This is a genomic window from Methylobacterium sp. P3_A11 (assembly GCF_056403155.1).
Genome location: NZ_JBFUGA010000021.1, coordinates 1 through 55,531 on the forward strand (window position 1 = coordinate 1; position 55,531 = coordinate 55,531).

At 66.2% G+C, this 55,531-nt stretch carries 58 protein-coding genes (1 of these 58 cut by a window edge); 20 read left to right on the forward strand and 38 right to left on the reverse strand.

Translation table 11 applies throughout. The annotated features are described in order from the left end of the window. A partial coding sequence (locus AC1DXK_RS09290; RefSeq protein ID WP_477297518.1) for an integrase core domain-containing protein occupies positions 1-254 on the forward strand: 254 nt, incomplete at its 5' end. On the opposite strand, the gene AC1DXK_RS09295 is transcribed toward AC1DXK_RS09290, so the two are convergent. The 5 genes from AC1DXK_RS09295 to AC1DXK_RS09315 form a co-directional block, all read right to left on the reverse strand. After that, entirely contained in the window at positions 232-381 is a 150-nt protein-coding gene (locus AC1DXK_RS09295; protein WP_477297520.1) for a hypothetical protein, read from the reverse strand. The two genes, AC1DXK_RS09290 and AC1DXK_RS09295, sit on opposite strands and share 23 nt — an antisense overlap. Next, entirely contained in the window at positions 378-884 is a 507-nt protein-coding gene (locus AC1DXK_RS09300; protein WP_477297522.1) for a YsnF/AvaK domain-containing protein, read from the reverse strand. Before AC1DXK_RS09300 ends, AC1DXK_RS09295 begins: the two co-directional genes overlap by 4 nt. A gap of 639 nt (positions 885-1,523) precedes the next feature. Next, entirely contained in the window at positions 1,524-1,757 is a 234-nt protein-coding gene (locus AC1DXK_RS09305; protein ID WP_477297524.1) for a hypothetical protein, read from the reverse strand. A gap of 415 nt (positions 1,758-2,172) precedes the next feature. Continuing rightward, entirely contained in the window at positions 2,173-3,186 is a 1,014-nt protein-coding gene (locus AC1DXK_RS09310) for a hypothetical protein (RefSeq protein ID WP_477297526.1), read from the reverse strand. Between the two features lie 1,474 nt (positions 3,187-4,660). After that, a complete protein-coding gene (locus AC1DXK_RS09315; RefSeq protein ID WP_477297528.1) occupies positions 4,661-4,834 on the reverse strand; it encodes a CsbD family protein in 174 nt (57 codons plus the stop codon). 137 nt (positions 4,835-4,971) lie between these two features. Here AC1DXK_RS09315 and AC1DXK_RS09320 point away from each other — a divergent pair, with 137 nt between their 5' ends. Together AC1DXK_RS09320 and AC1DXK_RS09325 are read left to right on the forward strand one after the other, a co-directional pair. Continuing rightward, a complete protein-coding gene (locus AC1DXK_RS09320; RefSeq protein ID WP_477297530.1) occupies positions 4,972-5,241 on the forward strand; it encodes a hypothetical protein in 270 nt (89 codons plus the stop codon). 108 nt (positions 5,242-5,349) lie between these two features. Then, the gene (locus AC1DXK_RS09325) at positions 5,350-6,039 is read left to right on the forward strand and encodes a DedA family protein (protein WP_477297532.1); all 690 of its coding nucleotides are present in this window, start codon (positions 5,350-5,352) and stop codon (positions 6,037-6,039) included. Here the strand turns inward: AC1DXK_RS09325 and AC1DXK_RS09330 are convergent. The 6 genes from AC1DXK_RS09330 to AC1DXK_RS09355 form a co-directional block, all read right to left on the reverse strand. Then, the gene (locus tag AC1DXK_RS09330; protein WP_477297534.1) at positions 6,036-6,269 is read right to left on the reverse strand and encodes a hypothetical protein; all 234 of its coding nucleotides are present in this window, start codon (positions 6,267-6,269) and stop codon (positions 6,036-6,038) included. The genes AC1DXK_RS09325 and AC1DXK_RS09330 overlap by 4 nt on opposite strands. 739 nt (positions 6,270-7,008) lie before the next feature. Continuing rightward, positions 7,009-7,197 carry a hypothetical protein gene (locus tag AC1DXK_RS09335; protein ID WP_477297536.1) on the reverse strand — a complete coding sequence of 63 codons (189 nt, stop codon included), beginning with the start codon at positions 7,195-7,197 and terminating at the stop codon, positions 7,009-7,011. A 44-nt stretch (positions 7,198-7,241) separates the two neighbouring features. Then, complete coding sequence (locus AC1DXK_RS09340) at positions 7,242-7,880, reverse strand: hemerythrin domain-containing protein (RefSeq protein ID WP_477297538.1); 639 nt, start codon at positions 7,878-7,880, stop codon at positions 7,242-7,244. A 378-nt stretch (positions 7,881-8,258) separates the two neighbouring features. Beyond that, positions 8,259-8,657 (reverse strand): (R)-mandelonitrile lyase, encoded by a 399-nt coding sequence (locus AC1DXK_RS09345; RefSeq protein WP_457107543.1) that lies wholly within the window; start codon positions 8,655-8,657, stop codon positions 8,259-8,261. Between the two features lie 34 nt (positions 8,658-8,691). Beyond that, positions 8,692-9,438, reverse strand: coding sequence for an SDR family NAD(P)-dependent oxidoreductase (locus AC1DXK_RS09350; RefSeq protein ID WP_457107542.1), 747 nt, complete (start codon positions 9,436-9,438; stop codon positions 8,692-8,694). A gap of 117 nt (positions 9,439-9,555) precedes the next feature. Then, positions 9,556-10,470: a LysR substrate-binding domain-containing protein gene (locus AC1DXK_RS09355; RefSeq protein ID WP_477297541.1), complete on the reverse strand. Its 915-nt coding sequence runs from the start codon at positions 10,468-10,470 to the stop codon at positions 9,556-9,558. Between the two features lie 158 nt (positions 10,471-10,628). On the opposite strand from AC1DXK_RS09355, the gene AC1DXK_RS09360 reads away from it, so the two are divergent. Then, entirely contained in the window at positions 10,629-11,261 is a 633-nt protein-coding gene (locus AC1DXK_RS09360; protein WP_477297543.1) for a tyrosine-type recombinase/integrase, read from the forward strand. 244 nt (positions 11,262-11,505) lie between these two features. Here the strand turns inward: AC1DXK_RS09360 and AC1DXK_RS09365 are convergent, their stop codons facing one another. Continuing rightward, the gene (locus tag AC1DXK_RS09365; RefSeq protein WP_477297544.1) at positions 11,506-11,976 is read right to left on the reverse strand and encodes a response regulator; all 471 of its coding nucleotides are present in this window, start codon (positions 11,974-11,976) and stop codon (positions 11,506-11,508) included. 351 nt (positions 11,977-12,327) lie between these two features. Between AC1DXK_RS09365 and AC1DXK_RS09370 the strand changes: the two genes are divergently transcribed. Continuing rightward, complete coding sequence (locus tag AC1DXK_RS09370; protein ID WP_477297546.1) at positions 12,328-13,314, forward strand: sensor histidine kinase; 987 nt, start codon at positions 12,328-12,330, stop codon at positions 13,312-13,314. 153 nt (positions 13,315-13,467) lie between these two features. On the opposite strand, the gene AC1DXK_RS09375 is transcribed toward AC1DXK_RS09370, so the two are convergent. The 7 genes from AC1DXK_RS09375 to senB form a co-directional block, all read right to left on the reverse strand. After that, positions 13,468-15,165 carry a methyl-accepting chemotaxis protein gene (locus AC1DXK_RS09375; protein WP_477297548.1) on the reverse strand — a complete coding sequence of 566 codons (1,698 nt, stop codon included), beginning with the start codon at positions 15,163-15,165 and terminating at the stop codon, positions 13,468-13,470. A gap of 154 nt (positions 15,166-15,319) precedes the next feature. Further along, positions 15,320-16,045, reverse strand: coding sequence for a GAF domain-containing protein (locus tag AC1DXK_RS09380; RefSeq protein WP_477297550.1), 726 nt, complete (start codon positions 16,043-16,045; stop codon positions 15,320-15,322). 734 nt (positions 16,046-16,779) lie between these two features. Next, on the reverse strand, positions 16,780-17,988 hold the full coding sequence (locus AC1DXK_RS09385) for an AMP-binding enzyme (RefSeq protein ID WP_477297552.1): 1,209 nt from the start codon (positions 17,986-17,988) through the stop codon (positions 16,780-16,782). 17 nt (positions 17,989-18,005) lie between these two features. Beyond that, positions 18,006-19,292 carry a sensor domain-containing diguanylate cyclase gene (locus tag AC1DXK_RS09390; RefSeq protein WP_477297554.1) on the reverse strand — a complete coding sequence of 429 codons (1,287 nt, stop codon included), beginning with the start codon at positions 19,290-19,292 and terminating at the stop codon, positions 18,006-18,008. 11 nt (positions 19,293-19,303) lie between these two features. Further along, positions 19,304-19,660 (reverse strand): hypothetical protein, encoded by a 357-nt coding sequence (locus AC1DXK_RS09395; RefSeq protein WP_477297556.1) that lies wholly within the window; start codon positions 19,658-19,660, stop codon positions 19,304-19,306. 31 nt (positions 19,661-19,691) lie between these two features. Continuing rightward, positions 19,692-20,501 carry an EAL domain-containing protein gene (locus tag AC1DXK_RS09400; protein WP_477297558.1) on the reverse strand — a complete coding sequence of 270 codons (810 nt, stop codon included), beginning with the start codon at positions 20,499-20,501 and terminating at the stop codon, positions 19,692-19,694. A 407-nt stretch (positions 20,502-20,908) separates the two neighbouring features. Continuing rightward, positions 20,909-21,862 carry a selenoneine biosynthesis selenosugar synthase SenB gene (senB, locus tag AC1DXK_RS09405; protein WP_477297559.1) on the reverse strand — a complete coding sequence of 318 codons (954 nt, stop codon included), beginning with the start codon at positions 21,860-21,862 and terminating at the stop codon, positions 20,909-20,911. 27 nt (positions 21,863-21,889) lie between these two features. Between senB and senA the strand changes: the two genes are divergently transcribed. Next, entirely contained in the window at positions 21,890-23,194 is a 1,305-nt protein-coding gene (gene senA / locus AC1DXK_RS09410; protein WP_477297561.1) for a selenoneine synthase SenA, read from the forward strand. On the opposite strand, the gene AC1DXK_RS09415 is transcribed toward senA, so the two are convergent. Genes AC1DXK_RS09415 through AC1DXK_RS09430 form a run of 4 tightly spaced genes read right to left on the reverse strand, consistent with a single transcriptional unit; the run spans position 23,191 to position 26,961 of the window. Beyond that, the gene (locus AC1DXK_RS09415) at positions 23,191-23,991 is read right to left on the reverse strand and encodes a nucleoside phosphorylase (protein WP_477297562.1); all 801 of its coding nucleotides are present in this window, start codon (positions 23,989-23,991) and stop codon (positions 23,191-23,193) included. The two genes, senA and AC1DXK_RS09415, sit on opposite strands and share 4 nt — an antisense overlap. Before the next feature lie 8 nt (positions 23,992-23,999). After that, positions 24,000-25,049, reverse strand: a complete 1,050-nt coding sequence (gene selD / locus AC1DXK_RS09420; RefSeq protein ID WP_477297564.1) for a selenide, water dikinase SelD — start codon at positions 25,047-25,049, stop codon at positions 24,000-24,002. Positions 25,050-25,100: 51 nt separating this feature from the next. Then, on the reverse strand, positions 25,101-25,898 hold the full coding sequence (locus AC1DXK_RS09425) for a TIGR01459 family HAD-type hydrolase (RefSeq protein WP_477297566.1): 798 nt from the start codon (positions 25,896-25,898) through the stop codon (positions 25,101-25,103). Further along, a complete protein-coding gene (locus AC1DXK_RS09430; protein WP_477297568.1) occupies positions 25,891-26,961 on the reverse strand; it encodes a radical SAM protein in 1,071 nt (356 codons plus the stop codon). The genes AC1DXK_RS09425 and AC1DXK_RS09430 overlap by 8 nt, the downstream gene beginning before the upstream one ends. A gap of 381 nt (positions 26,962-27,342) precedes the next feature. Here AC1DXK_RS09430 and AC1DXK_RS09435 point away from each other — a divergent pair, with 381 nt between their 5' ends. From AC1DXK_RS09435 to AC1DXK_RS09450, 4 genes are read left to right on the forward strand one after another with little or no spacing between them, the layout of a single operon-like run. Beyond that, positions 27,343-28,227 carry a putative selenate ABC transporter substrate-binding protein gene (locus tag AC1DXK_RS09435; protein ID WP_477297570.1) on the forward strand — a complete coding sequence of 295 codons (885 nt, stop codon included), beginning with the start codon at positions 27,343-27,345 and terminating at the stop codon, positions 28,225-28,227. A 13-nt stretch (positions 28,228-28,240) separates the two neighbouring features. Further along, positions 28,241-28,921 carry an ATP-binding cassette domain-containing protein gene (locus AC1DXK_RS09440; protein ID WP_477297571.1) on the forward strand — a complete coding sequence of 227 codons (681 nt, stop codon included), beginning with the start codon at positions 28,241-28,243 and terminating at the stop codon, positions 28,919-28,921. After that, on the forward strand, positions 28,918-30,480 hold the full coding sequence (locus tag AC1DXK_RS09445) for a PhnE/PtxC family ABC transporter permease (RefSeq protein ID WP_477297573.1): 1,563 nt from the start codon (positions 28,918-28,920) through the stop codon (positions 30,478-30,480). Before AC1DXK_RS09440 ends, AC1DXK_RS09445 begins: the two co-directional genes overlap by 4 nt. A gap of 27 nt (positions 30,481-30,507) precedes the next feature. Then, positions 30,508-31,170, forward strand: coding sequence for a DoxX family protein (locus AC1DXK_RS09450; RefSeq protein ID WP_477297575.1), 663 nt, complete (start codon positions 30,508-30,510; stop codon positions 31,168-31,170). Positions 31,171-31,181: 11 nt separating this feature from the next. On the opposite strand, the gene AC1DXK_RS09455 is transcribed toward AC1DXK_RS09450, so the two are convergent. The 6 genes from AC1DXK_RS09455 to AC1DXK_RS09480 all read right to left on the reverse strand — a co-directional run bounded on the left by AC1DXK_RS09455 (position 31,182) and on the right by AC1DXK_RS09480 (position 36,534). Continuing rightward, a complete protein-coding gene (locus tag AC1DXK_RS09455) occupies positions 31,182-31,904 on the reverse strand; it encodes a glycosyltransferase family 2 protein (protein ID WP_477297577.1) in 723 nt (240 codons plus the stop codon). Beyond that, entirely contained in the window at positions 31,901-32,974 is a 1,074-nt protein-coding gene (locus tag AC1DXK_RS09460) for a radical SAM protein (RefSeq protein WP_477297579.1), read from the reverse strand. The genes AC1DXK_RS09455 and AC1DXK_RS09460 overlap by 4 nt, the downstream gene beginning before the upstream one ends. Continuing rightward, entirely contained in the window at positions 32,971-34,266 is a 1,296-nt protein-coding gene (locus AC1DXK_RS09465) for an MptA/MptB family glycosyltransferase (protein ID WP_477297581.1), read from the reverse strand. Before AC1DXK_RS09465 ends, AC1DXK_RS09460 begins: the two co-directional genes overlap by 4 nt. Then, complete coding sequence (locus tag AC1DXK_RS09470; RefSeq protein ID WP_477297583.1) at positions 34,263-34,973, reverse strand: TIGR04282 family arsenosugar biosynthesis glycosyltransferase; 711 nt, start codon at positions 34,971-34,973, stop codon at positions 34,263-34,265. Before AC1DXK_RS09470 ends, AC1DXK_RS09465 begins: the two co-directional genes overlap by 4 nt. A 580-nt stretch (positions 34,974-35,553) precedes the next feature. After that, a complete protein-coding gene (locus AC1DXK_RS09475; RefSeq protein ID WP_477297584.1) occupies positions 35,554-35,949 on the reverse strand; it encodes a hypothetical protein in 396 nt (131 codons plus the stop codon). A 384-nt stretch (positions 35,950-36,333) separates the two neighbouring features. Beyond that, positions 36,334-36,534, reverse strand: coding sequence for a hypothetical protein (locus AC1DXK_RS09480; protein WP_477297586.1), 201 nt, complete (start codon positions 36,532-36,534; stop codon positions 36,334-36,336). A gap of 638 nt (positions 36,535-37,172) precedes the next feature. Between AC1DXK_RS09480 and AC1DXK_RS09485 the strand changes: the two genes are divergently transcribed. Beyond that, complete coding sequence (locus AC1DXK_RS09485) at positions 37,173-37,739, forward strand: phosphotransferase (RefSeq protein WP_477297588.1); 567 nt, start codon at positions 37,173-37,175, stop codon at positions 37,737-37,739. Positions 37,740-37,937: 198 nt separating this feature from the next. On the opposite strand, the gene AC1DXK_RS09490 is transcribed toward AC1DXK_RS09485, so the two are convergent. The 8 genes from AC1DXK_RS09490 to AC1DXK_RS09525 all read right to left on the reverse strand — a co-directional run bounded on the left by AC1DXK_RS09490 (position 37,938) and on the right by AC1DXK_RS09525 (position 43,306). Then, the gene (locus AC1DXK_RS09490) at positions 37,938-38,285 is read right to left on the reverse strand and encodes a hypothetical protein (protein ID WP_477297590.1); all 348 of its coding nucleotides are present in this window, start codon (positions 38,283-38,285) and stop codon (positions 37,938-37,940) included. 44 nt (positions 38,286-38,329) lie between these two features. After that, positions 38,330-38,728, reverse strand: a complete 399-nt coding sequence (locus AC1DXK_RS09495; RefSeq protein ID WP_477297591.1) for a hypothetical protein — start codon at positions 38,726-38,728, stop codon at positions 38,330-38,332. A gap of 482 nt (positions 38,729-39,210) precedes the next feature. Next, the gene (locus tag AC1DXK_RS09500; RefSeq protein ID WP_477297593.1) at positions 39,211-39,759 is read right to left on the reverse strand and encodes a hypothetical protein; all 549 of its coding nucleotides are present in this window, start codon (positions 39,757-39,759) and stop codon (positions 39,211-39,213) included. Then, positions 39,752-40,036 carry a DUF6074 family protein gene (locus tag AC1DXK_RS09505; protein ID WP_477297595.1) on the reverse strand — a complete coding sequence of 95 codons (285 nt, stop codon included), beginning with the start codon at positions 40,034-40,036 and terminating at the stop codon, positions 39,752-39,754. Before AC1DXK_RS09505 ends, AC1DXK_RS09500 begins: the two co-directional genes overlap by 8 nt. Beyond that, entirely contained in the window at positions 40,006-40,194 is a 189-nt protein-coding gene (locus tag AC1DXK_RS09510) for a helix-turn-helix transcriptional regulator (RefSeq protein WP_477297597.1), read from the reverse strand. Before AC1DXK_RS09510 ends, AC1DXK_RS09505 begins: the two co-directional genes overlap by 31 nt. Before the next feature lie 89 nt (positions 40,195-40,283). After that, the gene (locus AC1DXK_RS09515) at positions 40,284-40,925 is read right to left on the reverse strand and encodes a hypothetical protein (RefSeq protein WP_477297599.1); all 642 of its coding nucleotides are present in this window, start codon (positions 40,923-40,925) and stop codon (positions 40,284-40,286) included. Beyond that, positions 40,922-42,232, reverse strand: a complete 1,311-nt coding sequence (locus AC1DXK_RS09520) for a tyrosine-type recombinase/integrase (protein ID WP_477297601.1) — start codon at positions 42,230-42,232, stop codon at positions 40,922-40,924. Before AC1DXK_RS09520 ends, AC1DXK_RS09515 begins: the two co-directional genes overlap by 4 nt. A gap of 927 nt (positions 42,233-43,159) precedes the next feature. After that, the gene (locus AC1DXK_RS09525) at positions 43,160-43,306 is read right to left on the reverse strand and encodes a hypothetical protein (RefSeq protein WP_457103934.1); all 147 of its coding nucleotides are present in this window, start codon (positions 43,304-43,306) and stop codon (positions 43,160-43,162) included. Positions 43,307-43,861: 555 nt separating this feature from the next. Between AC1DXK_RS09525 and AC1DXK_RS09530 the strand changes: the two genes are divergently transcribed. From AC1DXK_RS09530 to glmS, 9 genes are all read left to right on the forward strand, one after another. Beyond that, positions 43,862-44,293, forward strand: a complete 432-nt coding sequence (locus AC1DXK_RS09530; RefSeq protein ID WP_477297603.1) for a helix-turn-helix domain-containing protein — start codon at positions 43,862-43,864, stop codon at positions 44,291-44,293. Between the two features lie 202 nt (positions 44,294-44,495). After that, positions 44,496-46,082, forward strand: coding sequence for a putative bifunctional diguanylate cyclase/phosphodiesterase (locus tag AC1DXK_RS09535; RefSeq protein WP_457103936.1), 1,587 nt, complete (start codon positions 44,496-44,498; stop codon positions 46,080-46,082). A gap of 148 nt (positions 46,083-46,230) precedes the next feature. Then, positions 46,231-46,896, forward strand: coding sequence for an SCO family protein (locus tag AC1DXK_RS09540; RefSeq protein ID WP_457103937.1), 666 nt, complete (start codon positions 46,231-46,233; stop codon positions 46,894-46,896). A gap of 90 nt (positions 46,897-46,986) precedes the next feature. Further along, complete coding sequence (locus AC1DXK_RS09545) at positions 46,987-48,576, forward strand: OpgD/OpgG family glucan biosynthesis protein (RefSeq protein ID WP_457103938.1); 1,590 nt, start codon at positions 46,987-46,989, stop codon at positions 48,574-48,576. Between the two features lie 93 nt (positions 48,577-48,669). Then, the gene (locus tag AC1DXK_RS09550) at positions 48,670-48,900 is read left to right on the forward strand and encodes a hypothetical protein (protein ID WP_457103939.1); all 231 of its coding nucleotides are present in this window, start codon (positions 48,670-48,672) and stop codon (positions 48,898-48,900) included. A gap of 4 nt (positions 48,901-48,904) precedes the next feature. Then, the gene (locus tag AC1DXK_RS09555; protein WP_477297607.1) at positions 48,905-49,276 is read left to right on the forward strand and encodes a hypothetical protein; all 372 of its coding nucleotides are present in this window, start codon (positions 48,905-48,907) and stop codon (positions 49,274-49,276) included. A gap of 318 nt (positions 49,277-49,594) precedes the next feature. Continuing rightward, positions 49,595-51,172, forward strand: a complete 1,578-nt coding sequence (gene rpoN, locus AC1DXK_RS09560) for an RNA polymerase factor sigma-54 (protein ID WP_457103941.1) — start codon at positions 49,595-49,597, stop codon at positions 51,170-51,172. 73 nt (positions 51,173-51,245) lie between these two features. Further along, positions 51,246-52,625 carry a bifunctional UDP-N-acetylglucosamine diphosphorylase/glucosamine-1-phosphate N-acetyltransferase GlmU gene (gene glmU, locus AC1DXK_RS09565; RefSeq protein ID WP_477297609.1) on the forward strand — a complete coding sequence of 460 codons (1,380 nt, stop codon included), beginning with the start codon at positions 51,246-51,248 and terminating at the stop codon, positions 52,623-52,625. 155 nt (positions 52,626-52,780) lie between these two features. Continuing rightward, positions 52,781-54,607: a glutamine--fructose-6-phosphate transaminase (isomerizing) gene (gene glmS, locus AC1DXK_RS09570; protein ID WP_457103943.1), complete on the forward strand. Its 1,827-nt coding sequence runs from the start codon at positions 52,781-52,783 to the stop codon at positions 54,605-54,607. A 667-nt stretch (positions 54,608-55,274) separates the two neighbouring features. Here the strand turns inward: glmS and AC1DXK_RS09575 are convergent. Then, positions 55,275-55,531, reverse strand: the 3' portion of a protein-coding gene (locus AC1DXK_RS09575) for a hypothetical protein (RefSeq protein WP_457103944.1). It continues 31 nt past the right edge of the window; 257 of the gene's 288 nt are visible here — the last part of the coding sequence; the start codon falls outside the window, past its right edge; the stop codon is at positions 55,275-55,277.

Below are 55,531 nucleotides of genomic sequence, written 5' to 3' on the forward strand. Positions count from 1 at the left end.
ACCCGTGGACCAATGGCCAGGTCGAGCGCATGAACCGGACCCTCAAGGACGCGACCGTCAAGCGCTACCACTACGACAGCCACGACCAACTGCGGGAACACCTCGCCGCTTTCCTGGATGCCTACAACTTCGCCCGGCGGCTCAAGACCCTACGCGGCCTCACGCCATACGAAGCGACCTGCCGAGCCTGGGCAGACGACCCAGGCCGGTTCAGATACGACCCAACCCATCTCACCTCGGGACTGAACAACTAGTGCGCGCCGTCTGCGCACCTTGCACGAGCTTGATCGCCGATTGCGGGATGCCGGCGGCCACGAGCTTGGCTTGCGCGGCCTGAGCCTCTGCTGGGCGGTCGAACAGCGCGGTGATCGTCTGCGTCATGATGTTGTCTCCTCGGGTCTCGTTTGAGCTGTCGTGTCGGTGGCTTGCCCATCGGCCGACAGGCGGTCGGCCACGGCGCGCTGCTTGCGCAGCGTCACCGGGACCTCGACGTCCTCATCCGCGGAGGTCTGGCGGATGTGCACCTCTTCCTTCAGGACGAGGCGCTTCTCGACGACGAGGATCTCTTCCAGGACCGGGATGATCGTCACCCCATCCTCGACCCGGGCGACCGGCGCAGCCTCACCCTCGACCAGGGTTCGGTTCACCGGCACACGGGTCACCGCGACGCTGTCAGTGCGCAGACTCTCGCGTAGGATCTGATCGTGCGTCACGGTCTCGGTCCTGACCCGAACCCGGCCGGTCTCGACAACCTGCTTCTCGATTCGTGGGGTCTCCTCGACCACCGGGATCGTGCGCGTCTCGCCGGCAGTGAGCTGCGTCGCAGCTTCTCCTTGCCAGTCTGTCAGGCGCTGCTCGCGCGGATCGGGCTCGTTTGTGCTCATGGGAAGTACGCCACCCGCTGCGTCAGAGTGCGATTGGAGTGGTTGCCTGCCTCGCTCCTGATTAATTCGGCCACGCGGCCGAGCACGATCGAGGCGAGTAGCGACATCGAGCGTCTCCGTGAGTTGTGGGGCGAGGAAGACGCCAGGCGTTGTGAGGGGGAGCCTTGCGTGCGGCACTGGTGACGACCCCGCAGCTGCTCTTCGGATAAATTTGAGGCCGGTACCGCAGCGATGTCGACTGCAGATTCCGCCACTAGCCGTGAATCACCATCGGTGAAATCAAACGCCTGCTTGATCAGATCGCGGACATGCTCTGGCGAAAGATCGTTATCAGCACCGATTGTCCCACATCACCGTGTTTGGACACTAGCGCTGATGGGCGAGATGCCCCAGATGAGCCTGCTGCTACTCTATAAAGAACGCGGCCGACACAAAGTTCCGCAGATTAACATTTAGTTACTGTGCAACAATCCGCTTGGCGCGAGGTATTTTGATAGAGCGGAGCGAGGGCTGGTTCAGGCCAACGATGTGGGCAGCTGCCTGCACACCGCCCGTAGTGTCTGAGCCGGGCTGTTGTATGAGGAATCGGCGCAGACAGGGAAATTTGATACCCCAAATCGTCGGCCCACGGTCCTCGATTTACTCAGCCCCAACTGGCGGATCGATGCTCGAGGCGACGGTGAAGCCCTCGCGGTCGAACACATTGTAGAGGACACTTCCGGGGTCGAGTCCAAGCCCCTCTATGTGAGAGACTGCCGCTTCCTTGGCTTCGGCCACTGTATCGAACGGATCGGGCAGCTGGTACATCCTCGCGGCCTGCTCCTCGCCGTCGATCTGTGACTGAGGCCTTGTGATTTCGACCGTGTAGGGCATGACGCGGGCCTGTCTGTGCCTAGTGGAACACGCCGAAAAGCCACAGCAGCAGAATGATCGGCAGCGGGATTCCCAGCAGCCATAGCAATCCACCTCGCAGCATCATCGCCTCCGTTTCCTTACTATTCCGCCCAGGACCGAGCGATTAACCGTGGGAACGCGCGAAGGCGTGAAAGCGATGCGTGGAATCGGCACCAGAGGAGCTGGAAGTGAGCCAACGATAGGGGTGAGCCAGAGTAGCCAACGCTGACGATGCGCCGAATCGAGATGCAGCCCGCTTGACCGACAAGACAACCACTCATCTGGTCCGGTTGAAATTCCGGTCAAGTTTCATGCGCTTAGCCGCTCCCCTGAGGGAAGCGGCCCTGTTGTCTGCTGGCGGGGTCAGAAGAGCCTAGCCGAGCTGCGGTGAGTCCTACTCCGCAAACGCAGCGTTGCGGATACCAGCCCGGCGCTCGAACGTCCCGGTGGTCACCTCCGTTTCCGGACGCAGCACCGCTTCTCGGCTGGTGACCGTGTGCGGGCGAAGGACTGTCCGGTTGCTCACCACCGTCCGCGGCCGGATCACGGCATGGTTCTCCACCACGGTCCGGGGCCGCAGCACGGTCCGGTTCTCGGTGACCGTGCGCGGCTGAAGCACGGTTTCGTTCTCGACGACAGTCCGCGGCCGCATCACCGTACGCGCCTCGGTGATGGTCCGCGGACGGGCGACCTCCTGAGTTTCCGTCACCGTCTCAGGCCGCATCACAGTCTGCATCTCGGTGAAGGTGCGCGGCCGCGCCACGGTCTGGGTCTCCGTGACCGTGCGCGGGCGTTGAACCGTCTGCATCTCCGTCACCGTCCGGGGCCGCATCACCGTCTGGGTCTCGGTGACGGTGCGCGGCTGCGCTACGATCTCGGTCGTCTCCACCTTCTCAGGCCGGAAGGCCACGTACGGCACCATGACCGTGTGCGACCGCGTCACCGGGGCGAGCTCGGTGACCGTGCGGCTGACCGGAACCTGTTCGGGTTGCAACTCCGTCCGCGTCACCGGGACCTGCTCCGGCTGCATGACGGTGCGCGTGACGGGCACCTGCTCGCGCTCGACCACGGTGCGCTGAACCGGCACCTGCGTGGGCCGCATCACGGTGCGGGTGACCGGGACCTGTTCGCGCTCGACGACCGTGCGCTGAACCGGCACCTGCTCCGGCTGCATCACGGTGCGGGCACGCTGGACGGTGACCGGCGTCTGGACCGTGCGCTTCGTCGGCACGGTGACGGGCTGCAACTCGGTCCGGGCGACCGGCACATTGACCTCCTCCGGAACGGTTGCGGCGGTCTGTTCAATCTCGGGGCGCAGAACCGTTCGACGCCGCTCGACAATCCCGCGCCGCATGACCGTGCGCGAGCGCCGAACGGTCTTCCGCTCGATCACGTCATCGTTTCCCACATCGTCTCCGCACGCGAGGTCGCCTTGCAGGGCTGCGAGGCTCCCGTCTGTGGCGCAGCCAAGAGGCGCGGCTCGGGCAGGCGAGGTTGCTGTCGCGAGCGCCGAACCAAGCACAAAGGCAGCAACGGAAGTCAGCAACGCAGATTTGGTCATCCATTTCCTCCAATGTTGCAGCAAGAAGGGCGAGCGGTACGCGCCTCCCAAACGTCACCGAGAAAAAATCGGTTCCAACAGCCAAGGTTTGTTTCAGTTACGCCGCGAGGAGGTCGGCGATGGCCTGAAAATCCACTCGCTGATCGTGCCACCGCGGGGCAATGTTGATGCCTATACGTAGTTAGCCACAAAATCCTGGCGGCTTACGCCACCATGGCCTCCGCGAACGCCTTGTTGTGATCGACTGAAGGCTCGACCAAGTCGGCCGCGGATCGTCTGCCATAGGCAGCCTTCGCCCACAGTTCGGGTAAGAACGGGCCGTTCGCCATCGGATTGGTCGCTCAATTCACTCGAAGAACGCGGCGGCCTCACACGTGCATTCAGCGCGGTAAGCCTACTTAGTTACTGTCCGAAGACCATCGCTGATGGGCAGCACCGCTAATGTTTTCGGTGTCACCACTTATCTGCTTTGCTAACTGGTCGAACTCAGGCGGCAGAGGCTGTTCGACCGTGTCGCTGTAGACCTCGCGCAGCCCCTCACCGAGGCGGGCGCTGAGCAGAGCGGAGTCTAAGCTGCTATCCAAGCCTAATCCGATACTCCAATCGCCGCCCGTCACAACCCGCATACCAGCTTCCTCAAAATAAGGGCCGAAGCGGCCACTCCTTCCGGTGCTGGCTCGCAACAGACCTATACAACTGCCCCAGCAGATCAGCCGTTTCAGCTTGGCGCTAACATAAATTAGATTGCGCATTAGCTGTTTGCGCGCTTGCTGGGGCTACCGTTGGGGCTGGGCCGGGTTCGCTCGATTGGATCACCCCTGCTCGAAGCATCACTGCACTTCCGGAACTGCATGATGCCGATCTGCGTTGCAGGCCCAATCCGAACAGCAAAGGTGATTGGTATGGACGGCAATGGAGGATTGCACATGGGCGGCAGCGGTCCCAGCCTTATCCAGGCAAGCGTCGGGTTCACGTTGTCGTTGGTAACGCTTGTGGGCTGCGTCGTCGGGCTTGGGATGGTCGCGTAACCCGAAGAGGCAGAGAACTATCTGCCGGGCTCATCACAGTCTCAGCGCTCACGAGGCTTTCGTCTGAGCCGACCGTAGGTTTGTTCCATCAACAACGAGCAAACTTGCTAGTCGTCTTCACCGCCTTGAGAGAGGTAAAAAGGTCTTCGGAAGACGCCGCCTAACCAAAGCGGCGGGATGATGGGCAACGGCGTGCCGAACGGCCAGGGAAGCTCACCCTTCCGGATCGCCTCCTCATTCGATTAGATACGGGGTAGCTCGCCAGCCATTTCGGCCGGCGAGCCGAGAAAGAACTATTTGCCCTTCAGGGTATCGTTGATGCCGCCGACCGCGTTCTGGACCTTGCCCTTGACCTGATCCATCACGCCTTCGCTGCGAAGCTTGTCGTCTCCGGTCACCTTGCCGGCCCCTTCCTTGATCTTGCCGCCCATGTTCGTAGCAGAGCCTTCGACACGATCCTTGTCCATGCGTTCCTCCAAATAGATCAGAAAGCCTGATCTTCGCGAGGGAAACAGATATAGATCAAAATCCGTTCCAAACCTTGGCGGGGGAACGGAAGCGACGACGTTATCGTTTCCCAGGCTCTGAACGCCGGAGGTGGATCATGAAACGCATGGCGCTTGTGATCGCGGCAACGACACTCATGGGCTCGGCCGCGCTGGCTGCCGAAGAGGGCGCGGCGGTTGGAGCTGCAACCGGCGCGGCTGTCGGTGGTCCGGTCGGCGCTGCTGTCGGCGCAGGGGTCGGGCATGCGGCAACTGGACCGGATCGCGACACCGTCGTCGAACGCCGAGGCGGCTGCTCGCATACGACCGTGCACAAAGAGAATGAGGTCGGCGACCCGAAGACAGTGCGCCGGCAAGACTGCGACTGAGCGTTCCTGCCGAGCCTCTCGTTGGCAGTCACTGACCCTCTGTCTCGGGCCTGTGACTATGCTTTTTGACGTCGGCTGTAACGTCTCGATTTGGGCGGCTGTTCGTGCATGCTGGAATTTGTTCTCGGCGATCTGTCCAGCCTGATTGCTACGCATGGGCTCTGGATCGTGGCGCTGGTGATCGGCCTGGAGAGCATGGGCCTGCCGCTCCCCGGTGAGACCTGCCTCGTCACTGCCTCGATCTACGCTGGAGCGACTGGCAACCTCACGCTTGTCAGCGTCATCACAGCCGCCACTGCGGGCACTGTTATCGGGGACAGTCTCGGCTTTTGGACTGACCGCAGCGTGGGCCAGCAAACACTGATTCGGCACGGTCCGCGGATCGGCCTCACGCCCGAGAAGATCAAGCTTGGCCGCTACCTCTTCCTGCGCCACGGTGGCAAGGTCGTATTTCTGGGCCGGTTCGTGGCAGTACTTCGAGTGCTGGCGGCACTGCTGGCGGGCGCGAACCAGATGGCGTGGCCGCGCTTCTTCCTGTTCAATGCGACGGGCGGCCTCGTCTGGGCGACTGTGTTTGCCTGCGGGGCCTACTTCTTCGGTTCACGCATTGAATCTCTTACGGGGCCGGCCGGCGTAATTGTGCTGGTACTCGCCGCTACCGGCTTTATCTGGCTGGTAATGCTGATGCGTAAACACGAAGCAAGATGGATCGAAGCGGCTGAACGGGCATTCCCTGGCCAGATTTCTCCTGCCAAAATAAAGCGGACCACTGAGAGTGGCCCGCGTCCCCGACGTTAGTAGCCGTAGCCGCCGCGTCTGATACCGGGGTCGCCGGACGAGCCGCGGGTCGCTCCGTAGCGGCCGGCTATACAACCAACCACAGCGCCGATGACGCCGTGGTGGTTGGCGAGGTAGTGACCGGCCGCCCCGCCGATGATGGCGCCCTTGATGCAGCCCTTTGCCTCAACCGGGCCGACCCCAACCAGGGTCACCACCGCCATCGCCGTCGCCGCCGTAAGAATTCTCATCTGATCCTCCACACAAGCTGGTGAAGCGACCAACAAGCCCGCACCCACCTCCGTTCCCAGGAAGGCGCGATGCGCTAGAGCGCCGGATCGAGCGAAGCAGGGCGCCAGCACGGGCCGCCTTGTTCCTCTGCCCCTGCGACGGGTGATGACGGCAGCCGGTTCCGCGACAGCCTTCGCTACACAGCGGGGCGGAGATAGAGGCGATAGAGGTCTGGTGGATCACGTATCACTCCACCGCTTGGCGGGTGCGTTAACCAGCTTCGATAGCTGTCCTGATCGCAAAGATGCCGACCGTCAGCTGTGGGTGCCGCTCTCTGACCTGGGCTTCGCGAAGATGTCCGCCATTCCTAATCCTGATCTGCGCCCGGAAGCACGGTTGCCCCGGCGCTCTGTGGCCGGGCCCTTCGCGCGGCTTGAGCCATCCGGATCAGTTCGTGTGCCGTGAGTGGCCGCCCTTGCAGTTGGGCAGCGTCGTGTCCGACGAGGTTTGCCGCCGGTCGCCTATGCGCTGCGTGTCAGCCGGTTCCGCCGGAAGTCCTAGCAACTAATTAAGGGGTACGGGCGGGTCTGCCGATCTCCAGCGGGATGAGCCAAGGCGTCTCCGTTGATCGCGAAGCGCTGCTGCGCAGACTGCCGCGCCAGACCAACTCGCCGAACCTTGCTGCCGAAGCCGCAACTGCCGCCATCCACGCTAAGAGACAAGAGCCATGCTCCACCTCGTAAAAAACCGGCGAACCCATCAAAGCCCGTCGAGGTGTTCCAGCAACCAGTGCCTCACGACCTGATAACGGTCACCGCTGACGCGAAACTCAAACTCGTCTTTGATCGCGTGCGCGAAGGCAGCGGCCTGCTCTTCCGTCCGGCGCTGGTCCGGCGGAAGTGCACGCCACAAGCGCACGATTTCACGTCGAGCCTCTTCTTGCCGCATAAGATCCTCACTTGCGGGTGAGAACCCCTCGATACAGCCACGGTTCACCGCCGAACGGGCTGAATCGCCTCTCTGGGCACACGCTCGCCGTCCTCGACTGTTCGGCCACGTCGCGTGCTGCCGAAGCGACCCCGACGCCAGACTAGGTAGCCGAGCCCCGCCGCCACAGCAGCAGCCGTGGTGATGAGAGCCACCTCGCTCGACATGATCCCGCCCACGGCACCTCGACGCCGACCCTGAAGAGCACGCGTCTTCGCGCGCACGTAAGCTCGTGTGGCAGCGCTGACCTCCTCTGGCGAGAAGTGCGCGCGGGCTGCTGGGACCAACTCGTGAACGTGCCGGTGCAGGTGCTGATCGACTAGGAAGGTGACGTCCTCGAACGTGTTGAGCCAGCCGGCTGAGTGCTTCTTTCGGTAGCGGGCGAGTTGCTGGAGCTGCCGCCAGAACTCTGCGTGGCCGCGATGCAGGTCCTCGATCAGCGCGCGAGTCTTGCTGTCCCGGCTCAACGGGCCGTAGAGGCTCGCGTCGAGAGCAATCGCATGCAGCTCAAGCTCGTCCATGAGGTCGGCGAGCATGCGCTCTCGGCCGCCAACTGCGCCAGGAGCGTTGAGCGCGTAGGGGATCTCTCGGATCAGGCTGGCGATGTTCTCGTGGTCGCGCTCGATGAGCTGCCAAACGTCCATGCACGTCTCCCTGTCGGTGGCCTAGCAACAGCTCCGAACACCTCAGGCGGGCTGACCGTTCCTGATTGAGACTGCGGAAGCCAGATAGTTCTGGAGGAGCTACCGGCTACCGAGAAGTCTACGTCGTTCGCGCAATAAGCAACCCCCCTCAATCCGCATTCAGCTCCTTTGGTTCTGGCCGATCCTTTCAGTCAGCCCGGTCCAAAACCAGCCGGTCAGGTCAGTCCGCTTACCGGCAGCTTGAGCTCCGAAGCAGACAGGCCGTTTTCGGCCAGATCCGGTCGCGTCGCCAAACGCCTATTAGCGACTGAGTTGGGTGGAAACCCACCGGTCCGCTCTCGGCGTCGTATCGCTAAAAGCGGACCTTGCGGCCCAAGCTCAAGACCCGGAATACTGCCCTTCGGTGACCTGCTCCATCCATGTCACGGCCTTGCCGTCCAGACGCTCCTGGATCGCTATATGCGTCATCGCCGTCGTCGCAGTGGCCCCGTGCCAATGTTTCTCGTTCGGCTCGAACCAGACCACGTCGCCCGGCGCGATTTCCTCGATCGGACTGCCCTCGCGCTGAACCCATCCGCGTCCGAATGTGACGATCAGCGTTTGGCCGAGCGGATGCGTGTGCCACGCCGTCCGCGCGCCCGGCTCGAACGTCACGCTYGCCATCGCGACGCGGGCAGGATCAGGCGCGCCGTGGAGTGGGTCGATCCGCACCGTGCCGGTGAACCAGTCGGACGGCCCCGCGCCCGAAGGCTGACTTCCGCTGCGCTTGATCTCCATGGGATCCATCCTTCGTCAATTTCAGTAACGCGCGTCAGAGCGACCAGCCGCCGTCGACCGAGATCGAAGCGCCCGTGACGAACGCGCCGAGGTCTGAACACATCCACAGAACGGCTTCGGCAATCTCCTCAGGCTTGCCGAGCCGCCCGACCGGCTCAAGGTCGATCGCCTTCTGGATGTCGCCGCCGGTGAAGCGGTCCATCATCGGCGTTTCGATGTTTCCGGGCAGGACGGCATTCACCCGGATGTTCGCCTTGGCATAATCAAGGGCGGCCGACTTGGTAAGGCCGATGAGGGCGTGCTTGGAAGCGGCGTAGCTCGCGCCGCCTGCCACGCCTCTGATGCCAGCGCCGGACGAGGTGTTGACCACCACGCCGCTGCCCTGGCGCAGCATCTGCGCGATCTCGTGCTTCATGCACACGAACGTGCCGCGCAGGTTGATGTCGAGAATGCGGTCCCACTCGTCGAGGGCGATCTCGTGGACGGGGGCGGCCTTGTTCTCGACGCCGGCATTGTTGAAGGCGCAATCGACGCGGCCGAACCGCTCGACGATTTTAGCGACTGCTGCCTCGACCTCCTCCGGCACCGACACGTCGCACCGGATCGCTAGGACCTCGCCGCCTGCCGCTTCGATCTCGGCGCGAAGCTGATTGAGCGCAGCTTCGGTACGGTCGGTGATTGCGACCTTCGCGCCTTCCCGCGCGAACGCGATGGCAGCGGCGTGTCCGATGCCGCTGGCCGCGCCCGTGATGAAGGCGACTTTCCCATTGAAACGGCGCATGTCTCGATCTCTCGGCTGACCTCAATGAGCCAGACGTAGACATTGCGCCGGTCGCCGATCAGCCGTTCGTCCCTCAACGGAACGATGAGCGATGCTCATCGGTGAACGGCGCGACCGCTACAGACCGAGCGGCTTCACCTCACGGATCAGGTCGATGAGAAGCCGCAATCCCGTCGGCAGTTGGCGACGGCCGGGGTAGTAGACGTGGAAGCCGGTTCCCAATGGAGCCCAATCCGCCAGCACGACGCGAAGCTCGCCGCGGGTGACCGCAGGTTCGACACACGCCTCCGGGATGTAGGCGAGGCCGCCGCCTGCTGCCGCGAGCGAAAGGGCGAACTGCGTGTTGTCGAGCGTCACCGCGCCAGGGACGTCCAGAGCGAGAGCCTCGTCCGCCCTCTCGAACTCCCACCGATAGAGGCTCTCGTCGCCGAGGCGGATGCGTAGGCATTGGTGAGCGGCGAGGTCGCTCGGATGATCAGGCGTGCCGTGCAGATCGAGATAAGCTGGAGCACCGACCACGACCCAGCGCAGRTCGGCGGACAGGCGCTGGGCTATCATGTCTTGAGGGACGGTACCGCCGTAGCGGATCCCTGCATCGGCGCCGGCATCCACGACATCGAGCAGATCGTTGGACACCCTGACGTCGACCTCGATCAACGGGTGGCGGTCGAGGAAGAGAGGTAGGACGGGGGCGAGCAGCAAAGTGCTCGCATGTTCGAGCACGTTGAGGCGGATCCGRCCGGTCGCCTTCGTCGGTTCGCGGTGCWGGTTGAGCACGTCGAGCGCTGAGCCGATCGCCGCGAACGGAGCATCCAGGGAAGCCAGCAGATCTTCCCCCGCTGCGGTTAGTTTGACGCTGCGGCTGGTGCGATTGATAAGGCGGAYGCCGAGGCGCGCCTCCATCGCCTTRAGCGCATGGCTGAGAGCGGAGGCGCTGACGCCAAGCTCCAGACCCGCTCGCCGGAAGCTGCGGTGGCGCGCGATGGCGAGAAAGGTCCCGAGATCAGCCAATTCGGCTCGATTGATCCGCATCGGGCTAGTGGAGTGTCTGCTAGCAGGAAAGCAATCCGTATCGCGGCATGACCGCGTCGGGTCGCCAGCGGAACGTCCGCATGTGCTCCCTTATCACAGGGGGTATCGGTTCGGGTGTCCTGTCCTCTGGTCGGCATGGGCCGGCGAGGAGAGAAGCGATGGGACACTCTGCACACGATCCGGCCACGAAAGGGCGACCGGCATGGAACGCCGGCCGCAAGCTCGGCGCCAAACGAGCGCTCAAACCTCAGCAGGTCTGGGCCATCCGGTTCTGGCTCGACCGCGAACGGCGTACACGCGACCGGGCGATGTTTGACCTCGCCATCGACAGCAAGCTGCGCGGCTGCGACATCGTCAAGCTTGAGATCGGTGACCTCGTCAGCGGTGGTCGCGTCCGTAGCCGGGCCATCATCATCCAGCGCAAGACCAGCCGACCAGTGCAGTTCGAATTGCTCGAACCCGCACGAACCAGCATCTTGGCATGGCTGGAGGCCAGGGGTGGTACGCTCGACGACTATGCCTTTCCGAGCAGGCTCGATGGTGTCACGCACATCAGCACCAGGCAGTATGCGCGCTTGGTCGACGAGTGGGTCACGGGCATCGGGCTGCGCAGCGAGGACTACGGGACCCACTCCCTCCGTCGCATAAAGGCGTCGTTGATCTACAAGCGGACCGGTAACCTGCGTGCCGTCCAAATCCTGCTCGGCCATACCAAGATCGAGAGTACGGTCAGATACCTTGGTGTCGACGTCGAAGATGCTCTGACCCTGGCCGAAGGAACTGAGATTTGAGCGTTTGGTCCCTCAGCTTCAGTGCTGAGGGGCTTCGAAAATACTCCGGCAGCAGTGCGCCCATCTCGGTCTTTCAGCCGACATGGTACGCTTCTCCGAAGCAGGCATCGGAGCGATGCGCATGACGGTTCGCCCTGCGCCTTTTGCCGACCTCGACGCGGCACAAGCTTAGATCAACGACCAATTGCCCCGGGCGCGTTGACACACAGCTTACGATCCGTCCGGCGGGGCGATTTGACCCGCTTCAGCTTTTGTCCGGTTCCGAGACCGCCGCGGCGATCTCTCCGGCACCACCCTCAGCCGAGCCGCTGTGGCTGGGCGGCAGCCCCGGTGGGATCATCGGTGCACCTATACCGGTCTGAGTCTCCGGCGTTAGGCGCTGAACCTCGCGCAGCAACGTGTCGAACCCATAGGGCTTCTGCAGCAGCTGCGCTCCAGCTGGCAGGTTCGCTGCCTCCAGACCGCTCCCGCCTTTCGTGATGATGATGCCCAGATTTGGTCGGTACCGTCGCGCGATATGAGCCAAGCTCACGCCGTCAACGTCGCCCGGTAGCCGACGGCTGGTGATGAGCAGCTGGACGCTCGAGTGTTCCGCCAGGAGCGCCAGGGCCTCCTGAGCGTCACGCGCCTCGATCGTCTGGTACCCCGCATCGGTCAGCAGATCGACCGTCGTCATGCGCACGACCGCGTTCACCTCGGTGACGAGGATGGCCACGGGTCCGTCGTCAACTCCGGTCGCCAAGGACACTACCTGTCTTCCTGACACTGCCTATGGCTCGCTTCAGCGTCGTAGCGGCATGCGAGCCGTCCAAGCTGCCCGACAGGATCGGCAATCTTGGCCTTACGCGTCTCCTAGCACACTCGCTCTTCGCAAATACTCGCTGTAGTTGCGCGAGAGCGATCTAGATTAGCGTGTTTCCAACACGTTTCCGCGAGCATTCGGCGAGCCTCACCTGCGACATATCAACCGCATTCGTGGACCGATCACGCAGCTAAGACTTGTCCGAGTCGTCAAGCTGCGGAAAGCACATGACTGTCCATATCACCAAGGGCTGAAGGGGGGTAAATGAGGCAGCTGCGCGCGTATCAGCGCCGGCTTCGGGACTGGCCGCGTGCGGCGAGCTATCCCACCACCGTGGTGCTGTTGCTCTCGGTCTACGCAACCTACCGCTGGTTATGGCCACCGCTGCAGGCTTACCCGTTTTTCCTGTACTTCCCCGCCATCATCGTCACGGGCGCCCTATTCGACCACGGCACCGGCTACCTGGCTGCCGGGCTAAGCACCGTGCTGGTCGCGCTGGTGCTCCCGCCGATGGACAGCCTGTGGGTGGTTGAGCCGCGGGATGCATTCGTCCTGATCGTGTTCCTGTTCGTCGGCCTGTTCCTGAGCGCGCTCATGGAATTGCTGCACCACGCGCTGAACCAGGCCGAGGCCGCACAGGAGCAGGCGAAGCTGTTCCTGAGCGAGGCGGTGCACCGCTTCAAGAACGACATGAGCATCGTCGTGGCGCTGCTGCGCTCGCAAAGCCGCCAAATCCAGGACCCGCAAGCCAAGGCTGCACTGACCAATACGGTCAATCGCGTGCTCGTCATGGCGCGGGTGCACGAGCGCCTGCGCGCTGGCCGAGGAGCGGAGGCATGGGTCGACACACGGGCGTTCATCTGCACGCTCTGTAACGACCTCACGGCCGGTTTGGTCGACCTACGGCCGATCACCGTCGTCATTGAGGCTGAGCCGCACGACCTGCCCCACGATRAGGCCGTGGCGGTGGGGCTGATCATCAATGAGGCGCTGACCAACGCGCTCAAATACGCCTTTCCGGATGATCGCCCGGGTCAGGTGAAGGTCGTATTTTATCGCAAGGCCGCGATGTTAAAGCTGGAAGTGCGCGACGACGGCGTCGGCTTCGACCCGGAGCGTGAGCCAAGTCATGGCGGTCTTGGTCGCCGGCTCGTGCAGTCGATGGCACAGCAGATTGGTGGGTCACTCACCATCGCGCCCGATGCGGGAGCACCGGGCACAATCGTCACCGTCACCTTTCCCGCGCCGTGATGCTCACTTGGTCATAATTCTACAGGCAGCGCTGTTCTGCGAGGCTGCGAGCGTCACCGAGTGGCGACGACGAGCCGACACCTGCGAGGTCGTCAGGCTAGCCAGTCGCGCCGCCTGACGGCACGAGATAGCCCGCCGTGGCGAACCGGGTCCTCAGTTTTTGAGAGACTGCAGGTTTGTGTCGATCTCGCCAACCCCCTGCGCGGCGATGATCATGCTGGACGAGATCTCCTGCGTGACGGCGCTCTGCTCTTCGACAGCCGAGGCGGCCGCCGCCGTCATCTCGCGAACCGAGCCGATCGCCTGCACAATCGATGTCAGAGCGCCCACGACTTCGTCTGAGATCCCCTGCATTCCCTGGATGTCCTGCGCAATCCGCGTGGTCGCCTGGGTGACCTGGGTGGACAGGTTTTTTACCTCGCCGGCTACGACGGCAAAGCCGCGTCCGGCCTCGCCTGCCCGGGCCGCCTCGATCGTGGCATTGAGGGCAAGCAGGTTGATCTGCTGGCCGACGTTCTGAATGAGCTGGACGACCCCATTCATCGATCCGGCCGCATCGTGGAGCTTGGCGGTCAAGCCATCGGCGTGGGTGGCTTGATCGTGGATGGCCTCGGCTTCGGAGCGGGAACGAGCCAAGCTCTGTGCGATCTCGCCGATCGAGGCACTCAGCTCCTCGGCCGCCGACGCCACCGTCTGCACGTTCATCAGCGTGCGACCAGAGGCCTCCGCCGCAGCCTGCTGCGCGGCCGTCTTGGCGGTGATGTCGGTGGCGTACTTCACGATCTTAAACGGCTTCCCGTCCGCGTCGAGGATCGGGTTGTAGCTGGCCTGGATCCAGATGGGCCGGCCATCCTTGCCGACCCGCTTAAACACGCCTGCCTGATACTCACCGTTTCGCAGCGCGTCCCAGAACTGCCGGTACTCGATCGAAGCCGCATGGTCCGGCTCGACGAAGGTGCGATGATGCTTGCCTCGGATTTCTTCGAGACGGTAGCCGACCACGCCCAGGAAGTTCTCGTTGGCGTCCAGCACCGTTCCGTCGAGCCCAAAGTGGATGACGCCCTGCGAGCGGTTGATGGCCGCGATCTGCCCCGCCACGTCAGCGCGCTGCACCTTCTCTCGCGTGACGTCGGTGGCAAACTCCACAACCTTGAAGGTCTTGCCCTCACCATCACAGATCGGATTGTAGATGGCCTGCAGCCAGATCTCGCGACCGCCCTTGGCGATGCGCTTGTACTCGGCGCCCTGGAACTCGCCACGCGCCAGACCAGCCCAGAAGTCACGGTAGGCTTGGCTCTCCCGCTCTGCGGGATCGACAAACAGGCTGTGATGGAGGCCTCGTATATCCTCCAGGGTGTACCCCATCACGCGGAGGAAATTGGTGTTTGCGGTCAGGATGGTACCATCGATAGCAAACTCCATGGAGGCACGCGAGCGGCCGATGGCGCTGAGTACGGCGTCTTGTTCGACGCGGCGTTGCTGCTGCACGGTCACATCAGTGGCGAGCTGAACGATCTTGTTGACTCGTCCAGTACGGTCGAGCACAGGGCAGTAGCTGAGCTGTAGCCAGAGCGTTGTGCCGTTTTTGGTGCGATGCCGGACGCAGACGTTCTGATCCTTGCCGCGCGTCACAGCGGCCCAGAGCTCCTGATGCTCTTGCCTGCCGCGATCATCAAGTGGCAGGACGCGACTAGATGGAAGTCCTCGCAGTTCGTCCAAGGTGTAGCCGAGCAGATCGAGATAGCGGGTGTTTGCGTTCAGAAAAGTACCCGCGGGGCTCAGCTCAGCCACGCCGTGAGCGCGCGTTATGGCATCGCGCACGGCGTGATCGCCGCGATGGAATAGCGACATCAATCATCCCGAGAGCGGCGTTGCCATTGATACCACGTCCCATCCGTCGCTGGGACCGGAGCACCGCACTGCCGCCTGGCGGTCTGCTGTTGCCTAAAATGGACAGTCGGCTCTTAATAAACTTCTAACGCGCCATTCGCAAATATATGTTGCTTTATCTTCGCAGCAGCTGGACGCCGGGAGCAGCGGCATCCTGGCCGATAAAGATCACGTGATGCGCCTCAAGAGCATATTGCAGGGCTGATAGAGTGGCATCGCTACTTGGCAGCCTTCGGTCTTCTGCCTCGAACCGTTTGATCGTGTTTGGCGAAAGACCCGCTTCCGCGGCAAGCTGGCTAACAGACCAGCCTAATAGGGCTCGCGCCGCGCGAACCTGAACCCCGGTGATCCGGGACGATGGAGTGAGAACGCACTCAGTATTGCTTGCGCTCATCGAGGAGCGTTGTGGTGTGGCGATAAGCTCGCGCAGCCAGAGCTCGTGGATCACAACCTGCGCCAACCGTGTGAGAAGCTGCGCATCTTCTGGGCTGAACGTGCGAGGCTTCGTATCGATGACGCACAGGGAGCCCAGCCTCACTCCTGATGACACGGTGAGCGGCGCCCCCGCATAGAAGCGGATGAATGGCTGCCCCGTCACGAGGGGATTGGATGCGAACGTGGCGTCGGCCCGTGCATCCTGCACGACGAACACGCTGTCGTGCAGGACTGTGTAGTTGCAAAACGCCTGCTCTCGCGGAGTGCTCGGTGCATCCAGGCCGCACCTGGCCTTGAACCATTGCCGCTCATCATCGAGCAGGGAGATCAGGGCAATTGGGGCGTTGAAGAGCCTATGGGCCGCGGCCACGATTCGGTCGAAGGCAGGCTCAGGCGGCGTGTCCATGATCTGCAGCCGATCGATTGCAGCGGCTCGCTGGCACTCGTTTGGCTGCGGTAAAAGAGAAGAAAATCTGGCTGGCGTCATGATCTGGAGCGACAGCTCCGCCCTGAGCGACGGCCCCGTGCTAGAAGCCATTTATCAGGCGTGAACAGTGAGCGCGACACCGGGGCGATGTGGCGACTGCCCTCTGTTCCAAGCATTGCCATTTCTCCATTCTAGGTTGACCAGCATGGGCCAAGAAAGGCCCAAGCTGCATGGCAGGGATGCAGAGTCAGGCTGAAATCGAGTGGCTTCCGTAACGCATTTTCTGCCGAGCAATCGATTCCATTGGTTGGGCATTGGGGTTTGTCCCAGGAGCTGAAAGGCTCTACGCCCCGAGCATCGCCTCAAGTGCGACGAGCTTTGAAGCTGCGCTGCTCGCCAGGGCGGGTTCGGGTGAAAAACCGGACCTGTGAGGCTTCATCCGAGAGCGTCCGCTCGAGGTCGCTTTGGGGCACCTACCTGAGCTGCCTAGAACGTCCGCTTCCCCATAGCTTTCGACCCAAAGCAGACCGGCCGCAAACGGTCAAAGCCAACCGGCCGCTGAACGCCCGCCGCGGTTATGAGAACAAGCTGGGCAGATCGCTGTAAGGGGACAAGGCTGCACCCTGCAGACGTCAGAACTTTCGAGCGAATTCCTGGCGCCGGTCGACGTCGGGATTTCACGTCACCCCACTATCATGACTGCTCAGTGCTCCTTACCAGTCGGCGCTTTTGCCCATCATACCCGTTGGCAAGCCAGATCCAAATGTGATTGCCGTCGGTCGTTCCGCGACCGGCAACACGCTGTCAATCCATGCATAGAGATCAGCCCGCAACGCGGTCAGATCAGTCCCCACCTCGGGTACGATGAAGGCTTTCAGACGGGAGCCCTCCTCCGGGCGCATCAGACGCACCGCTGCGTCACTAACCCCGGGCTGATCGCGGAGGCGCACTACGACCTGGTCCGGGTACACGTTGATGCCGCCCACCTGTACGGCACCATCCAGTCGGCCCGCTAGCTCAAACCGACCCTCACCTCGCGGCCGGATGCGGTCCGGTAATGAAAGACGCCGTCCAGATCGATGGACGATCTCCGGTGCATCCTCGCTGATCGGTTCAACGAAATGCCAGTACGGCATGAGGCTATACGAGACCTCCGGCCAGCGACGCACAGCTACGCCGGCCGTCTCCGACGAGCCGTACACCTCCGTCATCGCCGACAGGCCACGCTCGCAGAGCGCCGCAATCAAATTTCGCGGACACGGGGCGGTCGAGACCACGCCCGCGACGTCCTCCGGCCACCTTGGCAGCGAGCGCTCCAGCCAGCGCCATCGATCGGGAAACGTGACGACGAGATCCCCTGGCACGAGACTGCGAGCGATCTCAGCGGGGCCGAGCTTCGTCGCGTCGACATGGTCGACCGCGAGCACATCGGGCAGGAGCGCGGCAAACAAAAAGCCGTAAGCATGGTGGGTCGGAACGAGGGAGACGACGCGTCGCCTGCACCGGAACAACTCTCCCAGGAACGCCGCCTCCGTGTTCAAGGCATCAGCCGTGTGGGCGCAGCGCTTCGGCCGTCCGCTCGTCCCCGAGCTCGTGAAAGTGATCGAAGCCACACCGAAGCGCCAGGCTGCCTCTATATGCTCGATCCAAGCCCCAAACGTGGCATCCGCGAGCAGCCCGTCCTCACCGCCAGCCTCGTGGAGATGGAACATCTCGTTGACCGCGGAGGCCAGCCACAAGCTCTCCAGCGAGTCGCAGCACAACCCCTCTCCGGAACCAGCGCTGATCTGCGTGGTTTCGGGCCACGCAGGTGGCAGGTGCGCCGGCAGACGCACGTCAGAATTACCGCGGCCGCGCGCGGCGAGGAGTTCAGCGATGAGCAGGCTTTGCAGGACCCTAGCCAGGGCGCGTCGCGACAACATTACGGTATGATCGTCGTTCAGGCCGCCACCTGATCTGAGCGTGACAGCTCGACCCGGTCGCGACCCGCGCGCTTGGCCTGGTACAGCGCGCTGTCCGCGGCCGCGAGCAGGCCAGCCAGGGATGCGGCTGGATCCGAATCCAGCGCAGAGCAGCCAAAGCTCGCGGTGATGCGCACCTCGATCCCGCACGAGTCGATCGGCTCGCGTGCGAGCGAGGCGCGCAAGCGTTCGGCGACAGCCGAAGCCGCCTTCAGCGTGGTGCGAGGCAGGAGTACCACGAATTCCTCGCCGCCCAAACGGGCGAAGATGTCCTCAGGACGCAACTCCGCTTCGCAGCGGCGGGCGACTTCGCGGAGCACCTCATCACCCGCCGCGTGCCCGTACTCGTCGTTCACGCGCTTGAAGTGGTCGACATCGAGGACCACGAGCGCTAACGATCCCGCATTCTGGAGGGCTCGTACGAGTTGGCGTTCTGCCGTCTCGAAGAAGTGTGCACGGTTGCTCGCACCCGTAAGATGGTCGCGCGTCAGCATCCTGCGCAAATCGGCCGCGTCACGCCCTTGGCGGGTTACCGCACGGATGACCAGGGTGTATCCCGCTGCAGCCCCTGCTGCCTCATCACGCACGGCGACCAAGCGCTGGCACCAGTAGCGGCCGCCGTCGGCCAGGGCGTGCCAGCCCTCGTGGAGGTACCAGCCGTCCCGTCGCGCCACGGCGATCGCCTCACCAGGCAGCGGCATCGCCGTGGCGCGGTCCGGGCGGTCGAACCACTCGAAAGGTCTGCCAAGGAGCTCGGCGTCCGTGAATCCGGTCTGGCGCGTCGCTGAGGGCGTGACCGCGTCAATGCAGCCGTTCGCGTCGAGCGAGAGCACAGCGACATCATCGACGCCGTCGAGCAGCGAAGCGAACCAGGTCTCCGCTTGCTTCAGCCGCCGCTCGCGGGCGACCTGCTCGGTTACGTCGGAAAGAGTCGCGACGTAGCGATCCTCGGTTAGCTTCACGATGCTGCAGCCCAGGATGGTCGACCGCTCCCCGCGACCGGTCACAATGCGGTGGCCGTCACAGACCGGGCCTTGCGGTGGTACGAATTGCTGGATCATGTTGCGCAGTTCCGGCGCGCAGCCGTCCATGACGTCGAACAGGTTGATGACGAACGGACGCCCCGCGATCGGCATCAGGAGGCCCATCGCGGCCGGGTTGACCATGCCGATGGCGCCAGTCGCCGAGAACTCGACGAGCCCGGCCGGGCACGCATAGAGGAACTGCAGCAGGGCCGCATTCTCGGCTTCGAGGTCAGTCGTCACGGCGGCCTCGCTCAGCGCTGGATCAGGATGTAACGGCGATCGGCCCGCGGCGCCTTCAGCAGCCGCAGCCGCACGGGCGTGGGGCGCATGCGCAGGGTGAGCACGTAGTCGATGATCGCGTCGATCTCCGCCTCGTCCTCGAAGCGCTGCGCCACCATGAAGTTGTTCATGCACTGCGCGGTCACGGAGAAGTAGTGCGTGCAAAGAACGGTCTCGCGCTGGAGACCAGCCAGCTGCGCCTCTGTGGCGTTGTAGATCTCGACGATGCCCGCGGGTGAGATGCCAACCACCCCGAACGGCAGGGAGTCGAGTTGATCCGCCTCGAGGGTAAGTAGCGTGTCGAGAGAGATGGCTTCGAAAGAGAGCACGGCAGCGCCTCGCAAGTCGTTCCGGAGATACTCAGGCTGCGCGCGTGCAAAGCCCAGCATCCACGCCAGTCTCAGTTCTTAACCCAGCGAAGGCTCGCTGTGGGAGCCAGGCTGCCGGCAGGCTCGCCACGGAAGGCTTGGCAAACAGATAGCCCTGGAACAGGTGAATGCCGGCCGCACGCAGAGTCTCCAGCTCGGCTTCTGTCTCGACGCCCTCGGCGATCACCTCGATGCCTAGCTGACGTGCTATCGCAATCACACCCGCGACGATGGTCTGGCGAGAGTGCGACGCTGCGATGCCGCGGATCAGCTCCATGTCGAGCTTCATGAAATCAGGTTGGAAGCTCGCGAGCAGATTGAGCCCAGCGTATCCTGCACCGAAGTCGTCGAGCGCGGTGGCAAAGCCCTGTTTGCGATACTCGGTGACAATTCGCTGAACGTGGGCAACATCGGCCATGCGCTCGTTCTCGGTGAATTCGAACATGATCTGCTGATGTGCGAAGCCGACGCGGCGTGCGGCGTCCAGCGTCGCCCGGATGCACGCGGCTGGTTCGTAGACAGCGTTGGGCATGAAGTTGATGGACAGACGGGTATCGGGTTCGACAAATAGCGAGCTGGCGAGCTCGATCGCCTTCACGCGGCAGGCCTGATCGAACTTGTAGCGGTTTGCCTCATCGACCATCGCGAGGATCTGAGCGGCGCCCTGACCTGAGACGCCTCTGACCAAAGCCTCATAGCCCCACACGCCATGTCGTTGAAGATCGAGGATGGGATGGAACGCCATCGTGAACTCGAAGGGCAGCGGCTCGCCAGCCTGGCAACCCTGGCATTTCCTTTTCATGGCTTAAGCTGCCTATGACCGCTTGAATCGGATCAAGCTAACAGCTTAACGGTTTCGCTGACGTGAATTTCCAATGAGCATCAAAACCCGAGCTCAGGTTCGCTATCGGGGCGCGCTCGCAAGGCGCTGTGCGTCAGGTTTGGGTCGGTAAAGGGCTGTCCGCTTTTCCAGCAATCCCTCTCCAGAACGGCCATTCCGCTTACGGCCAGACTACGTCACACCAGAGCGCCATTTCGCGCAAGTGCGGACCGTCGGCTTCGCGCCCACAGCCGACATGCAATGCCGCTTGTCAGAAATCCCGGAAGCGGTCATTGGCGACTGAACAGACGTTCGACGGCGACGAGGCGCACGCAAGCTTGCGCCGGGTTGCAGCCGTGGCCCCATCGCAATCACGTCGGGCGCGTCGCTCAGAGGCGCGAGACAATTCGATGAAGCGCTTCGCGTTCCCTGGTGGGCGTGAAGAGCGTTGCCCGCTCCGCACCGAACGCGTGTAGGTGTTCCAGAAAACGAGGCTCTTCTTCGGCCCGACAGAGCAGCGCAGCCAGGGCCGCATCGTCCCCGACAGGGAAATAGCCCGGATGTTCCGGGCACAGGAGGCCCCGCGTCCCGGGGATGTCGGTGGCGAGGATCGGCAAGCCGGCGACGACCGCTTCCGACACCACGTTCGCGCCACCCTCCTGCTGCGAGCTGAGGACCATGACCCGGGCCCGCGTCAGCCAGCGCCGGACCAGGGAGCCGGGCCGGTCCCCGAGCCACTGGTAACGCGGGTTGTGCGCCATCTCCTCCCGAGCCCGATCGGCCCAGATCTGATCCCGCGCGCCGCCGAGGTGCACGATCCGGATCCGGGATCGGGCCGGCAGGCGCCGGGCCGCACGGGCCGCGCAGAGCGGGTCCTTGACGGAGCGCAGGTGCGCGACGACGAGAACCTCGAAGGCATCGTCCGACATCGGCCAGCGATGCGCCCGCGCGGTGGCGGATTGATGGACCACCGCGACCTTGCCGCGGTGACGCGCCGGGAGGGCATCGGGCACGCCGTCGTGCAGGCCGATCAGGCAGTCCGCCAGATCGAGCGAGCGCAGGGTCGGCTCCGGGTCGGCCGCCAGATCGTGATAGAGATCCGTGCCGGTCAGGGCGACGATGAGCGGTCGATTCGGGTACCGCGCCTTGAAGCGCGCGATCGACGCCGCGCTGCGCCAAGCGTGAAGCGCCAGCATCATGTCGACGTCGGCGTCGTCCGGGTAGGACGTTGACACGTCGACTTGGTGCCCGAGTTCGCGGAGGATGCGCGCCCAGCGCATCGCCGTGGTCCGATTGCCGGCACGCGACGTTCTCGCCGCCGGTGTGATCAGGCTGATTCTCATGGTTGCGACAGGATCCCGGGACGTTTGATGAGCGCACAGGTGTCGACTGCCGATCTCGTGGCGATGCTGGGGGATGCCAGAGCGCGGACACTCGAACTGGTGTCGGGACTCGATCAGGATCGCCTGATGGGCTCACAAAGCGAGATCGTGAACCCCCTGCTGTGGGAAATCGGTCATCTCGCCTGGTTTCACGAGCATTTCATCCTGCGCGGGCTCGACCAGGCCCCGCTCCAACTGGCGGCAGCCGACGGGCTCTACGATTCCGCGCGGGTGCCCCACGCGACGCGCTGGTCGATCCCGCTGCCGGCTTTGCCCGACACCCTCGCCTACATGGCCCGCGTGCAGGCGGCGCTCGTTAGGCGCCTCGACGGCCGCGAGCCGACGGCGCAGGAGGCCGAACTCTACCAGCTCGTCACCTTCCACGAGGACATGCACGACGAAGCCTTCACCTACACGCGTCAGACCCTGGGCTACCCGCAGCCGTCCTTCGCCGCCTCGGCCTCGGCCCGGGACGCGGGGATGGGTCCCTGGCCGGGCGACGTCGCGGTCGGCGGGGGCACGTGGCAGCTCGGCGCCGAGCCCGATGGCGGCTTCGTCTTCGACAACGAGAAATGGGCGCATCCCGTATCCGTCGCGGCGTTCCGCATCGCCCGCGCGCCGGTGACCAACGGAGAGTTCGCCGCCTTCGTGGCGGATGGCGGCTATCGGAATCCCGCCTGTTGGGACGCCGAGGGCGTGCGGTGGCGCGACGGATGCGGTGCCGAGCACCCGGTCTACTGGACGCCTCACGGGCGCGGCGACTGGACCTGCCGGCGGTTCGACCGGGACGAGCCGCTGGCGCCCGATCAGCCGGTCGTCCACGTCAACTGGTACGAGGCCAACGCCTATTGCCGCTGGGCGGGCCGCCGACTACCCACCGAAATTGAATGGGAGGCCGCAGCGGCTGGCGCGCCGACGCCCGACGGCAAATTGAGCAGCACCAAGCGCCCCTATCCCTGGGGGGACCGTGCGCCGACCCCGGAGCACGCCAACCTCGATGGCGGCCATCTCGGCTGTGTCGACGTCGCGGCCTATCCTGAGGGCGACAGCGCCTGGGGCTGCCGGCAGATGCTCGGCAACGTCTGGGAATGGACGGCGAGCCCGTTCCTGCCTTTCCCGGGCTTCGCACCCGACGCCTACAAGGAATACTCGGAGCCCGCCTTCGGAACGCGGAAGGTCCTGCGGGGGGGCGCCTGGGCGACCCGCGCGCGGATGATCGATACCGCCTACCGCAACTTCTTCGGCCCGGAGCGCCGCGACGTGTTCGCCGGCTTCCGGACGGCGGCTCTCTAGATCGGGAACCGAGCGGTCGCGACGGCGGCGACGAGGCGGAGCGCCGTCGTCGCGCCGTTGGCCTCGCCCTTCTCGAAATCGCCGGCCTGACACATCTGGTTGGTCACGTGGGCAAAGCACAGGACGGCCTTGCCGCGCGCCTGCGCGAACGCGTAGAGGGCCGCCGCCTCCATCTCGACCGCGAGAATCCCCCGCGCCCGGGCCGCCGCGATCGCCCGCTCGGTTTCCCTGTAGGGGGCGTCGGTCGTCCAGGTGGCGCCCCGTTCGACGGGCTCGCCGATCCCCGTCAGCGCGGGCGCCACGGCCGCGACCAGGGCGCGCGGCGCGTCGACGAACGCGCCCGGCGGCAGGTAATGGTAGCTCGTGCCCTCGTCGCGGAGGGCCGCCTCGATGAGGATGAAGTAGGGCGGTGCCCGCAGCGCCTTGATCTGTCCCGACGAGGTGATGCTGATCAGGAGTTCGCAGCCGGAGGCGAACATCTGCTCGGCCACCAGCACGGCGAAGGGCGCGCCGACCGCGCACCCGACGATGCCGATCGCGCGCCCGGATTCCTCGAACCGGTGCAGGGTGCTGTGGTAGCAGGCCCAATCGGGATCGGGCTTGGCCCGCCCGGTCTGGCAGAGGTGGCGGACGATGTCGCCGTCCGGGTCCAGGACGCACAGGGCCGGCACTCGGCCTGCGCCCAGACCGCGCTGCCGGCGGGCCTCGCGGAGCAGGTTCTCGGGCGTGAACGCCGAGGCCTCTCCGTGCGCCTTGTCGTGCAGGATCGGAGCGGTCGCCGGCTCGCGGGGCGGCATCAATGCCCTCAGGCCTCGACGCGGATCGCGGCCGGGCCGTTCTCGAACCATCCGACCACGGCCGCCTGCGCGAAGCCCGCGGCGCGGCACTGGGCCAGGATCGCTTCCGCCCGCGCGGGAGTGCAGGTCACGAGCAGGCCCCCGGAGGTCTGGGGATCGGTGAGGATGTGCCGGCGCCAGTCCGGCAGGCCCTCGGGGAGCACAACCTGCCCCCCGAAGCTCGTCCAGTTCCGGTGCGAGGCGCCGGTGACGAAGCCCTCCCGCGCCAGGGCCTCGGCCCGGGGCAGGAGCGGGATGCCGCCCCCGGCGATCACGAAGGTCAGGCCGGCGCCGCGTGCGAGTTCCAGGCCGTGGCCCAGCAGGCCGAAGCCGGTGATGTCGGTGATGGCGTGGACCTCCGGGTCGCGCGCCAGATCTGCCCCGACCCTGTTGAGGCGTGTCGTGGTGGCGACGAAATCCGTGTAGCCGGCGGCGTCAAGGGCCTCCCGCTTGATCGCCGCCGAGTAGATCCCGACGCCGAGGGGCTTGGTCAGGATGGCGACGTCGCCCGCCCGGGCGTCGGCGTTGCGCCGGAGATGGGCACGTTCGCACGAGCCGATCACCGCCAAGCCGTAGATCGGTTCGGGCGTGTCGATCGAGTGGCCGCCCGCGATGGGGATGCCCGCCTCGGCGCAGGTGGCCGCGCCGCCCTTCAGGATCTCGGCGACGATCGCGGGGGCGATCTTGCCGACCGGCATGCCCAGGATGGCCAGCGCCAGCATCGGCTTGCCGCCCATCGCGTAGACGTCGGAGATGGCGTTGGTGGCGGCGATCCGGCCGAAATCGTGGGGGTCGTCCACCATCGGCGTGAAGAAGTCCGTGGTGGCGATCAGGCAGGTGCCGTCATCGAGAGCCCAGACCGCCGCGTCGTCGGCGGTCTCGTTGCCGACCAGCAGGCGCTCGAAGGGACCCGCGACCGGTTGGTCGGCCAAGAGCGCGCGCAGCACCGCGGGATCGAGCTTGCAGCCGCACCCGCCGCCGTGGGCGAGGCTGGTGAGACGAACCGGGGGCGTATCCATCGATCAATCCTCTCGTGTCGTGATCCGGGACGGAACGTGTCGGGCACGCGGTCACCAGACAAGCGCAGGCATCCGGTATAGCCGGTCGGACGCGATTATCGGCGGGGGCTGCGCAGCTCCGATCTGGAGCGCCGCGAAGCCTTTTCCCAGTGCACCCGCCACGTCGAGGGCGACGGTGTCACCGATCCCCAGGACCTGCGCGGGGGCGACAGGCCGTCCGCGCACGCTCTCGGCCTTGTTCAGGGCTCGGCGATAGATCAGGGCGCCGGGCTTCCCGGTCTCAACGACGTGGCCCCCGCGGGCGCGGTAGCGCTCGGCGACGAGACCGGCGAAGCGCAGACGCGTCGCGCCCACCGTCAGGCTCGTGTCGGGGTTGGTGCAGAGCAGGCGCTGGCCGCGCCGGAGCGCGGCTTCGAGGGTCGCGTCGAGGTCGTCGTCGCACTCCGGATAGCCCGTGCAGACGATCTGCTCGGCCGCGTCCACCGGGACCGGCGTGACCGGCAGCCCCTCGAACAGGACCCGGTCGCCCGCCGGTCCGATGTGATGGACGCGCCGGACGGCCGCCGCGTCGAGGAGGCTCCGGGCGACGTCGGCTCCGGTCACGAGGTCGTCGTAGGCGTCCGGGATCCCGCGGACCCGGAGGGATTCCGCCAGACGCCTCCCGGGCTCGGCCGCGTTCGAGACCAGGATCACCGTGCCCCCGCCGGCCCGGAAGGCGGCCAGCGCGTCGGCGGCGGCGGGAAAGGCCCGCGTCGCGTCGTGGAGCACGCCGAAGACGTCGCACAGGATGACCGCATAGGCCGTCGCGAGCCGGCTCAGACCGGCGAGCGCCGCGGGCGCATCAGCCACGGGCGAGCCGCGCCTGGACGATCGTCGTGCAGGCGCTCTCGAGCTTCGGCAGTTCGCGGGCCGGGGCCATGACGACCGACAGGGGCCTGACCTCGCCGCGCACGATCGGGCAGTAGGGATCGACCTGATCGAGCCGCTCCATCAGCCGCCGCCGCCCGGCGCAGCCTCCGTGGCAGGAGTCCTCGTAGGCGCAGCCCCGGCAGGGTTCCGGCAGTGCCCGGACCGCCGCGAAGGGGTCCGTGGAGACGATCGCGCTGCCGGCCTGACGCAGGGTTTCGAGGCTCTGGCCCGCGCCGCCCCAGTATACGCAGGGTTGCACCGTCGCGCGGGGCGTGACGCGCACCGTGCCGACCCCGCATCCGCCCCGGCGCGCCGGGAGGCCCGCCATGGCCCGGACGAGCGGCTCGCCGATGGCGATCACGTCGGTCTCGGCGAAGAGGCGCGCGAACCCGTCCCAGTATTCCGCGTAGGTGAGCGCGAAGGCGTCCGTACGCACCGCCTGGTAGACGTTGATGCGCAGCGGCGCATCGAAGCCGCGGGCCAGGACGGCGATCTCGTGCAGCCGGTCGAAATTGGTCCGCATCATCACGGCGATGAAGGTGACGCCGACGCCCAGCGCCCTGCAGCGGGCGGCCTGTGCCATCACGAGGTCCCAGTTCCCGGCCCCGCGCTGCGCGTCCTGCTCCTCCCGGGTGGGATAGTCGATCGAGAATTCCACGTCGGCGAAGGCCTGCACCGCCGCGTCATCCATCACGGCGATCGAGTGCCCGTTCGACGTGATCGTGAGCTTGATCGGCTCGGCCCGGAGCAGATCGAGAAGCTGCGGAAACTGGGGGTGCATCCCGTTCTCGCCGGTCCCCAGATTGACCGAGCGCACCGGCAGGCTGTCGAGCACCGTCCGCAGCTGTTCTGGTCCGAGCCGGTCCAGGCGATCGGGATCGCGGTAGCAGAAGGAACAGGCGAGATTGCACTCGTTGGTGAGCCCGACGCCCAGGGCGAATGACGGTGTCGGGGCGACGGTGTCCGGCTCCGGAGGGTGCGGCGTCCCGGCGTCCATGGCCATGAATCCTCTCGCCTGATCTTGACAGGCACCATCGGGCGACCGGCGCCCGATTTCGGGCGTCACGGCGTCCTTCGCACGGCAGGCCGCATCGGTAACATCACATCTTCAGTTAGATTGAACACCGCGGCCGGACTTCACTCTCTACACCGGGACGGCCGCCAAGGCCGAAGTCGAACAGGCCGAAGTCATGACAGCGCCCGCCGGACCGATTGCCGCAGCGATGCGACTTTGCGATGGGTAACCGCGCGGTGCGGTGACACGAATGAGGGCCATCAGCAGGCTTCGCCGAGCGCTCCGCTAGACATGGGCTAGCTGTCAGTTGATTGGACATCGATGCCAGCATGGCGTCGTTCGCAGTCGGAATCCGAACGGGAGCACTCGATGCTGAGACGGACATTGGGCCGGGCGTTGCTGGGCGCGTTGGCTTGCCTCGCGCTGCCCCAGGCCGCCGGCGCCCAAGGCGCCAGGCCGACCTTTGTCTTCACGGGCATCCCCGACCAGGACGAGAGCCGCCTCGTCGAGCGCTTCGGCAAGGTCGCCGTCTACCTCGAAACCAAGCTCGGCGTGCCGGTGAAGTACCTCCCGGTGAAGAACTACCCGGCGGCGGTCACGGCCTTCACGAACGGGCAGGTCCAGCTCGCGTGGTTCGGCGGCTTCACCGGGGTGCAGGCGCGCAAGGCCGCGCCCGGGGCGCAGGCGATCGCGCAGGGCGCCGAGGACGCGGCGTTCAAGACCTACCTCATCGCCAACACCAAGACGGGCCTGACGCGCTCGGCCGACTTCCCGAAGGCGATCGCCGGCAAGACCTTCACGTTCGGCTCCCGGGCCTCGACCTCGGGCCGGCTGATGCCGGAATACTTCATCCGCGAGGCGTTCCCGGGCAAGACGCCCGAGGAGGTGTTTTCCCGCGTCGGCTTCTCCGGCGATCACAGCCGCACGATCCAGCTCGTCCAGTCCGGGGCCTTCGAGGTCGGGGCGGTGGACTATTCGGTCTGGGATCTCGACAACAAGGCCGGCAAGATCGACCCGAAGGAGGTCGGCATCATCTGGGAGAGCCCGCCCTTCCCGGATTATCAGTGGACCGTGCGCGGCGATGTCGACACGATCTACGGGGCCGGGTTCACGGATCGGTTGAAGGCGGCGCTGATCGGCATCACCGATCCTGCGATCCTTGCGCCCTTCGCGCGCTCGAAGTTCATCCCGGTGACCAATGCCGCCTACGAGCCGGTGGAGCGCGTTGCGAAATCCACGGGCCTGCTGGATTGAGCCGCGCGCTGCCGTGAGCCTGCCCCAAACCGAAGCCGAAGTCGTTCTGTCGGGCGCGACAGCGGCCTATGATGGCAAGCCCGTCCTGTTCGGCGTGGACCTCACCGTCCGGGCGGGCGAGCGCGTCGCGCTGATGGGTCGATCCGGCGCGGGGAAGTCCACCCTGCTCGGGCTGATCCACGCCCAGGTCCAGCCGCGGGTCGCCCTGATCCCGCAGGCAGCGGCCCTGGTGCGGACGCTCTCGGTGTTCCACAACGTCTACATGGGCCGTCTCGACCGGCGCTCGACCCTACACAACCTGCGAACCCTGGCGTTCCCGGCCCACGCCGATCTCGCGGAGATCAGCGGGATCCTCGGGGAGGTCGGGCTCGCCGACGCGGTCCGGGCCAAGGCCGGGGCGCTGTCGGGCGGCCAGCAGCAGCGCGTCTCGGTGGCGCGGGCGCTCTACAACGGGCGTCCGATCCTGATCGGCGACGAGCCGGTCTCGGCCCTGGACCGCAGGCAGGGCGGTGTAATCCTGGAGCGGATGGTGGCCCGCCACCAGACCCTCGTCCTGGCGCTCCACGACATCGCCCTGGCGCTGGCGCACACGGACCGGATCATCGTCCTCGATGCGGGTCGGATCGTCCTCGACGCGCCCGCCCGCGACTTGGACGAGGCGGCCCTCGCCCCGTTCTACGGGCAGGCCGCGTGAACGTCCTCCGCCTGACGGCGGGCCGCGGCTATGCCGCCGCAACGCGCTGGTTCGTCGGCGGCGCGGCGGCGGCGCTGCTGCTGGCCGACCTCGCCGTCACCAGCCTCCATCCCTGGGCCGACCTGCAGCGCCTGCTCGCCGGCTTGGTCTACCCGGACTTCCCGGCGGTGGAGGTCTGGAGCGTCGTCTACACCGTAGCCTTCGCGATCCTCGGCGTCACGCTCGGGGCCGGGGCCGGCTTCGTCCTCGCCATCCCGTTCGCTAAGGTCCGGAACGTGCGGCTCGCCTGCGCCGGCCTGCGCTCGGTCCACGAGCTGTTCTGGGCGCTGCTGCTGACGCAGGTGTTCGGCCTGTCGGCGACCACCGGCATCCTCGCCATCGCGCTGCCCTATGCGGGCATCTGCGCCAAGGTCTATTCGGAGATCATCGAGGAGGCGGATCTGTCCGCCCTGCGGGTCCTGCCGGCGGGGACCGGCGCCCTCTCGGCGTTCGCCTACGCCCGCCTGCCGGAGGTCGCTGCGGCCTTCCGGCACTACACGCTCTACCGGTTCGAATGCGCCATGCGCTCGACCCTGGTGCTCGGCTTCATCGGCCTGCCCACAATGGGCTTCTACCTCGAATCCGCCTTCCGCCAGGGCCGCTACGCCGAGGCCGGGGCGCTGCTCCTGATCTTCTACGTCCTGATCGGCTCCCGCCGCCTCTGGATGCGCCTCTCGACCCTGCCGGTCCTGCTCGTGGGCAGCGTTCTCGCCCTGCCCAAGACCATCGGGACGACCGACTGGCTGACCAGCCTCGGCCGGTTCCTCGGCCACGACATCGTCCCGAGCCCGCTCCGGTCCGGCGCGCTCCTCGACCCGGCGACCTGGGGCCGGTTCGGGCTCTGGCTCCGGCCGATCGTGACGGAGCAGATCCTGCCCGGCGCGCTCCAGACCTTGGTGCTGGCGCAGATCGCGCTGGTCGCGACCGGCCTCGGCGCGCTGCTCCTGTTTCCCCTCGCCTCCCGCCGCTTCGCCGGGCCGGTCGGGCAGCCGTTCGGGCGGGTCCTGCTGGTGATCGTGCGCTCGACGCCGGAATACATGCTGGCCTACGTGCTGCTGCAGCTGCTCGGCCCCTCGATGCTGCCGGCGATCCTGGCGCTGACGATCCACAATGCCGGCATCGTCGGCTACCTCATGGGCCGCCACGCCGACGACCTCGCCTACCGCCCCGACGCGCCGACCGGCCTGAATCTCTACGCCTACGAGACGCTGCCCCGGCTCTACGGACAGTTCCTGGCGTATCTGCTGTATCGCTGGGAGCTGATCCTGCGCGAGAGCGCGATCTTCGGCATCCTCGGGGTCGCGACACTCGGCTTCTACGTCGATGCCGCCATCTCCGAGCTGCGCCTGGACGTCGCCGTGCTGCTGATCGTCGCCACGGCGCTCCTGACCGCGCTGGTCGACGCCCTGTCCCGGGCGCTGCGTCGCTCGCTGCGCCTCACCGACCTGCCGACCCGCCTGTCCACCAAGCCCTTGCACGGGTCCGCGGCAGACCCACCCCCGCGGGCGGCCTGCACCTGATGCGCAGCTTCTGAGAGGATCGATGCGATGCGGACAGACCCCTTCACCGACACGTGGCTGTTCCTGATCGGGCAGCAGAGCGACGAGGTCGCCCTCGGTTGGGGGCGCTGGCTGGTCGCCGCCGGTTTCGCGCTTCTGGTCCTAGCCAGCATCGTCATCGCGATCCGGGAATGGATCGAGGACCCGGCACAGCGGACGGGCCGCGACGTCACTCTGTGGGCGCTGCGCGCCCTGATCGGCGGCATGTGGTTCCAAGGCATGCTCTGGAAGCTGCCGCTCTTCTCCACCGAGAACGGGCTCTACTATTGGACCAGCGAGGAGGTGACGAACGCCGCCTTCGCGATCCACCGGGAGTTCGTGCAGAGCGTGCTGCTGCCGACGCCGAACTTCTACATCCTGGACGCGCTGGTGTTCGTCACGGAGCTGACCTTTGCGGTCTCGTTGCTGCTCGGGCTCGGCGTCCGGATCGTCGGCGCGATCGGTGTCGCGTTCGTCGCCCAGCTCTGGCTCGGCCTGTACCTGCACCCGCAGGAATGGCCGTGGACCTACGTCTTCCTCGGCGGTCTCATGGCCCTGTTCAGCGTCTTCGCGGCGGGCCGGAGCCTGGGCCTCGACGCCGCGCTGCGCCGCCGGTACCCGCCCGGCCTGACCTTCGGATGGGCCGCCAGCCTGGTCCGCGTCGTGACCTGAGGGGCGGCGCGTCAGCCGGACCGGCGCCCCTCGCGCGACAGGGCGCGGGCGAGGCGCAGGAAGGTCGTGCCGATGACCCAGGCGGCGCGCATCCCCACCCGCCAATCCCCCGAGACCTTCGAGGCGCCGCCCTGCCGCGGGCGCTGCCCGACGGCGACCTCCTCGCAGCGCAGGCCCGCCGCGGAGGCGCGCATCAGCATCTCGAGGTTCCAGCCATAGGTCTCGTCCCGCATGCCGAGACGCTCAAGCGGGTCGCGACGGATCGCCCGGAAGGGGGACATGTCGGTGAAGCGGGCCCCGTAGGTGAGCCGCAGCAGCCAGCCGGCGAGGTGACCGGCGACGATCTGCTGGGGGCTCATGGCGCCCGGCTCGCAATCGCCACGGATCCGGGAGCCCTGCACGAAGTCCGCCCGGCCGGCGCGGATCGGATCGAGCAGGGCTGGGGCGCGGTCGAGCCGGTCGCTGCCGTCGCCGTCGACGAACAGGACGATGCCGGTCTCCGGTGGCAACGCTGCGATCCCGGTCTGGATCGCCCGTCCGTAGCCGCGGCGGCGCTCGAGGATCACGCGCCCGCCCGCAGCGGCGGCCCGCTCCCGGGTGGCGTCCCGCGAGCCGCCATCGACGACGAGGACCGCATCGGCCCCGTTCGCCAGGAGACCCGCGACGACGCCGCCGATCGCGGTCTCCTCGTCGAGGCAGGGCACGATGGCCGTGACGCAGGCTGCGGCGGTCACAGGCTCCAGCGGAGCCCGCAATTGCCGCAGGCCTGCGGCGGCGTGTCTGAGAGCAGGGCCGCCCGGAAATCCGCGTAGGCCGGGCCGTTCCAGATCGCCCGCAGGGTCTCCTGCGTGGCGTCGCCGAGGGTGTAGTTCTCGTAGCCGCGCTGCGAGAACGGCGCGATGCAGCACGGCAGCGCCCGGCCGTTGGCGGTGACGTACATCACGTTCCAGGGCCGTCGGCAGAGCGACCAGGGCGAGCCGTCCGCGTCGCGGCGGAGGCTCATCCCCGGCTCGCTCGCCGCCCCCGAGGCCGAGAAGGTGAGCCCGAGCGCGCGCGCGACCGCCTCAGCCTCGGTGAGGTAATTGGACCCGTCCACCTCCATGCGCTCGTAGAGGGCCTGATCCGGCCGCGCCATGCCGAGGGCGTCGTCCGCGAAGTAGACCAGCCGCTGGAGGTAGACCTCCTTCACGCCGGCCTCGGCCGCCACCCGCACGAAGGCGGGCAGCTCCGGCAGGGTCTCCTTGAGGCCGGTGAGCCACGCCGAGACCCGCGGCTTCGCGTGGCCCTCGCGCTCCTGCAGCGCCCGGAAGGCCCGGACATTCTTCAGGATCCGCTCGAAATAGTCCTTGCCGCGCACCGTGATGTAGGAGGCCCGCGTCGAGGCATCGAGCGAGACCCGCAGCTCGTCCAGGCCGGCCTCGATCAGGGCCCGCCCGTTCTTCTCCGACAGCACCGTGCCGTTGGTGTTGAACAGGACGTAGGTTCCGCGATCCTTGAGGTAGCGGACCATGCGGGGCAGGTCCTTGACCAGCATCGGCTCGCCGACCCCGTGGAGCACGGCGCGGCTGAGATCCGGCACCTGATCGACGATGCGGGTGAACAGCGCCCAGCTCATATCGGCCGGCGGTTCGAGCTCGACATAGGTGCGCGGGCAGGTGGTGCAGAGCAGGTTGCAGCGGTTCGTCACCTCCAGATAGAGGCAGACCGGCAGCCGCTCGACGACGGTCCCGACCGACCGCGGCGCCGCCTCGTGGTAGCGGCGCGGGTCGACAGCGGGTGCGGCGGGTTGCGTGGCCGTCGTCATCGGATGAGCCCGGAACGGCGGCGGATTCCGACCTGCACCAGCGCCGCGGCCGCCACCAGGGCGGCGAGGATCGCCGAGCGGGCGTCATAGGAGGGCTGCGGATCGCCAGGGACGACGTCGTAGAGCATGAAGCCTCCCACCGTGAGGACCCAACCCGGAAGCGTGGCAGCGACACTTAGAAAGGGCACGGCCATCAGGAAGTACCATGGGAATTCGGGCGAGAGCAGAAAGAGTAACATCACGATCGAACAATTGATGTCGCGCAGGCTTCGCTCCGGCGTCCGGATATTCCGGAACCCGGTGCGCAGCGCCAGCGCCGCCAGGGTCATCAGGCACAGGGCCAGGTAGAACTGGGTGTCATGGGGCCACATCCCGACCGACTGCCGCCAGAGCCGCAGCAGCGTGAAGCCCGAGCCCGAGGACAGGCCCTGCTCGTCGGTGTAGCCCGTGGCGAGGAAGCCGAGCACGCCGCTCCCGACGGACAGGTAGGGCAGATAGGCCAGCGCGATCACGACCGGCACGAGGGCGACCATCCGCCCGTCCCAGGGCCGCCACAGGCCGGGCAGCGCGATCAGGGCGAACGGCTTGGCCAGCGCCGCCAGCACCACCGATGTCGCGCCCGCGTAACGGCGGCCGACGGCCAGCGCCAGCCACAGGCCGAGCATCATCAGGGCGATCATCAAGCCGTCGACATGGCCCTGGCCCGCGATCTCCCAGACCGGGAGCGGGTGCCAAGCGTAGGCTGCGACGCGGGCCTCCGACTGTCCCGTGAGGCGCAGCAGACCGATCAGGGCGACGATCGTCATACCCTCGCACGCCACGAGGGCGACCTTGATGGCGAGCGGGCTCGCCAAGACGCGGGTGACGAGGAGGAAGAAGGCCTGGGCCGCCGGGGGGTAGATGGTCACCGCGTAGTCGGCGCGGTTGATGAACGGATAGACCTGCGCGTCGCGCAGGAATGTCAGCGCCGGGTCGGCCGGGACATAGCGGTAGGGGTTGATCCCGGCGCCCTGCACAAGCCCGTCCCAGACGTAGCGGAAGATGTCGGTCGACAGGATCGGCGGCGCGGACAGCGCGAGGAGCCGCATCGCGAGGCCGGCGCCGACAATGATGGCGAGCGCCCGGGGTCCCGTAAGGTCGTCCATGCGCGCGGCCAGGGCGGCGATCACGCCGCCGGCGCAGGCGAGCGCCAGGAACGCATCGTCGCCGAAGCCCCGAAGAAGCGGCATGCCGAGCCCGATCAGCACGGTTCCGGCGATGCCGAGTGCCGTCAGGCGCCGGACAGGGCTCACGCGTCACGCCATTGGGTCAGCAGCGCGCGCGTCGCGGGCGCCTGCCCCCCGACGAGGCCGTCCGCGGCGAACGCCGGCGGGAGGCCCGCGATCTCGTCTTGCAGGAGGCGGAATGTCGCCGCGTCGTCGATGTCGTACCAAAGGGGAAGCACCTTGGCCTCCAAGTCGATGCCGGCGGCCTGCTCCAGCGTACGGACCAGCACTGCGTCCGTGCTCCACGGGATGCCGGCGAAGAGTTCGGGATGATCGGCCTTCAGCCCGATATGCGTGTAGCCGCCGTCGATGGCGGGCCCCAGCACCACGCGGTCCCCGGACCGTCGCAGGGTGGTGACGGTGTCCGTGAGCAGCGATGCGGGCAGGGTCGGCGAGTCGGCGTTGATCAGCACGACACAGTCGTGCGCCTGCTCGGTCAGGAGACGACGCACGGCCGTTCCGAGGATGAGTCCGAAATCGGATCCTTCCTGAAGCAGCAGGCGGAACGCGGGCGGCAGGATGGCAGCGAGCTCGGCCTCCGATCCCGCGGGCGCATAGATGCCGTATCCCTGCCTGCCCAGCGCCTCCGGGACCGCGAGCACGACACCGGCGACATCCGCCAGGAAACAGGCAGAGAGACGGGCTGCCTTCTCCGGACCGAGGCGTGCGGCAAGGCGCGTTTTGGTCAGGCCGGGGCGCGGGGCCTTGCACATGATCCCGAGCGCTGCCGTCATGCATCCCCCATGTCGGCGCAGCGCCGCGCGCCCGAAGCTGTGATGGGACGATGCGTCCGCAGCAAAGGGAGAGCAAATTGTTGCTGGAAAGCCAAATCACAAAGTGCGATCGGGTATGGCTCTCGCGGCTGATGAGGATCTGCGGGATGCCTGCACCGGGCCATTTGAAGCCCGCACAGACCGGACGCTTAGTGAGGCGCGAGCCTCCGGGAGAAGGGCCGTCCGCTCTTGCCATGGCGGCACGCGGAAGCGGACCAGCCGCTTTCGGCCACCTTCGGTCATCTGAAGGCGACCAAACCTCCAGCAAGCAGATGTTCCGAAACGCTGAGTATGATCGCGGTCGAACCTACGGCGGCGAAGTTTGGGAAAAAGGGCTGCCTTAGCATTTAGGTGGGCGCGAGTGCGGCGGCCAAACTTGATAAGCAGTTGCAGGGCAATGCTCTGAAGCATGATGCGAGGGACCCGCGCCGCAGCGGCATCACGGCAGGAAGGCTCAGGGTCATTTTGAAGATTGCAAGCAACAGGCTGAGGTTGCGCAACTTGCCGGACTGCCGACTTGCAGGCGCCACACGGCATTGCCTCAGGTCGAAACGCCGCGATCGAGGCGGCTTTTGTCTGGCGGGGCAAGCAATTTCAGCGCGGCGGCCGCGGCTGCTGTGCTGAAGGGCCGTCCATCCCCAAGTGCAGCGCGCATGAGCTCCTTTCGAATGTTCGCCTGCAGAGCGATCCGCCCCAGATTGATGTCGGTGCCGAAGAGTTGCGTGACCTGCTCCGCATCAATTCCAAGCGCTGCGCTGATCTGCCTGTCATCAGCTCCGAATGCTGCCAAGGCGAGTGCGCATCGCCGTTGGCGGCCGACCACTGTACGCGGCAGACGCTCAAGCAATTCCACGAAATCGAGAATGGGTTCGGGCGCAATAATCGTCGCCCGCTTCCGACCCGCGCCTGGGCGTTTACCGCCGTGCTGACCCGCCATCACAATCTCCAACTTGAATTACGAAATCGGACCAATGAAAAATAAAATCTGCGAGTGAGATCCCGTGCGGTCCGAACCCCTGATCGGCTGAAGATTGGCCCCTACCCCTCCTCTTCAGCATGGGAGGGATCATTCGGTCGCCTGCTGGATCAGCGCCGACGCGGTGGCGATGCGGGCGAAGACGTCGGGCGTGGCGGCCATGTCCGGGGCTGCTGGTCAGGGTAGCTACTACGGCCTGGGCAGCTTCCCTGCGCCATTCCGCCATTGCTGATGCGTAGGCCACGGCGGCGATGTTTCCGGCTCGCTAGGCCGCAGGGACGTCGATCGCGTGCACCGGGACGCGCCTGATGAGGGCCGCCAGTATCTGGCTCGGGTCGTCCCGCATCACGCGGCCACCTCGTTCAGTCCACGTTCGGCGGCGAGATCGTCGACGATCGCGCTGATCTTGGCATCCGTCATGCCGATGTCCGTTGCCCGGGCCAAGACATTCAGCCGGGTTGCGCGGACGTTTGCGGCCTGCAAGTCGGCCAGGACCTGCCACAGCGGGGACGAGTGCGCGGTGGCAACCTCTGTTTCAGTGATCATGGAAGGCTCACAGTTACGCAACTCTGAGCGTCAGATACCACAACAAGTATCCAACCCGCCATTGGCTCCGCTTGCCGCATTCGCGGGCGTGCGGGGGTGCTAGACAACGTGGTCTAGCTATTCTTTCTCTATAAATTACCGGGGATTGTAGATCGCTTATATGTAGCCTACCGCAAACTAATCCAGATTGAGCTTCAGGCTATATCGAGCGATCGTGAGGCGTCCAGGATCCTCGACACGATGCGCAACCCGATGACATTCCGGGGGGCTCGGGAAGGCTGTGAGGCGCGGAAGCGAGTGAGCGACATCGACCTCCACGCCCTCTCCAGCCGCTACGGGCGCGTGTTCGCCGGCTGCACGTTGGTCGTCCCCGGCGCGAACCGAACCTATCGTCTCAACGCGGGCGACAATGCCTACTATCTGCGTCTCTACCGACCATTCGGCCGATCCAAGGTCGAGATCGCATTCGAGATGTGCCTGCTGCGCGAGTTCCGGCCGATGCCGGGCATCGACGTGGCGCGACCGATCCCGACTGTTGACGGTGCGCATTGCGCGCACGTGCTGTTCGACGGCGCAGACCACGTGGCCGGCCTGTTCACGCCCTCGACGGTCGGCCGATCGCCGACGACCCGGAAGACGTGGCGCTGTTCGGCTCGGCGCTGGCGCGGCTGCACGGGGCTCTATCCGGGATCGAGGCCGGCGGTGCGCGTCCGCTCGATCCAACAAGGCTGTGCGCCCACCCCGCTGCGTCGCTGGCGGGCATTACCGGCAGCGACGCCGTGCGGCACGCCGTAGACCGATACCTCGCGGAGATGCTGAGCGATCCTGCGACGCACGATCTGCCGCCGGGAAATTGTCACGGGGACGCACGGCTGGCCAACGCCATTACTCAGGACGGCACGATCGGCTTCTTCGATGTCGATGATTGTGGCCACGGCCCCTACGCGCTCGATCTCGGGACCGCGATTTGGCATTTCGTGCGCGGTGACCCGGCGAAGGCAGTGCTCATCGCCGCGCTATTGGGGGGCTATGAGCGCGTGCGCCCGCTGTCCGGGGCAGAGCGGCGCGCATCGCCGCACTTCGTCAAGCTGGCCGAAATCCGCGCCCTGCTGTTATTCGCGGAGTTCTGCATCCTAGCGGACGATCTCTGGCTGAAAGTCTTCGACAAAGCGGCAACCGTGCTGGATCGCAAGCTGAGGTTCTGAAGCCGCACCGCCTGCGCAATCGTCGGCTTTGCGCGGCGATCAAATGGCGATTCGGATCTCGGTGAGCGAATTGGACCTCGCCACCAATTCAGTGCGCCGACAGTTCCGACACCGGCGCATCGGCAAGCCGCACCACAACGAGAGACGGCCGCCCCGGGTGGCGCGGCCGTTCGACGACGTCGCGCGCTGGCTTGCCGCTCAGCCTCCGTTAGGCACTCGGCCTGCCGTTTTCGGCTTACGCGAGACGCGGCGCTCGACGACTAGAGCACGGCGAGGCGGCGGCTCGGGAACTGGCAGCGGTGGGTCAGTCGATGGCACCTCGCCCAATTCCTTGAGCGGTGGCATCACGGACGCGACCTCCGCGAACACGGTGAATTCGTCACCGTGCCGCTCGGCCAGACGCCGTGCCTGGGCTTCAGCTTCGTCCCGGCTGGCATGCTCAAAAGGTCGGCTCGCAATCCGGACCAGGATTCCAGATTCCTTGTGTCGCCGTGCGATCATGTAGCCGCCGCGGATGGTTTGTTCCGGCTTTTCGATCTGGCCCATGGTCTCGGTAGAAGTGCGTTTCGGATATGTCATTGCCGGCCCCTTCAATGCACGCTGCGAATGAACGGGAGGATGACTTGGAGCGCATAGACGTAGGCGTTGGCATACTCACCATTGGCGCCTTGATCACCGAAAAGGTGTTCGAGGAAGGCGCCGAATGATCGCCGCTTCGGGAAATCCTTGCTGCCGAACTCCGTCTCGCGAATCCGCCGGGCCAGCTCGACCGGGCCGCGATAAGCCGCTGTCGAGAGCACCAGCAGCTCGGATTGATTGTGGAAGCCCACTTCCAGCGCTCTGGTAGCCTCGTACAGCCCAGCGCGTCGTTCCTGCTCAACGGAGCCGTCCGACAGCCAGGGCAGATCCCGTGCGTCGCGCAACGTCTTCAGAGCGGCCGAGACCGAGCCACCATTGGCAATGATCCGATTTGTGTTATTTGCAGACATGGCTTTCATCTCTAGTGGGGATGGGGCTGATCAGGCCGAGGGGCGGGTTCCAGCCGCTTCCTCGGCCACTTTGTGCCAGCAGGGCGCTGGCGCACTTCACAGGCCACAGAGCGCGGCCGGCGAATTTGTCTTCTTTTTTTATTTTCGAATTGCTGTAAGCTTGAAGCGTCGTCAATCAAGCTGCATCAGAATCCTTGGCTTCAGCTCGATTCAATTCGCGACCAAGCCTATTCACGGCCTGAAGCATGAAGTCTCGATTCAGGTCGGCGTGCGGAAAGAAGCTGGTCGCATTCAGAGCCGTTCCTAAACCGGATAGTCGGACGAGGCGGCCGTTGGCGTCGCGAAGTGCACCATCGTGACCGACGGACCACGGAGTTGGCTGACGCTGCACTGGCGCTATTCTCATGGGACCCTCACCGAGAATATAGAGAGTGGACGCACAGGTGCGTCCAGGACAGAGGACGCACGGGCGCGTCCAGGAGCTAGGCTGCTTGTGGACGCGCTACCGCGTCCGGCCCAGACGCACCCGTGCGTCCAGCTTTTTGTTTTTCGCGACGCTCCGCTTCCTGCTTTTCAAGAAGCTTCTTTGGCTGGGTCGCGTAATTTCTCTCCGCCTCGGCCTTCGCCAAAGCGGCTTGGGCCTGCTCTTCGGTCTCTATCAATCGCCAGTCGTGCGTGGGATCTAGACTACGCCCGGACCCAAAAACGTAAGTCAGTCGATAGAGGTTCGGCCGTCTAAATTTTGAAATCGAACGGCCGCCGACCTCCGAGACCTTCACAAAACCGAGGTGTACGCACTGGCGGATAGCAAGGGCTACGGAGGCTCGACGAATCCCAGCCTGTGCGAAGTCCGAGCGAGTGCACGGCAGCCGCCCATTATCGGCTCCGCCGTGCCGCATGTGTTCAAGCTCCAGTCTGTCGAGGGCGCGCCGGGCAGCGTCGGGAAGATGCCTCCAGGCTAGCGATTCCTTCATCTCCTTCGAGTGGACGACGAAGCTGGTCGTGATGGAGTTCTTCTTGCGCTTACCCATTGCGGGGGGCGCCCTCTGCGATCAGGAGTCGCCAGAGGTGCACACGAATGGCGCCCTCATACGTTCCGACCTCGGTCCGGATCAGCGGCTCCGCGACTCCCTTCTTGCGAAGGCCTTCCTCGAGCCGCCGAAGCTGTTCACGGAGGTGGCCCTCCGCGTGATTGGCCGGCACTCCAGCCATGTAGCCCGATGTCTTCCGAATCTGCGGCAGGCGCCGGGCAAAGCGGAATGGGAGGACGGTGGCGCTCACGCTGCGGTTTCCCGCGAGACGAGCCACGCATCAAGATCGCTCGAGCGCCATCCGACTCGGTGCTCAGTGATCTTCACCGGCGCAGGGAAGCGCCCTGCCTTAATCTGCTGCGCGCGGACGCTGCGCGACAGGCCGGTGATTTCTTTGACCTCTCGCTCTCGGAGAATGCGGTATTGGGTGGTCATCTCGTGCCGTCCTTTCAGATAGGGCGGCACCACATTGTTCTGAGAAGCTCAGACTGTGACGTTGGCTCATTTCGAGGGAATTTCGTAAATTAGCCTCCCAGAAAAACCTCCACGAGCGGATTGCCGCCCTCCTTCAAAGTGCGTGCGCGCTGCTTGTGAAACGCCTCGATAGCACCGGCCTCCGGAACGTAATTGGCAATGACATAGGTGCAGAAGGCGCGAATAAACTCTACCCAAGGCCCGCAGATCTGCTGTGCAGCATTCCGACTAACTGCCGCTTTCTTCCCAGTCTTTTGCTCATAGATCTCGGTGGCTCGAAGCCAAGCCGCACGGCGAGGTAAATTACCTTTAGGACCGCGGGTAGTTTTCATCGTTGCTGCCAGTAGATCACATAGACCACCGATCGACCGAATTGCTTGCAGATGCACATCTGCGAAGGGGTTGTCGGGATCGTCGTCGAAAAACGTCATTCCGTTTAACTGCAGAAGCATTTGCATCTGAACATGCTTTCTCACACGCTCGCTCTTGGATGCAAGACTACGACTGATAAATGCCATTCGCTTCAGGTCGTCGACTAGATCGACCGATGTGGCAAAATTATCGATATTAAAATTCCGCCAGATATCTGCTGCTGCGCCGATTTCAAGCTGGGTTGCCGCATCATCAGAGCTGACGCCGAGAGTGGCGGCGATGACTGACCATGCCCGCTCCTCATGCTGGTCGCTGTTCATGCCGTCCCCCGTGAGATCGGCAGCAACTGGGCGCTGACTTGCTCAAGCCCGATCACCTCGGCGACATGACGCTCCCACGCCTCCAAGGCGATACGCTTTTCTCGAAGTCGTTCGTATTGATCGTAATGCGCCTCGTGCACGTCGCCCCAGCAATGAGCCAACACCGCGAGGCGGTCTTCCCGAGGTATGCGGAGCTCGGCGAGGCGCGTCGCCAGGGTTCGCCGAAGATCATGCGGGGTCGGCGGGTCAGCCTGTAGGCGCCGCACCGTCTCGCCGTCTGATCCATCCGTAGGCAGGCCGGCAATGATGCGGCCCATTGCCTGGGAAAGGGAATGGCGGGCAAGCCGCTCGCGGGCCGCGTACCGGCTTACGAATACGAATCCTTCGCTGCGATCGTCCGATGTTAGCGCGGCGGAAATGATCTCCAGAGCCATGCTAGGTAGCGGAATGACGTGCGGCCGGCGGGCCTTCATCCGCTCTGGCGGGAACTCGATTCTCGCATCTCTCGGCCGAGATAGGTTCACGAGTTCGGTCCGCTGTAGGCCGGCAATTTCGCCTGGGCGCTGGCCAAGCAGGATCAATACCCGGAATGCCGCGACTACGCTGGCTGACAGGCCGGCGCCATCAAGCGCATGCCAGAACACCCGAAGCTCATCATCGGTCAGCGTGCGGGTCTTGCCCCTGGCTTCCTTCGCAGGCTTCTTCAAGCCCACCATCGGGCTGGCATCGAGCAAGCCGTCGTCGACAGCCCACCCGAAAAGCTTCGCCAAAACGGACCGCGTTCGGTTCGCTCCAACCGGTGTGCGGTCACGGATCTTCGATAGCAGCCTCCCGGCATCCTGCTTTGTGATCGTGCTGGCAGCGCGACAGCCCCACGGCTCCCGAACGTGGCGCTTCAAATAGCCTTCATCGTTCTGCCACGATGCCTTCTCGCGCTTGGCGTACTTCTCGATGTAGAGGTCTGCCAGTTCGCCGAACGTGAGCGCCTTCCGCTCTTCCGCGGCGCGCTGCTCTTGAATCGCTGCAATGCGCTCTGCGGCCGGATCTGCACCCTGATCCACTTCAAGGCGGATGCGATTCGCCCGCTCGCGCGCCTCAGCGAGGCTCACCTCGGGATATGCGCCAATCCGCTCCCGGCGCTTGCTGGTGCCTCCGCGAGCCGTGAAGCGCACCGTCCACGACTTTAGGCCGGTGGGCATCACGCGCAGGCACAAGCCCGCACATCGGGTGTCCCATAGCTCGAGGATGCCGCTGGAAGGAGAGGGGGCCGCCTTGACCCGCGTGTCGGTGAGCAGTTCCTTTGGCATGGATCCATCCCGCAGCAGTGGACCCAAACAGCCGACTCGAGGGCCGCCTTGGGTCCGTTCTGGGTCCGAAACTTCCGGACTGTGCCGGACCGTTTGGACCCATTCTGAGCATCCTGCGGTGCCAAGCCTCGAAAAATCAATGTGTTCTGGACCGCTCTGACTAATTCAGGACGCCTGCGGCATTTCTGGGGGACTAGGGGTCGTGGGTTCGAATCCCGCCACTCCGACCATTATTCCGTTGTGAGCGCAATGACTGAGCCTCTGGACCGGAGGGGCTCGCCCACGAACCCGAATGTCTGTGGCCGAGAGCGGCCCATGGTGCGGCGTCGTGACGATGGTCCTGCCGCGACGCTCGCGCGGCTGTTCCGATAAGGGCTTACGGGGGTGGTGCGGATCGCCAGGGTTCAGGCGGCACCGGTGCCCGGATGGGTACGGCACGCAGGCTTCCCCCTCAGGGCTGCGCGCCGAGGGGCCTACGCGCGGCCGAAATGCCGGAGCACGAGGGGCTCGTCGCGGGGTAGCTGGATCCCCCGGGGCTGCGAACGGGACGTGCGTCCGGCAAAGACGGCTATGCCGAACAGGGCTACCGATCCGGTCAGCGCAACGATGACGCACCACCAGAACACGACATCAAGCATGGCTGGTCACGACGCTCCGACTCCATGCGGATACCTCGCGCGGTATGGTGAATGCCCGGTTAAAGACGGGTTCGATCCGGGCTCTACGAGGCCCGCGACGCGGCACGGCGCGGGTCCGGCAACGACTTCAGCGCGCTCAAGGGCAGCATCGGTGGTATAGTCTAGACCCGTGTCGGGACATGGGGTGGCCGATCCGACGCGTTGGATGAGGCGCCGGCGGAAGGCGCCGACATCACGGGATTGGCCGTCAGCGAGAGCTGGCGGCGGATCTCCGGCCCGGATGCGGGGTTCAGCGGTCTCGGCGCGTCGACGTGATGGCGGTCAGTTTCCGCAGGACCCGCTCGATATGCGCACGCAGCGCCGATGTCTCGGTCACCGGCTCGGCAGGGTCCGCCGCATCGACGGTCTCCGGGAGGGCGGTCAGGAAATCGGTCATCGATGCCGGCACTGTGAAAGGACTTCAACCTTACTGCTGGTTGCAGTGAGCGAATACATCATTTCATAGATACTGACGACTGAAAAACGCCAGTTTTTGCCGGCTTGGCACGGATGGTCTCTGGACGAAATCAGATACCGCGGCTTTCGCGGTCGGATCGGTTTCGCGCTTCCTTGCCATCCTGGATCCCTTCGCGAGAGCAGTTCGGCGCCCGCGTGCCGGCATGGCTCCAGTGTCGCGGTTCCGAACACTTTCGGGACGGATCCGCCCGTCTCGGTAGTCTTCGTCGTCCCGGAGAAATGCAGGACCGGTGTCCGGAGACGATTGCAGACCAGGCAAGCCCTGCGCCATACGGCCGAAGGAGAAGTCTACGGACCCCGTCCGGTGGGCTCGCACGCTGCGGCTTGGCGGGAAGGACAATCGACCGCGGAGCCATGCGCCTGGCGCAACTAGCGCTTGCGCAACTTATTGGTGCACTAAGCAGTTTGCGGTTGCGTCTTTCCGAGCGGTTGCCGGTAAGGCGACCATTCCTGCCCCCTACAAGGCTGTCCTTCGATGTCGTCCCCTCCGAAGCCCAAGTCCGCCACCGAGGCCGATCGCACGATCGGCAACCGCATCGCGACGCTGCGCGTGGCACAGGGCCTGAGCCAGACCGATCTCGGTCAGGCGATCGGCGTGAGCTTTCAGCAGGTCCAGAAGTACGAAAAGGGCCGCAACCGCATCGGCGCAGGCCGGCTGCAGGCCATCGCCGACCTGCTGCGGGTTCCGGTCGACACCTTTTTCGCCGGGCCGCCGGAGGGCAGCGGCGGACGGATCGCACCCACGAGCTTTCTCGACGATCCGAAGGTCATGGAATTGGTTGTGGCGTTCACGGCCATCACCGACGAGACGACCCGCAGCGGCATCCTGTCGATCGTGGAGGCGGCGGCCGCCCTCCACGAGAAGCGCTCGGCCGTGCGGATTCCGGATCAGGGAGCCGAAGCCTGACAAGGCACGTGAGGCGGCCGGATCCCACTGCCGCCGCGTGCCGCCACAGAATTCGAATTCATTCAAATTAAACCAAGGCGCGCAAATTAAACCACGACACCATTGCGGAAATCTGGAGACGATCCACCCCGTTCATCGATGAATTTACTACACTTTAGCAGACAGCATGGTTCAAACGAGCAACGCAGACCGGGTCCAGAGCATGCCGAGTGAAACGTCGACCGCGTGGGGCCGCGGCGAGCTTTACGAGACCCTGTGCCTGCTGATCATCGGTGTCGGGATCTGGTTCGTCGGGGTCACCCTCGGGACCTTCGACTTCGTCAAGGACTTCGTCACCGCCTACAACCTCAACGACCTTCTGATGCTGGCGGCCTGCATGGGGGTGGCGCTGTTCGGCGCCAGCGTCCGCAAGTCGATCATCCTCCGGCGGCTGATGCTCGAGCGCGACGCTGCCGCCGCGCAGGCCGAGGCCATCGCGCGGCATGACGGCCTGACCGGACTCGCCAACCGCCGCCGCTTCATCGACGCCGTCGAGCGGGCGCACGGATCGGCGGCCGAGGACTCGACCGCTTCCGTGCTGCTGATCGATCTCGACCGGTTCAAGCCGGTCAACGATCTCTACAGTCACGCGGCCGGCAACGCCGTCCTGTGCGCGGTGTCCGAGCGTCTCCAGCAGCTCGTACCGCCGGGCGGGATGGCGGCCCGGCTCGGCGGCGACGAGTTCGCCATGCTGGTCCCGCTGCGTTACGAGAGCGAAGGCCTGAAGCGCCTCGCCCAGGCCGTCATCGCTCGCATCGCCGAGCCGGTGACGTGGAACCAGAACGACCTCAAGGTCGGTGCGACGGTCGGCGTCGCTGCCGTGTCGGCGGATCACGCGGACGCCGATGCGGTCCTGCACGCGGCCGATCTCGCGATGTACCAGGGCAAAAAGGACGGACGCGGCAACTTCCGGTTTTTCCGCAGCACCATGGATGCGGAGCTGCGCGCCCGCGCCCGCATGGAGACGGAGCTGCGCACCGCCATCGAGCAGGGCGCGATCGAGCCCTTCTACCAGCCGGTGGTCTCCCTGCCCGAGAAGGAGATCGTCGGCGTGGAGGTGCTGGCGCGCTGGCGCCATCCGACGCGCGGGCTGGTCGAACCCGCCGAGTTCATCCCGGTGGCCGAGGAGACCGGGATGATCGCCGATCTCAGCTACACCCTGATCCGCCGCGCCTGCCTGGATGCCCGGTCCTGGCCGCCGCATCTGATCCTCGCGGTGAACATCGCCCCCCAGCAGTTCCAGGATGCGTGGCTGGCCCAGCGGATCCTGGCGATCCTGACCGAGACCGGATTCCCGCCGCAGCGCCTCGAAGTGGAGATCACCGAGACCGCCCTCATCCAGGATCTGGAGGCGACCCGGGCCACCCTGCTGTCGCTGCGCGAACTCGGCGTGCGCATCGCGCTGGACGATTTCGGCACGGGCTATTCGAGCCTGTACCACCTGCGCGAACTCAAGTTCGACAAGCTGAAGATCGACCGGAGCTATGTCGACGCGATCACGATGAGCGACGAGCGCGCCAAGCTGGTCGACGCCATCATCAAGCTCGGGACGAGCCTCGGCCTATCCACCACGGCCGAGGGGATCGAGACCAACGCGAGCCTCGACTGGCTGTCCGACCAGGGCTGCAATTTCGGCCAGGGCTACCTGTTCGGTCGCGCCATGCCGAAGGGCGAGATGGACGACATCCTCGCGGCCGCGGACACCGTCACGCAGCGTTCCGCAACCCTGGATCTCGCCAGGGCCTCGTAGGGCGGGGAATGCCGGACCGTTCGGCGGCCCTCGGAAAGCGTAGACCGGATCGGCGTCGTGGCGGGAGCTCTCGGCGCCCCGCCGCGGCATCACGCCGGTCGACACGGACCTCGTTTCGGCGCATCGACGCGCCGTCATAGGTCACAGCATGGCACCGAGCCCCCTCGCCCTCCTCGTCTCCGCAGCCCTCGTCGCCGTGGTCGTCACCGGGACCGGCGCGATCGTCCTGCAGCAGGGCTCTTCGTTCAGCCACCCCCGCCGGGTCGGCGGCGCCTTCGCGATGTTGGATCTCGACGGACATCCGGTCACGCAGGCCGACCTGCTGGGCAAGCCCGCCGTCCTGTTCTTCGGCTTCACCCATTGCCCGGATGTCTGCCCGACGACGCTCGCCACACTGGCCTCCGCCCTCGGCCGGATGGGCCGGGACGCCGACCGCCTCAACGTCGTCTTCGTCACCCTCGACCCGGAGCGGGACACGCCCGACGCCCTGCGGGACTACCTGGCCTCGTTCGATCCACGGATCCGCGGCTTCGTCGGCTCACCCCGGCAGGTCGCCCGCATGGCCGATGCCTATCACGTCGCCTACAAGCGCGTACCGACCAAGGACGGCGACTACACGATGGAGCATTCCGCCACCGTGGCGCTGTTCGACAGGACCGGCCGCATGGTCGGCGAGATCGGCTACGGCGAGGATGAGGCCAGCGCCTTCGCCAAGCTGATCACCCTGGCGCTGCCGGGCCAGTGTCCGCCCGGGGGCGCCGCCAATCTCTGGGCGACCGACGGCAGCACCGGCAGCTGCGGACCGCGGAGCTGAGCTGCGGCGCCGCAAATTGCGTCCCCGGCCCGGTCTGGCTAGAGGGCGGCGCGGGTCGCGAGGCCCGGCCGCATCCCCGGGGGTTCCAGCTTGATCACGCGCCGCGTCCTGACCGCCATCGGGCTGCTCGCCCTCGCGCCGTTTCCCGGACTCGCCCGGGCCGCCTCCGCCGGGCCGCGCTTGGCGCCGCCGGAGCCCATGGATCTCGACCGGCTGAAGGATCTCGCCCGCGCCCTGCGGGACCGACCCTACGCGCCGCCGGCCGAGGCGCCGGCCTCGACGGCCCTCGATGCCCTGACCTACGGACCGCTTCAGGAGATCCGCTACCCGCCAGGCCACGCCCTGTTCGCCGACAGCCCGTATCCGGTGACGTTCTTCCACCTCGGCAACTTCTTCCGCCACCCCGTGAAGATCTACGCCCTGGAGGGCGGGCAGGCCCGCGAGGTGCTCTACGGCCACGACCTGTTCACCTATCCGGCGGGCAACCCGGCCAAGGACGTCCCGGACGGGGCGGGTTTCGCGGGGTTCCGGTTCCAGAAGGTCCCCGCCGGCCAACCGGGCGACGACGGCGACTGGCTCGCCTTCCTGGGTGCGTCCTACTTCCGCGCTGCCGGCGACGGCGAGCAGTACGGCGCCTCGGCCCGGGGCATCGCGATCGACACCGCGCCCGGCCCGGGCAAGAGCGAGGAATTCCCGGTCTTCACGCGGTTCTACGTCACCCCGTCGTCGGACGGCGCCGTTACCGTGCTGGCGCTTCTGGAAGGCCCGAGCCTCACCGGCGCCTACCGGTTCGTCGCGCGGAAGAAGCCGCACGTCGTGATCGACGTCGCCTGCACGCTCTACATGCGCCGGTCCGTCGAGCGGTTCGGGATGGCGCCGCTGACCTCGATGCTCTGGTACTCCGAGGGCATGAGCCGGTTCCTCGCCAGCGACTGGCGGCCCGAGGTCCACGATTCCGACGGCCTGCTGATGCAGACCGGCGCCGGCGAGTTCATCTGGCGGCCCCTGAACAACCCGCCGCGCCTCAGCGTCAGCGCCTTCGCGGACCGTTCGCCCAAGGGCTTCGGCCTGCTTCAGCGCGACCGCGCGTATGATTCCTATATCGACGACGGGTTCGAGGAGAACCGGCCCGACATTTGGGTGGAGCCGCAGGGCGACTGGGGCCGGGGCAGCGTCCAGCTGGTCGAGATCCCGACTCATCAGGAGACCGACGACAACATCGTCGCCCTCTGGGTCCCGGACGACCCGCCGAAGGCGGGATCCGACCGCAGCTTCGCCTACCGGCTCTGCTGGACCGTGGCGGAGCCCGTCGCCACGGATCTCGCTCGCTGCGTGGCGACGCGGGCCACGAAGGCCGCGTGGCTCCCGGAAGCGGATCGACGCCCGGGCCGCGCCAATCTGGTGCGGCAGTTCGTGCTGGAATTTGCAGGGGCCGCCCTTTCCGGACTCGACCCCGAGAAGACCACGGTGGCGCTCAGCCTCGCGCGCGGCAGCGCCGAGGAGGTCGCCGCGACCTGGGCGCCCTACGGCAAGCCGAGCCCCTGGCGGGTCTTTTTCAAGGTCTATGCCGAGGGACCCGAACCGCTCGAGATGCGCCTGCAGCTCAAATCGGGCGACCGGCTCCTGTCCGAGACCTGGGCCTACCAATACTATCCGGAAGCACCCGGCACGGTGCTGTGACCGACCGGCTGGCGCTCGGATCGCACCGGCCGCGACCGGGGCCTGCTCGGGACGCGCCCCCGCGGCCGATCCACAGTCGCAGCCGAGGCCGTCATGACCGGTGAAGGACCGCCCGGCCCACAGCTTCCGGACGCGCTCACGCGCCTTCTCCGGGCTCCCAAGACCGCCATCTGGCCGACGCCCGAGGACCGGAACCGCCTGCGCCTCGGTACCCCGCGGTCCCGTCAGCCGAGCCGCGCCATCCTGGGTGTCTGGATCTGGGCGATCCTCTACAATCTCATCGGCTTCGCGATCCTCGCGGCCCTGTGGTGGACGATGCGCTGACCCGATGAACCGATACGATTCGCTCGCGCGCCGCACGGCCCTCGCGACCCTTGTCCTGCTCGGCATGGCCGCGGATGCCGGCGCGGCGCAGAATCCCGGAGACGCGCTGAACGCGGATAACGGCACCGGGGCGGTCAAGGTCTGCTCGCCCGTGGCGATGCCGCGCTGGCGCTCCATGACCCCGGTCCCCAAGACCTGGACCTTCCTCGACTGCATGAGCTTCGCGGGCGAGATGGGCGCAACCCACTTCCAGCTCGGGTGCCTGTTCACCAACGTCACGCCCTACGCCCAGAAATACGCCTGGGGGGCGATGGTGAAGATCGAGAAGGCCGCGATGGCCAAATCCCAGCCGCCGGTCCCGAATTGCGGTTGGTAGACCGCAATGGGCCGACGAGCGGTCTGCACGCCGGGGCGCGCGTGGCGCGTCGATCGGGACCCAACTCGTCGAACCCGGGCGGACGTGCAAAGCTTCCTTAAAGGACGGCCCTCAGATTGCCGGCGGCACCCGAGCGCTGTGGCCCGTTCGCCACGCGCGTCTGTCGGTAGGGACGTTGCCAACACCGGCGTCGCGGGACCCGCTTTGACGCGCGCGCCCATTGGGGCTAGAGAAGTCCTAACGGAACAAGCAAGAACCATGCCGTGAGCAGCGTGGCTCCGGCTGGCGAACCACGCCGGAAGGGCATCGGGGCCTCGCATGAGTTTGGTGCAACGGCTGGAAGTGCGTCAGGGCCAAGCCCTGGTGATGACGCCGCAGCTCCTGCAAGCGATCAAGCTCCTGCAACTGTCGCAGCTCGATCTCGCGGCCTATGTCGAGGCCGAGCTGGAGCGGAATCCGCTGCTGGAACGCGCCGAGCCGGAACTCCCCGGGGCGGGCGAGGCACCCGAATCAGGCAGCCCTGCTCAAGACGAGGCGGGATCCGACGGGTTCGACTCCGGTGAACCCGAATCGTGGCTGGCCACGGAGCTCAATCCGAGCCGGGGAGAGATCGAGACCGATTTCGACACGCGGCTCGACAACGTCTTCCCGGACGACGCGCCGATCCAGGCACGGGAGGCCAGCGGCGGCGACATGCTCTCGCTGACGCCGCCGCCTTATGGCAGCACCGGCGGCAGCTTCGATGCCGAGGCCCCGGATTTCGAGGCCACCCTCACGGCCGAGACCTCGCTGCGCGAGCACCTCGCGGGCCAGCTCGACCTCGCGACCCGCGATCCCGCCGAGCGGCTGATCGCCGGCTTCCTGATCGATGCGGTCGACGAGGCCGGCTATCTGCGCGAGAGCGTCGACGACGTAGCGGAACGGCTCGGCGCCGATCCGGCCGTCGTCGCGAGGATGCTGGCGCTGGTCCAGACCTTCGATCCGCCGGGCATCGCCGCCCGCGATCTCGCCGAGTGTCTCGCGATCCAGTTGCGCGAGCGTGACCGGTTCGACCCGGCGATGCAGGCGCTGGTCGCGCGCCTGGACTTGGTGGCCAAGCGCGATTTCGCCGCCCTGCGCCGCCTGTGCGGCGTCGACGACGAAGACCTCGTCGACATGCTGGGCGAGATCCGCCGCCTCGACCCGAAGCCGGGCCGGGCCTTCGGATCGAGCGCGGTCGAGGTTCTGGTCCCCGACGTCTTCGTGCGCGCCGCGCCGGACGGCTCCTGGCTGATCGAACTGAACAGCGAGGCCCTGCCGCGGGTTCTGGTCAACCAGAGCTACTATGCCCGGGTCTCGCGCAATGCTTGCGCGGAGGGCGACAAGGCTTTCCTGTCGGAGGCGCTCCAGAACGCCAACTGGCTGACGCGTTCGCTGGAGCAGCGTGCCCGCACCATCCTCAAGGTCGCCACCGAGATCGTCCGCCAGCAGGACGGGTTCTTCGTCCACGGCGTCACGCATCTGCGCCCGCTGAACCTCAAGACGGTCGCCGAGGCGATCGGCATGCACGAATCGACCGTCTCGCGCGTCACCTCCAACAAGGCGATCGGCACCAGTCGCGGCACGCTGGAGATGAAGTACTTCTTCACCGCGGCGATCCCCGGCGCGGCCGGCATGGCGGCCCATTCCTCCGAAGCCGTCCGCCATCGCATCAAGCAACTCGTCGACGGCGAGACGCCGAATGACGTGCTCTCCGACGATGCGCTGGTGCAGAAGCTGCGCGGGGAGGGCGTCGACATCGCCCGTCGCACGGTGGCCAAGTACCGGGAATCGCTGCGGATCCCGAGTTCGATCGAACGCCGCCGGGAGCACTTCGCCCATGGCGGGGGCCATCACGCCGCGATGGCGCTGCGCTGACGGCCGGGACGGACTTGCGCCGGGCGCCCGTCCGGCCCATCCGTCGTGCCGCTGATCGATGCCTGGACCTGCGATGACCCCGACCGGAACGCCCCCGCGCAGCCTCACCGCCATCGTGCTCGCGGCCGGAAAGGGCACGCGGATGCGCTCGGACCTGCCGAAGGTGCTCCATCGGATTGCCGGGCGCAGCATGCTCGGCCACGTCCTGGCCGCCGTGCAGGCGGCGGGCGCAGGCCGCATCGCCGTGGTGGCCGAGCCCGGCCGCGACGACGTCGCCGCCGAGATCGCCAAGGCGGCCCCCGGCGCCCGGGTCTTCCCGCAGGCCGAGCGCCTGGGCACCGCCCACGCGGTTCTCGCCGCCCGGGAGATCCTGGCCGAGGCGGATGACGACGTCGTGATCGCTTTCGGCGACACGCCCCTCGTCTCGGCCGAAACCTTCCTGCGCCTGCGGGCGCCCCTGGCCGACGGCGCGGCGGTGGCCGTGCTGGCCTTCGAGACGGCGACGCCCGCCGGCTACGGACGGGTGCTGACCGAGGGCGACCGCGTCCTGGCGATCCGCGAGGAGAAGGACGCGAGCGCGGCCGAGCGGGCCGTGACCCTGTGCAATGCCGGGCTAATGGCGCTCTCCGGGCGCCACGCCCTCTCGCTGCTCGCCCGCATCGGCAACGCCAACGCCGCCGGCGAGTACTACCTGCCGGATGCCGTGGCGCTCGCGGTTGCGGACGGCCTGTCGGTCACGGTCGTGCCGGTGGACGAGGCCGAGGCGCAGGGCGTCAACGACCGGGTGCAGCTCAGCGTCGCGGAAGCCGCGATCCAGGCGCGGCTCCGTCGCAGCGCCATGCTCGGCGGCGCGACCCTGATCGCCCCGGAGACGGTGTTCCTCAGCCACGACACCCTGCTCGGGCGCGACGTGGTGGTCGAACCCAACGTGGTGTTCGGACCGGGTGTCCGGATCGCGGACGGCTGCACCGTGCGGTCCTTCGCGCATCTGACGGAGACCAGCCTGGAGGCGGGCGTCCGGATCGGCCCGTTCGTGCGTCTGCGGGGCCATGCCGTGCTGGAAGCCGGCGCCGAACTCGGCAACTTCGTCGAGCTGAAGAATGCCCGGATGGGCGCCGGGGCGAAGGCCGCCCATCTCACCTATCTCGGCGACGCGGAGGTCGGTGCGAAGGCCAATATCGGCGCCGGAACGATCACCTGCAATTACGACGGCGTGCTCAAGCACCGGACCACGATCGGGGCGGGCGCCTTCATCGGCTCGAATTCGGCGCTGGTGGCGCCCGTCACCGTGGGGGCGGGCGCTTACGTGGCTTCGGGTTCGGTGATCACCGACGACGTTCCGGCGGACGCCATGGCGGTGGCGCGGGGCCGGCAGGCAGTCAAGCCCGGCTGGGCGGGGGAGAAGCGCGCCGCCCTCCAGGCCGAGAAGGCGCGGCGCACCAAAGGGTCCTGACCGCGGGGCTGGCAAGCCCAGCGCGGCCGGGGCTGGTCCTGCGCCGCTGCGATCCGGTACAAGTCACGCCTGAGCCCGCGCTGAGCGGGGCGGCCCGGATCCGGCGCGCACTCCGTTCGCGCAAAGATCCGGCCATCGAAACGAGAGACAGTTCCATGTGCGGCATCGTCGGCATCGTCGGGCGCGACGCGGTGGCGGGGCAGGTGATCGAGGCCCTGCGGCGTCTCGAATACCGCGGCTACGATTCCGCCGGCATCGCCACCCTGGAGCACGGCCGGCTGGAGCGGCGGCGCGCCTCGGGCAAGCTCGTCAACCTCGAGGCCCGCCTGGAGCGCGAGCCGCTCACCGGCACGATCGGCATCGGCCACACCCGCTGGGCGACCCACGGCCGGCCCAACGAGACCAACGCCCACCCGCACGCCACCGCGCGGCTGGCCGTCGTCCACAACGGCATCATCGAGAATTTCCGCGAATTGAAGCAGGAGCTCGAGGCCGACGGCGTGGTCTTCGAGACCGAGACCGACACCGAGGTCGTCGCCCAGCTCGTCAGCCGCAACATGGACCGGAAGATGGGTCCGGTGGAGGCGGTCGCCGCCGCCCTGCCGCGGCTGCGCGGAGCCTTCGCGCTGGGCTTCATCTTCTCCGGCGAGGAGAACCTGCTGATCGGCGCCCGCCACGGCGCGCCTCTGGCCGTCGGCTTCGGCGAGGGGGAGACCTATCTGGGCTCCGACGCCCTGGCGCTCGCCCCGTTCACGGACGCGATCACCTATCTCGACGAGGGCGACTGGGCGATCCTGACACGGAGCGGCGCCGAGATCCGGGACGCCTCGGGGGCCGCGGTGGAGCGCCCGCGGCAAAAGATCGCCACGCAGGCCTACCGGATCGACAAGGGCGAGTACCGCCACTTCATGGCGAAGGAGATCCATGAGCAGCCCGAGGTCGTGGGCCGCACGCTCGCCCATTACGTCGATATGGCCAACGGCCGGGTGATGCTGCCCGAGGCGCTGCCCTTCGACTTCGCCAAGCTCAGCCGCGTCTACATCACCGCCTGCGGCACGGCCTACTACGCGGGCCTCGTCGCCCGGTACTGGTTCGAGCAGGTGGCGCGCCTGCCGGTGGAGATCGACGTCGCCTCCGAGGCCCGCTACCGCGAGGCGCCCCTGGAGAAGGACGGGCTGACGCTGGTGATCTCGCAATCGGGCGAGACCGCCGACACGCTGGCCTCCCTGCGCTACGCGAAGTCCCAGGGCCAGCACACCCTGAGCGTGGTCAATGTGCCGACCTCGACCATCGCGCGGGAATCCTCGGTGGTGATGCCGACGCTGGCCGGGCCGGAGATCGGCGTCGCCTCAACCAAGGCGTTCTCCTGCCAGCTCACCGTCCTGCTGTGCCTGGCCATCGCGGCGGGCCGCGCGCGGGGCACCCTCGACGCGGCCGGCGAACGTCAGCTGGTCGACTCGCTGATCAAGGCCCCCGGCCTGATGGCGGAGGCGCTGACCCACGAACCGGAGATCGAGGTTCTGGCCCGGGAGGTCGCGAAGGCGCGGGACGTACTCTATCTCGGCCGCGGCACCAGCTACCCGATGGCGCTGGAGGGCGCGCTGAAGCTCAAGGAGATCAGCTACATCCACGCGGAGGGCTACGCGGCGGGCGAGCTGAAGCACGGCCCGATCGCCCTGATCGACGAGAGCGTGCCGGTGATCGTCATCGCGCCGCACGACGCGGTGTTCGAGAAGACGGTCTCGAACATGCAGGAGGTGGCCGCCCGCGGCGGGCGCATCGTGCTCATCGGCGACGCCAAGGGCGCGGCCGAGCACGGGCTCGACACGCTGGCGACCTTCACCATGCCGGCGGTCAACGCCACCGTGGCGCCGATCGTGTACGCGGTCCCGATCCAGCTGCTCGCCTATCACACAGCAGTCTTCATGGGGAAAGACGTCGACCAGCCCCGCAACCTCGCCAAGTCGGTCACCGTGGAGTAGGTGCGCGCGGTCAGATTTCGGTTTCCACGAACAATAAAGTCAGGCGACATCACAATCTTAGCAGCAAGCCCCCGTGGGGACCGGCAATGTCGCCTGTCGGATACCGCACGCCAATGCCGTGACTGCGGGGATGGCTACTTATACATGCCAACCCATCGTCGATTTTTCAGCGTGAGGGTCAGCTCTTAGCCAGATCACGATCGATACTCCCACCCGGTCCACGATCACAGTCCCTTGCTCAGGTCATCCGGGGCGCGCACATTGGCAATGCGCGTAAGACCGACAAAACGAGACCGTTTGAAGCCATCGATTTGATTATCACGCAATATACGACACTTCGTTTCAGTAACGTTGCAAATATCAATAGCCAATTGCGAACTTATACGACCTAATTAGATACAAAGTATAAAAATTATATTTGCGAGTCGGGGGGTTTGGTTGCAGCTACAGACTCTGGGGGAGTGTCCCATTTTCTCCGCGATGCAGCCCAGGCGCCCCTGACCGTCCAATCTTGCGCGCCGTGTTGTGCCTGGTCTCGGGTCGCGCCGAGGAGCCTTCGGTGCTCTGCTTCTCCGCAAGGCTGCCGACTCCGCCGCAATCCATAACAGCGTCTCGCCCCCGCCTCTCCCTTCCCCCCTCTGTGGGGGAGGAAGAGGCGCTGCGCGTCCTATCGCCCGCTCGGCGCGGCGCCGCTGCCGGTCGCGCCGTTGCCCGAGCTGCTGCCGGCGGGCGCACCGGGGGTGCTGACGCGCGGACCACCGCTGGTCCCGGGCGGCAGGCCGGCTCCGGTGGAGCCGGTGCGCTCCATGGACCCGGCTCCCGTCCCGGTGCCGCCCACCGCGCCGGACTTGTTGACGTTGCCCTGATTGGCCCCGCCGGTCTGGGGGGCCTGAGCCAGTGCCGCGCCGGAGGGGGCGAGCACGA

What these genes read in the sequence shown, in the direction of transcription:
- selD (WP_477297564.1), bottom strand. Translation starts at nt 25,049, where the DNA reads ATGGATACGCCCCCGGTTCGTCTCACCAGCCTCGCCCACGGCGGCGGG.
- AC1DXK_RS09515 (WP_477297599.1), bottom strand. Translation starts at nt 40,925, where the DNA reads ATGAACAGCGACCAGCATGAGGAGCGGGCATGGTCAGTCATCGCCGCC.
- glmS (WP_457103943.1), top strand. Translation starts at nt 52,781, where the DNA reads ATGTGCGGCATCGTCGGCATCGTCGGGCGCGACGCGGTGGCGGGGCAG.
- AC1DXK_RS09305 (WP_477297524.1), bottom strand. Translation starts at nt 1,757, where the DNA reads ATGCCCTACACGGTCGAAATCACAAGGCCTCAGTCACAGATCGACGGC.
- AC1DXK_RS09315 (WP_477297528.1), bottom strand. Translation starts at nt 4,834, where the DNA reads ATGGACAAGGATCGTGTCGAAGGCTCTGCTACGAACATGGGCGGCAAG.
- AC1DXK_RS09450 (WP_477297575.1), top strand. Translation starts at nt 30,508, where the DNA reads ATGCGGACAGACCCCTTCACCGACACGTGGCTGTTCCTGATCGGGCAG.
- rpoN (WP_457103941.1), top strand. Translation starts at nt 49,595, where the DNA reads ATGAGTTTGGTGCAACGGCTGGAAGTGCGTCAGGGCCAAGCCCTGGTG.
- AC1DXK_RS09530 (WP_477297603.1), top strand. Translation starts at nt 43,862, where the DNA reads ATGTCGTCCCCTCCGAAGCCCAAGTCCGCCACCGAGGCCGATCGCACG.
- AC1DXK_RS09470 (WP_477297583.1), bottom strand. Translation starts at nt 34,973, where the DNA reads ATGACGGCAGCGCTCGGGATCATGTGCAAGGCCCCGCGCCCCGGCCTG.
- AC1DXK_RS09400 (WP_477297558.1), bottom strand. Translation starts at nt 20,501, where the DNA reads ATGAAAAGGAAATGCCAGGGTTGCCAGGCTGGCGAGCCGCTGCCCTTC.
- AC1DXK_RS09340 (WP_477297538.1), bottom strand. Translation starts at nt 7,880, where the DNA reads ATGGACGTTTGGCAGCTCATCGAGCGCGACCACGAGAACATCGCCAGC.
- AC1DXK_RS09375 (WP_477297548.1), bottom strand. Translation starts at nt 15,165, where the DNA reads ATGTCGCTATTCCATCGCGGCGATCACGCCGTGCGCGATGCCATAACG.
- AC1DXK_RS09550 (WP_457103939.1), top strand. Translation starts at nt 48,670, where the DNA reads ATGACCGGTGAAGGACCGCCCGGCCCACAGCTTCCGGACGCGCTCACG.
- AC1DXK_RS09510 (WP_477297597.1), bottom strand. Translation starts at nt 40,194, where the DNA reads ATGACCACCCAATACCGCATTCTCCGAGAGCGAGAGGTCAAAGAAATC.
- AC1DXK_RS09555 (WP_477297607.1), top strand. Translation starts at nt 48,905, where the DNA reads ATGAACCGATACGATTCGCTCGCGCGCCGCACGGCCCTCGCGACCCTT.
- AC1DXK_RS09500 (WP_477297593.1), bottom strand. Translation starts at nt 39,759, where the DNA reads ATGGGTAAGCGCAAGAAGAACTCCATCACGACCAGCTTCGTCGTCCAC.
- AC1DXK_RS09380 (WP_477297550.1), bottom strand. Translation starts at nt 16,045, where the DNA reads ATGGACACGCCGCCTGAGCCTGCCTTCGACCGAATCGTGGCCGCGGCC.
- AC1DXK_RS09335 (WP_477297536.1), bottom strand. Translation starts at nt 7,197, where the DNA reads ATGCGGCAAGAAGAGGCTCGACGTGAAATCGTGCGCTTGTGGCGTGCA.
- AC1DXK_RS09520 (WP_477297601.1), bottom strand. Translation starts at nt 42,232, where the DNA reads ATGCCAAAGGAACTGCTCACCGACACGCGGGTCAAGGCGGCCCCCTCT.
- senA (WP_477297561.1), top strand. Translation starts at nt 21,890, where the DNA reads ATGAGCGCACAGGTGTCGACTGCCGATCTCGTGGCGATGCTGGGGGAT.
- AC1DXK_RS09325 (WP_477297532.1), top strand. Translation starts at nt 5,350, where the DNA reads ATGCTGGAATTTGTTCTCGGCGATCTGTCCAGCCTGATTGCTACGCAT.
- AC1DXK_RS09415 (WP_477297562.1), bottom strand. Translation starts at nt 23,991, where the DNA reads ATGCCGCCCCGCGAGCCGGCGACCGCTCCGATCCTGCACGACAAGGCG.
- AC1DXK_RS09320 (WP_477297530.1), top strand. Translation starts at nt 4,972, where the DNA reads ATGAAACGCATGGCGCTTGTGATCGCGGCAACGACACTCATGGGCTCG.
- AC1DXK_RS09480 (WP_477297586.1), bottom strand. Translation starts at nt 36,534, where the DNA reads ATGATCACTGAAACAGAGGTTGCCACCGCGCACTCGTCCCCGCTGTGG.
- AC1DXK_RS09360 (WP_477297543.1), top strand. Translation starts at nt 10,629, where the DNA reads ATGGGACACTCTGCACACGATCCGGCCACGAAAGGGCGACCGGCATGG.
- AC1DXK_RS09295 (WP_477297520.1), bottom strand. Translation starts at nt 381, where the DNA reads ATGACGCAGACGATCACCGCGCTGTTCGACCGCCCAGCAGAGGCTCAG.
- AC1DXK_RS09350 (WP_457107542.1), bottom strand. Translation starts at nt 9,438, where the DNA reads ATGCGCCGTTTCAATGGGAAAGTCGCCTTCATCACGGGCGCGGCCAGC.
- AC1DXK_RS09525 (WP_457103934.1), bottom strand. Translation starts at nt 43,306, where the DNA reads ATGACCGATTTCCTGACCGCCCTCCCGGAGACCGTCGATGCGGCGGAC.
- AC1DXK_RS09535 (WP_457103936.1), top strand. Translation starts at nt 44,496, where the DNA reads ATGCCGAGTGAAACGTCGACCGCGTGGGGCCGCGGCGAGCTTTACGAG.
- glmU (WP_477297609.1), top strand. Translation starts at nt 51,246, where the DNA reads ATGACCCCGACCGGAACGCCCCCGCGCAGCCTCACCGCCATCGTGCTC.
- AC1DXK_RS09490 (WP_477297590.1), bottom strand. Translation starts at nt 38,285, where the DNA reads ATGGGCCAGATCGAAAAGCCGGAACAAACCATCCGCGGCGGCTACATG.
- AC1DXK_RS09330 (WP_477297534.1), bottom strand. Translation starts at nt 6,269, where the DNA reads ATGAGAATTCTTACGGCGGCGACGGCGATGGCGGTGGTGACCCTGGTT.
- AC1DXK_RS09495 (WP_477297591.1), bottom strand. Translation starts at nt 38,728, where the DNA reads ATGTCTGCAAATAACACAAATCGGATCATTGCCAATGGTGGCTCGGTC.
- AC1DXK_RS09300 (WP_477297522.1), bottom strand. Translation starts at nt 884, where the DNA reads ATGAGCACAAACGAGCCCGATCCGCGCGAGCAGCGCCTGACAGACTGG.
- AC1DXK_RS09540 (WP_457103937.1), top strand. Translation starts at nt 46,231, where the DNA reads ATGGCACCGAGCCCCCTCGCCCTCCTCGTCTCCGCAGCCCTCGTCGCC.
- AC1DXK_RS09385 (WP_477297552.1), bottom strand. Translation starts at nt 17,988, where the DNA reads ATGTTGTCGCGACGCGCCCTGGCTAGGGTCCTGCAAAGCCTGCTCATC.
- AC1DXK_RS09430 (WP_477297568.1), bottom strand. Translation starts at nt 26,961, where the DNA reads ATGGCCATGGACGCCGGGACGCCGCACCCTCCGGAGCCGGACACCGTC.
- AC1DXK_RS09475 (WP_477297584.1), bottom strand. Translation starts at nt 35,949, where the DNA reads ATGGCGGGTCAGCACGGCGGTAAACGCCCAGGCGCGGGTCGGAAGCGG.
- senB (WP_477297559.1), bottom strand. Translation starts at nt 21,862, where the DNA reads ATGAGAATCAGCCTGATCACACCGGCGGCGAGAACGTCGCGTGCCGGC.
- AC1DXK_RS09435 (WP_477297570.1), top strand. Translation starts at nt 27,343, where the DNA reads ATGCTGAGACGGACATTGGGCCGGGCGTTGCTGGGCGCGTTGGCTTGC.
- AC1DXK_RS09460 (WP_477297579.1), bottom strand. Translation starts at nt 32,974, where the DNA reads ATGACGACGGCCACGCAACCCGCCGCACCCGCTGTCGACCCGCGCCGC.